Origin of the sequence: Micromonospora sp. NPDC005173 (assembly GCF_040608515.1) — a bacterium.
In the GTDB taxonomy this organism is placed as follows: domain Bacteria; phylum Actinomycetota; class Actinomycetes; order Mycobacteriales; family Micromonosporaceae; genus Micromonospora.
Window position 1 is genome coordinate 1 of record NZ_JBEXIK010000028.1, and the last position, 57,671, is coordinate 57,671.

Below are 57,671 nucleotides of genomic sequence, written 5' to 3' on the forward strand. Positions count from 1 at the left end.
CCCGATCGACGCCGACCACATAGCCGAAGCCGCCGGCCCGGCCGGCGGCCACCCCGGACAGCGCGTCCTCGAAGACGGCAGCCTGCGTCGCGTCGGGCCGCTGCTGGCCCGGGTCACGCGACGTCCAGCGGGTCGCGGACGCACCCGCGCACTACAACTGCAGGAAGCTCTGCACCCCGGCCAGCTTGAGGGCCTCGGTACGTACGTCGGCGCACTGCTCCCTGGTGAGGGTGTCGATCTGGGAACCGTCGGGCACCCCGCCGCGCTGGTCGTACCACCCGCTGAGCCCGGTGGCGAGCCGCCCCATCACCTCGATCTCTCCGGGAGCCTTGCGCAGCGCCGGCAACTCACCGCGCAGGTAGTCACAGAGGGCCGTCGCCGTGACCCCACCCGATTCGGCGCCCGCTCCGGTGGTCACCGACGGCGCCGGCGCGGCGGTCGCCTCGACGCTCGCCTCGAGGGACGACGAGGCGGTGGTGGTGTCGTCGTCGCTGCCGCCCCCGCACGCGGTGAGCGTCACGCTCGACAGGACGACCAACGCGAAGAGCCTCACCTTGATCATTCTGGTTCTCCGATCGGTGCCGAGGCAGGCCGGTGACGATGCATGCATCGACGCTAAGCCGGATCCGCCAGCGGGGAATCGGGTGATTCCCTATCCACCGGATCGGCCGGCAACACGATCGCGCCCGCCCGTACCCGCGATCGGGCCGTCAGAACTCCTCGTACACCGCCGGGTCCTGGTCCGCGAGGCGCCCGTCGGGGCGGCCCAGCGCGGAGATGGCCTCGACCTCGTCATCGGTGAGCTTGATGCCGAAGATGTCCAGGTTTTCCAGCTGCCGCTGCGCGGACGCGGCCTTGGGCAGCGGGATCACCTGACGCGCCACGTGCCAGGCGAGGATGACCTGCGCCGGGCTGACCCCGTGGGCGGTCGCCATCTCCACGATCCCGGGGTGCTGCTGCAGGTCGTTGCCACGACCGAGCGGGCTCCAGCCTTGCACGAGGATGCCGTGCTCCCGGTGGTAGTCGAGCGCCTCCTGCTGCGGGAAGTACGGATGCACCTCGATCTGGTTGACCACCGGGGCGACACCAGTCTCGGCCACCAGCCGGTCGATGTGCTCGGGCAGGAAGTTGGAGAGGCCGATGTGCCGGACCAGACCACGCTCGCGGGCCTCGATCAGCGCCCGCCATGCCTGCACGTACAGGTCGACCTTGGGGTTGGGCCAGTGGATCAGGTACAGGTCGATCCGGTCGAGGCCGGTGCGGAACACACTCTCCTCGACGGTGGTCAGCGCCTCGTCGAAGCGGTGGTGCCGGCCCGGCAGCTTCGAGGTGACGACCAACTCTTCCCGTACGCCGCCGGCCGACCGGGCGGCCCGGCCCACCGCGCCCTCGTTCTCGTAGTTCACCGCCGAGTCGATCAACCGGTAACCCGCCCGGATCGCCTGAGCCATGGCGTCGACGCCCGCCGAGCCGCTCAGCCGGTACGTGCCGAGCCCGATCGCCGGCAACGCCGTGCCGTCGGCGGCCGTCAGGTGGGGAATCGTCATGGTTGATCTGCCTTTCGTCGACCGTGACTGGACCCTACCCGCACGAACTGCGCGCCGGCGGAGGCTCGATGCTGAACGCGTTCCGGTTACCGGGTGATTGCCCGCCCCGTCGAGGAATCGCCGCTCAGCAGCGGATCGGTACGCCGCTCGCTCTCGGGCAGATCCATCGCTGCGGCCAGGAGATTGCCGAGCCGGCAGGCGTCGTCCAGCCCTTGCCCCTTGCCAGCCCAGTCGTCGAAAGTGAGCCTGATGTTCTCGTCCGTGGTGATGACGTCCAGAACAGGGCCTCGCTTGTCGCGTTCGCGGAACCGCACGTAGCGAATGTCCGAGAGGGGGAAATCGCGCTCGATCGTGCCTTGTTTGCGCACTGCGTTCTGTGTCGAGATGAAGAAGCGTTCGGGCGTCACTCCAAGGTACGCATCCTCGCCGACGAGGCGGTCGAGATTGACATCGGCGATGGCCAGCAAGCGCTCCTCGCCCGGCACGACCCAGCGGAGGATCCGCAGCACATCATCTGGCACAGCCTCAGCGAACACCGTGAGAGGCGGATCCAGCGGAGCGGGTTGAGTGTGAGCACGGTTGCGAAGGGTCGCCACCCGCTCGGCCAACGCCTCGGCCATGGCAATGGTGTCCCGGATGTTCTGACGCTTGGTGGTGAACGGCAGGCTCCACTCGGCCGGGAGTTCGGCGATCAGACGGCACTGACGTTCAAGGTCGGTGAGGAGGTCCGCCACCTCGTCCATGGCTCGTGTGTGCTCGCGCTGAGTGTCGGCGACCAACTCGGCCAGAAGTCGTTCGTTCTCGACGGCATTCGCCTCGTCGCGGCTGATGTGACCGGCACGCAACACCTGAGAGCGATACCAGGACCACTCCGCCATGAGCATGCCGTGAGCGTCGGCGAGAATCTGCTCGATGTTTTTCTGGATATGGGCACGGCCGCTCTGTCCGTCAGTGTCGAGCGCCTTGATGTGCCCGCGGACGAACGACCTGAAGAGTAGCCGTTGCTTGCGCAGGTCCGCGTCTCTGGTCGCGATGGCGGCGTAGATGTGGTCGTTGACGGTGCCGGCCGCCTGGGCCTCGCGCACGGCGCGCATCGTCGTCTCGTGCAGGCCGAGTAGCGTCGTCCACTGGTCCTCGTGCAGCGCTTGGAGAACGTCACGGGTGAGTTGGACGTTCTCGTCGATACGACGTGAGATCGACGCCAGCTGTACCTGCAGCGCCAGGAGCGCGGCGGCCGGCCCGAGGGCGGTGAGTATGGATGCGGTCTGCGCCCCTGTCACAGGTGCCCAGCGCACCGAGGCGGCGATCTTTCCCTTGCTCGTGACGAGCGAACCCAGGTTCCAGCCGCCCGACGTCATCGGTTGCGCCGTCTTGAGCGCCTGCAAAGTCTCGGGCGCCAAACGCACCAGCCCCTGCACGGTAGTCGCAGCCTGTGCGCCCTGCGCCGCCAGATTGCCGATGCCCGAGGCCATCGCGAGCTTGTCGGTCAGGCCTTGGCTTGTTTGAGCATTCATCATCTCGAAAGGGATCAAGTCGAAGTCGACGGGCGGCTGGTCCGCGAAGAGCACGGCCACTCCCGGCTCGATCTCGACCAGGCTGACCATCGGCCCATCGCTTGGGGTCACAGTGGCGTCGGGCACGTTGTCGACGGGTATGGGGAGTTCGTTCTCGGATCCCTCGGCCTCGGGCGCCATCCCACATCCTTCATGATCGACATCGGGAGCATCACAGTAGGTGCCAACGTGGTCACCCCGGCTCAACCGGAGCGGTACCTCATCGCGCGTAGCGTCCACACGCGAGTGGCTGAACAGATCGAGCGCGTGGTGCGAGCGGGTCGGGTGGCCACAGTGACGGACGGCGGCCGCTGTACTCACGGGGCTGACGTCGGCGTCGGAGTTGCCGCGCCGATCACACCGCCGAAGAAGACCAGGACCGTGAGCGCGATCATCGGGCCGACGAAGACGTAGCCGAGGATCAGGCCCGTCACGGCCATGCCCCGTCCGGACTTCGTGCCGTTCCGAGTCTCGTGCAGGCCGACGTGGCCGAGGATGACCGCGAGGACGCAGGTCAGCCCGAAGAGGCTCCAGCCACCGAGGACGCCGAGGATGCCGAGGACCATCGACGCGGTGGCGGTACCGGACGAGGGCGGGGCCTGCACGACCACCTGGGGCAGCAGCGGGTGGTGCACCGGATCGTCGACAACGATGAACCGTTACGGGCTCTCCGGCGCGCAGCTACGCGGCAGAAACGTGGCCAGCCCGAGCGCCTGCATCTCACCCTGGCTCATCACCCTCAGGGCGGTCCTGTTGTCGGCGCCGTCCACGCTGACCGGGAAGGCCACCCGACCCTCAGCTTCGGTGGTGGCCACGTCGTCGACGGGGAGTCCGTTGAGAAACGAGAGTGTCAAGGAAGCGCTGCGCCTACCGGCACTCGGGCTGCGGGGGTAGTCCCCTCTCCTCGAGCGGCCCCTCAACCACTCGTTACTCGGCTGAGCACGAGGAAGTTGGCGTGTTCACCTACGACGAGGTGTCGCATCTGCACATGCCTGAGCCCTACAAGCGGACCATCTAGCGCTGGCGTGAACGCACGCTGACCGCCTAATGGGGCCGCGCCTCACGGCCACGGGGCCGTGAGGCGCGGGCTCAGAAGGCGATGTCGTGGTCGGTGGCGGTGTAGGGCAGATCGACCAGCCGGACCCGACTGGCGGTGCCCCAGACCTGCCATACCGGCTCGCCAGGGCTGGCGCCGAGTGCGGTGCGCAGTTCGGCACTGGCGGTGGCGATGGTCGCCTGGGGTGCGAGGGCGGCCAGGCGGTGGTGCAGGTTCGCCTCCCGCCGGGCGGACGGTATGTGGAACAGGACCGGCCATGTCCAGGTGGTCATCGCGACCAGCCGCTCGTACTTGGCGACTTTCTCGACGAGGACGTCGAGGCGCTCCCCGCCGGTGTCGTACTCGAGGAAGAACGGCACGGACCGCCGGTGTTCGGTCCAGACGCCGGCCCCGTCCGGGCGGGGCAGCCCTGTTGGTCCGCGAGCCATCATCTGCGGGTCGTCCCCGACGCGGTAGAACACTCCGGGGCTGTGGAAAGCGGAGGCCGGCTGCCACCGGTCCAGACTGGTGTTGAGGTGGGTGCGGGCGTGGGCGGCGAGGTCGATGAAGACCTGGTTGCCGCCGAGCAGGTGTGGCAGGTCCCGCCGCGACGTGAGGGACTGTTTACGGCGGCGTGCTTGGTCCCGGCGGGGTGCTCCAAGTCCGCGTTGGGCATGGACGTGGTCGTAGCCGAGCTGGTTCAGGACGTAGTGGTAGGGGTAGGAGCCGCCGTAGGCCCGGTTGGGTCGGAAACGGTCCGCCGCCTGAAGGAGGGTGAGGCGGCGCAGTCGGCGTTGGGCGAAGTCCAGGGATGGGAACAGGGCCTCGGCGATCTGGTCGGTGGTGAGCACTCCGTGGTCGTACAGCCAGCCGAGCAGGCGGTCGTCGCGGGCGGTGATGCTTGCCTGCAGGCGCAGCAGCGGATCCGCAGCAGGTAGCCGGTTACGCATAAGCGTCCCCTGGGGGGAGACCCCAGAGAGGGTCTGTCTGGAGCTGGTGTGAAGCCGTGAAAGCCGATCTGACCTGGGCTGTTGGTCGGGGCAGGGGGTCGGTTCGGGGGTCGGTATCAAGGCGGACGGTCAAACGGAGACCGACACCGACATTGGCACCGCCGGTCACCTCCCATGCCTTGCCGTGGTGACGTGAGAGAAGGCGCGACGCGGCACGGTGACGGTGCTGCCGACGCGGAGAAGGGTCGTTGAGCCGAATCAGCATGATCATTCTTTCCTTGATCGGGATGCGGGTTGACGGGCGAAGCGCACCGGCCGTTGCGGCGAGGTGGACGGGCGGATGCGCTGCCAGGTCGGGTCAGGTTCTGTCAGTCGACGCAGGCCCTGACAAACCCACCGTGTCTGACAGCGATGGCTCGGGCTGACAGGAGTCGCAGGTCGTGGTTCCATCACGCGGCCGCCCGCTGTGACAGATCCGGCGCACCGGGGATGGGTGGAGTCGTTTCGGCGCGCAAAACGCGCACGAGCGCCGAGGCTGTGGCATTGGACAGCTGGTGTCCCTCCGCGCGCAACTGTCGGGCGAGGGCCGCACGGGACAGCGGCGTCCCCTGCACGGCGAGAGTGCGAGCGGCGGTCCGGGCGTCCGGGACCAGCGCGACGAGCTCCGGCCGGGCGTCCCGGTCCGGCGCGCTGCCGCCCCGTCGGTCCCGGACCGCTGGACCCTGGTCCGCTGCGGCGGGGATTGCGGCGGTGGAGTCCCGGACGGCGGCCGTTCTGGTGTGGACCGGCCTCCGGCGGTCCCGGACCGACTCGCGGCCGTCCGGGACCGGGGGTGCGTTGACGGGCGCCGGTCCGGATGTGGTCCGGACGGGCCGCGTGGTCCGGTCGGGCGGGGCAGGGTCGGCGCGGCCGAGAGCGATCTTTACCATCGCCAGGAAGCCCAGCGCCGGCAGCGCGGCGGCGATCCAACCGATCACCGAGGCCTCCGCCTTCCTGCGCCGCCAGAGACAGGACAACCGCCACCGTCAACATCGTGGAGGGAAAGGCGACGCTCTTGCCCATGCGCCGGTTGCGGCGCAGCTCCAGGCCGCCCGCGATCGATGTCAACTCCAGCACGACCGCGTCGGCCCACGCCAGCCAACCCGGCTGGCCATGCGCAGCCGCGACGTCGTGGACGTGACGGAACGACGCGGCGCCGGCCGTCCCACCGATCACCAGCATGATCAACACCTGGACCTGGTTCTCCAGTCGCTCCCGCCCTGACCGCGCCTGGCCGGACGGACCCTGCCGCCGATGCTCAGCCTTCGCCAAGGTCACCCCACCTGCCGGGAGGGATTCCGTGTATGGCGGTGAAGAGGGTGTCTGGGCAGGCGCGGACGGCCATGACCGCAAGCCCCGCCGTGGTGATGTTGAGTGAAGTCATCAGGATCGCGGCGTGGAAACTCGGCCGTTTAGGGCCGGGAGGTAACCCCGCTGCCTCCCCTCGATGCTCGTCTTGCGTGATGGGTGGATAGATTGTGAGGCGTGGGTGAGGTGGTGAAGCGGGCATACAAGTACCGCTTCTATCCGACCCCAGGGCAGGCCGATCAGCTCAACCGCACCTTCGGGTGCGTCCGCAAGGTGTACAACCTCGCCCTGGAAGCGCGCACCCGCGCGTGGGCGGTGCACCGGCAGCGCAGCACCTATGTGCAGTCGTCGGCGTGGTTGACCGAGTGGAAGCGCACCGAGGAGCTTTTGTTCCTCAATGAGGTCAGTTCCGTGCCGTTGCAGCAAGCCCTGCGGCACCTGCAAGCCGGGTTCGCCGGGTTTTGGGGTAAGCGGTCGCGGTATCCGCGTTTCAAGTCCAAGCGCAAGTCTCGGGCGTCGGCGGAGTACACCCGCTCGGCGTTCCGTTGGCGTGACGGGCAGCTCACCCTGGCCAAGATGGACGCCCCGCTGACCATCGTGTGGTCCCGGGCCCTGCCCGACGGCGCCGAGCCGTCCACGGTCACAGTGTCCCGCGACGCGGCCGGTCGGTGGTTCGTGTCCCTGCTGGTCGAGGATCCCACCGTCACACCTTTTCCCCCGCTGGACACGGCGGTGGGGGTGGACGCGGGCATCACCAGTCTGCTCACCTTGTCCACCGGGGAGAAGATCACCAACCCGCGTCATGAGCGTGTTGACCGGCGCAAACTGGCCAAGGCGCAACGCGCCATGGCCCGCAAGGCCAAGGACTCCGCCAACCGGGCCAAAGCTCGCGTGGCGGTGGCCCGCATCCATGCCCGTATCGCCGATCGGCGGCGGGATCACCTGCACAAGCTGTCGACTCGACTCGTCCGTGAGAACCAAACGGTCGTGATCGAAGACCTCAGCGTGCGCAACATGCTGCGCAACCACAAACTCGCCCGCGCCATCTCCGACGCGGCGTGGACACACCTGCGCAACATGATTGAGTACAAGGCCGCCTGGTACGGGCGGACCGTTATCGCCGTCGACCGCTGGTATCCGAGCACGAAGACCTGCTCGGCGTGCGGGCGGATCAACACCGCGATGACTCTCGGCGTTCGCGTCTGGACGTGCCCGGGCTGTGATGCCGTGCACGACAGGGACGTCAACGCCGCAAGGAACATTCTCGCCGCCGGGCTGGCGGAGAGGTGAAACGCCTGTGGAGGGCCGATAAGACCCGACCCGCGAAAGCGGTGAAGGCGCGGCCCGGTGAAACAGGAACCCCCTCGGGTGACCGAGGGAATCCCCGCCCTTCACGGTGGTGGAGGATGTCAAGTCGTTGCTCCAACTTCCGTTACAAGAAACCGAGGTATGTGGATTGTGGTGGTCGCATTCGCTACGGAGTCCTTACGGGCACCGTGACGCGGCGGGCCGGCCGTGCGGAACCGATCGCGTAGAGCGGCCGGAGAACCACCGAACGAGCGGACCCCGCGCAGCGGCAGGCAGCAGGACGACAGGCGTCGCCACAACCTGCACAACAGACTGGGGTTATCGGGCGGACACAGGGCAGACGGCTAAGCCGAGCCACGAGGGTCAGGAACCACCACGGCGTAAGACAACAGACGCCGTAATGAGGTGGCTCAACTTGCCGGCGGGCGAACCTTCATGGGGCCTCCCGTCTCTCGACGTTCCCGGCTGGCATCGACGCGAACAAGAGCAGGCATCTGGTCTTGAGGATGCCTGACCGCCATCAATCGCCGAGCGCGCCAGCCGACAGTGCGGGAACGTGTATCCAGTACGCCCCGTGATTAGCCGTCGAGTCAACCCTTCCCGTCGCCTCGCGGCTGCCGAGAGCCTTCGCACGTCCGACTTCACCATGGACATCGCCCCAGGCGGGCCGACGGCCCGCGGTGGCAGGTCACCGTCATGCCGGACGGTCCGACTGGAGCACCCGCCTGACGGTGGCCGACCGAGACTGGGCAGCCGCGTTGCTCCGTACAATCATGGGCTGGCCGGAGGTGGTGCGATTCTGGCTGCCGGCGTGGGTCCACGATCGGGCGGCGAGGCCCGGCCGGGTCGACGAGGCACTCATTCGAGCCGAGGTCGTATGCGTCGAGCTCATGGTGCGCGCCCCGGGCAGGGATGCCTCCCATCTGCCTGGCCCGGCGCCGCTGCGAGGTCCTATACGCCATGCTCCGCGACAAGATCCTCTACCAACCACGCCCAACGGCACCGATCCCCGCTTGACGAAACCCAGAGGGACCCCCGGGCCCGGGCAACATTGCCAGCCACAGCAGCGGCGTTGAGGGCCGCAAAGAAGGCGGCCTCTGTCACTCCAGCGGTACGTCATCCACCTGCCCGTCGTTGCCAACGATCTGCCTGCCGCGCAGCGCCTGGCCCGGGTCATCGGCCGGTGGATGCTGGCGCTGCCGATGGCGGACCCGGGGGAGACCACCGTTTCCGAGGAGGACCAGCACTTCCTCCGCAACCGCGTCTTCTGCGACCTGCGGCTGCCTGGCGGCCGGCGCTGCCTCCTCCGCGACGGCCACGACGGCCCCTGCGCCCGCCGGCTGCGCAGATGACTGTCTCCGACAAAGCGGCTGACGTGCGCAGCACGGGAGGTGGCGGGAATGCGTTGCGCGTCAACGGGCAGGCCACCTCCCGGGCGCGGGAGGTGGCCTGCGAGCCGCGTCAGGCGCGACGAACTACCGGTTGATCAGCCCGCTCGGCAGGAGGCGAGCACGCCGATCACGCCGACACCGGTCCGCTTGAGCGGCAGCTTGGTCGACGCTGCAGGGCAGCGGGGCACGGCGAGGTCGTAGACGCCCCGCCCGAAGGTCGCCGCGGTGAGCTGCCGGCTCCCCTCGTGGTAACGCAGGTACATGACGGCCGCCTGCGGCAGGTTGGTGCCCAACGCCGCCCACTCGCCGCCGTTCCACGCCGACATGAACACCCCGACGTCGGTGCCGACCAGCAGCAGGCCGTCGGCGGTCGGGACGACGGAGTTCACTGGCGCGTCCGGCAGACCTCGGCCGATGTTGCTCCAGGTACGGCCGCCGTCGCGGGTCATCATCACGTGCGACCGGTCGCTACCGGACCGGAAGGCGGAGAAGGTGGCGTAGGCGATGTTCTTGTCGGCGGGGTTCACCGCCAACCGGGTGACCCAGGTTCCGGGCAGTTGCCCCGGGTCGACCTGCTGCCAGTTCTGCCCGAGGTCGTCGGTCCACCACAGCCTCCCGTCGTCGGTGCCGACGTAGAGCTTGTTGCCGTCGGTGGGCGCGGCGGCGACGGTGGTGATCGTGCCCCACGGGTAGCCGTTCGGGTCGTTGGGGCCGCCGCCGGTGAGGTCCGGGCTGATCGGCGTCCAGGTGCGGCCGTTGTCCGTCGAGCGGTTGAGGATGTTCCCGGCGTAGTACATGACGTTCGGGTCGCTCGGGTCGAACTGCAGCGGCGTCAGCCAGTTGCGCCGCTGCGAGGTCGTCTGCCCGGTGCCGATGTTCTGGCGGGGGGTGCCGCCGGAGTTCTCCGACCGGTAGCAGGAGCCGTACTGGCTGCACCCGAAGACGATGTTCGGCAACTCCGGGTGGATGACCACCTGGAGGCCGTCACCGCAGCCGATGGCGTTCCATGGGCCACCGACGCCGTTGTAGCCGCGGTTGCAGCCGTTGTCCTGCGCGCCACCGACCTTCAGCACCGGATCGGTCTGCGCCACGTCCACCGTGTAGAACTGGGTGTAGGGCTCGTAGGTCGCCTTGACCCAGCCGCTCGCGCCGTTCGCCTCGGATCGGTAGAGGCCGCCGTCGTTGCCCAGGTAGACCCGCCCGGGCACCTTCGGGTCCCAGCGCATCGCGTGCTGGTCGGCGTGCACGCCGCTGACCGACGAAAAGCTCTGCGCGCCGTTGGTCGAGCGCATCAGGTTGACCCCGGTGAGGAAGACGTGATCAGAGTTGCCGGGGTCGACGAAGAGCTTGCCGAACCACCAGCTGAACGTGGACTGGGATGCCTGACCGGCGGTGACCGGGGTCTGCGTCCAGCTGTCGCCACCGTCGTCGGAGCGGTAGAAGGCGCGGAACGGGCCGAGTGCGGTGCCGACGTACGCGTACAGCCGTTGGGGGTTGTCCGGGGCGACCGCGATGCCCCAGCGGCCCTGGTCGGCGTCGGTGGGCAGGCCGTTGGTCATCCGCGACCAGGTGCGGCCGGCGTCGTCGGAGCGCCAGAGGCTGGAGCCGAGCCCGCCGTAGGTGCGCTGATGTGGTTCGCGCAGGTGGTCCCACATCGCCGCGTACATCCGGCGCGGGTTGCTCGGGTCGATGACGACCTCGGTGGCGCCGGTGGTGGCGTTCGGCGGCGCGAGCACCTGCGTCCAGCTGTTCCCGCCGTTCTCCGAGAGGTAGAGGCCGCGCTGACCACCCGGTACGAAGAGGTTGCCGCTGGCGGCGGCGAAGATTCGGTCCTCGTTGCTCGGGTCGATGGCGAAGCGGCCGATGGCGTGGCTGTCCTTTAGGCCGACGTGCCGCCAGGTCCTGCCTCGGTCCTTCGAGCGGTAGATGCCGTCGCCGCCGAAGGTGATCGAGCCGCCACCCGGCTGGGCCTCGCCGGTGCCGGCGAAGAGGACGCCGTCGCTGGTCATCGCGACCGCGCCCATGCTCTGCGTCCCGTCGTCCGGCCAGGCCGTCTCGAACGTGGCGCCGGCGTCGTCGGACTTCCAGACGCCGCCGGAGGCGGCGGCGATGAAGATCTGGTCGGGGACCTGCGGGTCGACGGCGATGTCCACGACCCGGCCGCCGATGTTGCTGGGCCCGAAGAAGTTCCATTCCCGTTGCGCCAGGTGGCGGTAGAGGAGGCGGGTGCGCAGGTTGAGATCGTGGGCCTCGCCGCGAGCCTTCGCGTACTTGGTCACCGAGAGGTCCCGGCTGCCGTCGCTCATCCGCTGGGCGGTCATCCACTCGTCGGGGATTTCCATCGGGCCGGTGGGCGAGTTGGTGGCTAGCGACTCCTGGACCGGCCGGGGTGCGGACGAGGCGGTCAGCGCGAGCGCGATGACCAGCCCCAGGCTCGTTGTCATCGCGAGGCCGCGGTACCTTCGGACGAGCGTGAGTCTCATGCAGTCTCCCTGTCCACGCGCCATGGCGACCGGAAAGTGGTCTACAGTGCGCACGCTAGACAGTGGAGTGGTCCACGTCACCCAGCACGTGTTGCGATTCGACCGGTCTGATTAGGACACCTGTCGAGAGCGAGCGAGCCCGATCGCGCCGGCGTGCACGGGACGCCCGGTTCCAGGTGGGCGTGCACCAGCTCGGTCTGATGGTCAGTTGCTCTGGAACTCGGGTAGGCCGGCCTCTTCCGAATCCGGCCCGATCACCGCGGTGAGCGTCGTTCCGTCCGCGCAGAGCGCGGTGGCCCGCAGATACGTCCGTCGTTCCTGCGCCCGCATCAGCACCTCGGCCTCGAACACCTCGTCCTCGGCGCGCAGCAGGTCGATGTCGCCACGGCTCTCGTAGTGGGCGCGGACGTCCAGCGGGGTCATCCGGATGGTGGCCGCGACCGTGGTCAGGGCGCCCTGCTCGACCACCGAGGTGACCCGCGCGCCTTCCGGCAGGAGCAGGCCGGTGACCTGGCTGTCAACCTCGGCGTCGGCGTCCAGCGGCACCCGGTCGCAGCTGGGCAGGTTCGCGAGCATTCCCGGCCCTCGGTCGGTGGGCTGCCCGGCGTCGGTGCCGCCGCAGGCGACGAGCAACGGAACCGTGACGACGACGGCGAACATCCGGAGTCTCACCGCAGCAGGATGTCACGCTCAGCGCAGCACCCGCCAGCGTCGCACCATCAGCAGCAGCGCGGTGATGATGACCCCGGTGACCACCATGAGGACGCTCGTGATCATGGCCCCGTAGGCGAAGCCGGAGAATTCGAAGACCTGGTCGAAGATGTAGACCGGCAGGTAGAGCGTGGCGTTGGCGGGCCGGCCGTCGGTGAGGACGTACGCCGGCACGAAGTTGACCTGCAGGGTGAGGATCGTGTCGCGCACGGCGAGCAGCACCAGCACCGGCGCGAGCAGCGGCAGCGTGAGCCGGCGCAGCTGGCCGAACGGGCCGCAGCCCTCCAGCGCTGCCGCCTCGTACAGCCGTCCGTCGAGCATCCGTCGGGCGGCGAGCACGACGATGAATCCCTCACCGATCGGGAACGCGAGCATCAGCGCCACCGCCACCCGTGCGGAGCCGGGCTCGGCGAGCCAGTTCATGCCCGGGTGGCCGAAGAGCCCGAGCAGTTGGTTGAGCGGGCCGTAGAGCGGGTTGAGCACCCACAGGAAGAGCACCGCCAGGGCCACGTCGGGTACGACGGTCGGCAGGTAGACCGCGACCCGGAACCAGCGGCCGCCAGGGCGGGGCGCGGCCAACAGCAGCCCGAGCCCGATGGCGGCCAGCAGCCGCAGCGGTACGGCCAGCGCCAGGTGGATCGCGGAGGCCCGGATGCTGTCGGCGAGGAAGCCGTCGGCGAGCAGGCGGTGCGCGTTGTCCAGGCCGACGAACTGCGGGTCCCGGGTCAGTCCGGTGTGGTCGGTGAACGCGTAGCCGAGGTTGAGCAGTGCGGGCAGCGCGATCAGCAGCGCGACCGCCACCGCGTACGGCGCGAGGAACGCCCACGCGGTCAGCGGCCGGCTGACCCGGCCGGTTTTCACCGGCGTCGTCCGGTGTCGGCGTCGAAGCGGTGGATCCGGCCCGGGTCGGCGCGCAGTCGTACCTGGTCGCCCGGCCATACGCCGGGCCGGGGGCCGGTGCGGACGATCAGCCGCGTGCCGTCGTCGCAGCGGGTCAGCAGGATGGCCTCGCTGCCGAGCGCCTCCACCGCCTCGACGGTCGCCGCCACCGGTCCGTCGGGGTCGAGGCTCAGATCCTCCGGGCGTACGCCGACGGTGCTGTCGGTGGCGCCGCCCAGCACGCCGCCACCGCGTACCAGGTTCATCGGCGGGCTGCCCAGGAAGCCGGCCACGAAGGTGTCCGCGGGTTCGTCGTAGACCTGCTGCGGCGGGCCGATCTGGCGGACCCGACCGTGGTCGAGGACGACGACCCGGTCGCCGAGCGTCATCGCCTCGGCCTGGTCGTGGGTGACGTGGATGGTGGTGGTGCCCAGTTCGCGGTGCAGGGTGAGCAGGTCGGCGCGGGTGGCGAAGCGCAGCGGCGCGTCCAGGCTGGCCAGCGGCTCGTCGAGTAGATAGACGGTCGGCTCGCGCAGCAGCGCGCGGGCGAGGGCGATGCGCTGGCGCTGCCCGCCGGAGGTCTCGTCGGGGTAGCGGTCGAGCAGATCCGCGATGCCGAGCCGGTCGGCCGCCGCCCGGGCGCGCTCGTCGGCCTCCGCGCGCCGGACGCGGCGGACCCGCAGCCCGAACAGCAGGTTGCCGCGGACGGTGAGGTGGGGGTAGAGCGCGTAGTCCTGGAAGACCATTGCCACCGCGCGGCGGTGCGGTGGCACCTGGGCCACGTCCTGCCCGTCGACGACGACGCGACCACGGTCCGGCCGGTCCAGCCCGGCGATCAGCCGCAGGATCGTCGACTTGCCGGAGCCGGACGGGCCGACCAGGGTCACCATCTCGCCGGCGCGCACCGCCAGGTCGACGCCGTCGAGGGCGATGACCTTCCCGTACGACTTGGTCAGCGATTCGAGTCGGATCACGCCCTGCTCAGCCACCGGCGCCTACCGGGAGCGTGAAGAGCGGCCGGAGCTTCTCCTCCAGTTGTCGCAGCCCCTCCTCGCGTCCGATCCGGCCGTAGAAGACCTCCGCGAGCAGGCCGCCGGCCTCGCGCTCCACTCGCGACCAGGTGCCGGTGCGCGGGGTGGCGCGCAGGTGCGGCTCGGCGTCGAGGTAGACCCGCGACGACCGAGGGGGCTGCTGCGGGTCGAGGAAGTCGGGGGAGTTGGCCACGTCGAGCCGGGACGGCACCGTGCGGCCCGACCCGGCGAGGATCCGCTGGCCCTGCCCGCCCATCGCGAACTCGATGAACCGCCAGGCCTGGTCGTGGTCGGGTAGGCCGGCGCTCATGCAGTAGGCGTCGCTGTGCAGGATCGATGCGGGTACGCCGCCCGGCGCGATCGGCAGCGGCGCCGCGTCCCAGGTGAAGCCGTCGATGGTGCGTAGCGTCGGCACGGCGACCCGGCTGTTGAGGTACATGCCGAGCGTGCCGCGCAGGAACCGGGCCTCACTCGACTCGCTCTGCTCCTCGGCGTCCGGCGGCACGACGTGGTGCTTCAGTTGCAGGTCGAGAAACCAGTCGACGGCGGTGCGGCTGGCCGGGTCGCCGGTGAGGGTCAGGGTGGTCGGCTTGTCCGGGTGGTCGACCAGCTCACCCCGGTTGGACCAGACGAACGGGGCGAGCCGCGGCAGGGACGGCTCCACGCCCACGCCGTACTTTCCGTCGCCGGTCAGGGCCCGTCCGGCGGCCAGGAAGTCGTCCCAGGTCCAGCCGGCCTTCGGCAGTGGCACGCCGGCCGCCGCGAACAGGTCGGCGTTGTAGTAGACGACCAGGGAGGACATGTTCTGCGGCAGGCAGGTCAGCGTCTTGCCGTCGAACCGGAAGGCGTCCAGTGCCCGCGGGGAGAAGTCGCTCTCGTTCAGCGCCGCGCTGCGATCGAGGTACGCCTGCGCTGGTTCGATCGCCTGCTGGGCGGCGAACTGGCCGTAGCGGCGGTAGTTGAGCAGGAACACGTCGGGTGGCTGCCCGCCTGCGAACGAGGTGGTCAGGCGGGCCATCAGATCGTCCTGGGTGGCGACGGGGGAGAGGTTGACGGGCACGTCGGGGTGGGCCTGCTCGAAGGCGGCGACCAGGCTGCGGTAGCCGGCGATCTCCTCAGCGTCGCCGAAGAGCACGACCGTGATCCCTGGCCGGTCGGCCGCGCGGTCGCCGGCGCCGCAGCCGGCCGCGTAGCCGAGCAGCAGCGCGGCGGTGATCAGGGCAACCCATCGTCGAGCGCGGACCGTGCTCATCTACGACCTCCAGATCTCAGTGTCGCCAGCGGATCGTCGTTGAGCAGGATTCGCTGAGCGAGCAGGAACACCACCACGCACGGCGCTGTCGCGACAACGCACGCGGCCATCAGCAGCGGCCAGTCCGTCGGGTTCAGCAGCCGCAGGAACTGCAGGCCGAGCGGGTATGTGTAGCGGTCACCGCTCTGCAGGTAGAGCAGCGGGTCGATCAGGTTGGACCAGTGCAGCGTGAAGGCGAGCACGCCGACGGCCAGCGTCGCCGGGCGCACCTGCGGCAGCGCCACCCGGCGCCAGATCGTCAACCAACCGGCGCCCTCCAGCCGGGCCGCCCCGAGCTGGGTGTCCGGCACGCCGCCGAAGCTCCACGCGTAGAGCAACACCAGGAAGGGGCTACCGGCGAGCAGCGCCGGGGCCAGCAACGGGACGTACGTGTCGACCACGCCGGCCAGCCGGAACAGCTCGAACCGGGTGGCCCACACCGCGGTGACCGGCACCAGGAGCACCGCCAGCAGACCCAGGACCGCCCGTCGGCGGGCCACCGGCGTCAACAGCCGCAGCCCGAAGCCGGTCAGTGAAGCGACGATGACGGTCAGCGGCACGGCGACCGCGACGACCAGCGCCGAGTTGGCCAGATACCGGAACAGCGGGATCAGCTCCGGCAGCCGGGCGTACGCGGCCACGGTCGGTTCGGGTGGGAGTACCTCGAAGCTGCGGGGCGGGGGCAGGCCGGCGGGTCGTAGTGAGCCGACCACCATGAACCACAGTGGTGCGGCGAAGAGCGCCGCGAACGCCGCCGGCACCAGGAACCGCCCAATGAACCGCGGGATCACGGCTGGGCCCGAGAACTGCACATCCCGCCCTTCCCGTCGCCCGGCAACCGGTGGCGCGCTCGTCTCCGATGCCGCCGATGGGCTCCGCCGGTGACCCTGGGTGACGGTCGGGTCGGCCGGCGGAGGTGGTGCGGCGAACCTATGGCCGGGCGGCCGGCGCGTCATCGGGCACCTGTTGGAATCACCCGCTGTCCGGTCCTACGCCTGTCGAGATGCGACAGACGTAGGACCGGACGACGATCACCTCCCGCATCTGTCCGATGACCATCCGTGAATCGGTTTCTAGGGTGCGAGGCAACTGCCGCACCGCCGGCACGTCGTCCTCGCCCTGGACGACCGGGTCCACGGCCGGTGCCGGAGATGGGGAGGAGCACCATGCGAACCACAAGGAGCTGGTGGCGAGCGTCGGTGGTGGTCGTTGCGGCCATCGCCGTCGGCCTGCCGGCGGCAACCGCGACGGCGAACCCGACGGCGGGCCGGGTCAGGCCGGTCATTCAGCACGGAGTCACCCAGCCGGTGTTCGGGTATGCCGACGCGATCCGCGAGCGGGTATTCGTCACCTCCGACGTCGACACCGATGGCGACGGCGCCCGCGACGTCGTGGCGATGGACATCATCCGACCCAAGGCCAGCCAGGCGGGCCTGCGGGTGCCAGTGATCATGGATGCCAGCCCCTACTACTCCACCGTGTGTCGCGGCAACGAGAGCGAATGCAAGGCCGACATCGACGGCGACGGCCTCAACGACCAGTGGCCGCTCTTCTACGACAACTACTTCGTCCCGCGCGGCTACGCGGTGGTCCTGCTCGACATGATCGGCACCAACAACTCGACCGGCTGTCCGGTCACCGGTGGTCGCGCCGACAACATCAGCGCGCCGACCGCGATCGACTGGCTCAACGGTCGTCGAGCCGGCACCGACGCGGCCGGCACCCGGGTCGTCGCCGACTGGCACAACGGTAAGACCGGCATGATCGGCAAGTCGTACGACGGGACGCTGGCCAACGCGGCCGCCGCCAGCGGCGTGCGGGGGCTCACCACCATCGTGCCGATCTCGGCGATCTCCAGCTGGTACGACTACTCACGCAGCAACGGCCTGGTCACCCGGGCGAACAACTACTCCGGCAGCCTCTCCAACACGGTCACCAACCCGGAACGGCGGGAGCACTGTGCGGCGGTGCGGACCCAGCTCGGCGTCGACGGCGACGACGTCACCGGCGACTACAACGCCTTCTGGGCCGAGCGAGACTACGTCCCGCACGCGGACCGGGTGCGAGCGAGTGTGTTCGTGGTCCACGGCATCAACGACAACAACGTCCGCGCGGACCACTTCAGCAAGTGGTGGGACGCGCTGGCCGAGGAGAACGTGCCGCGCAAACTCTGGCTGACCGGCACCGGTCACATCGACCCGTTCGACTTCCGCCGGGGTGAGTGGGTGGACACCCTGCACCGGTGGTTCGACTTCTGGCTGCACGGGGTGAAGAACGGCATCATGGCCGAGCCGATGGCCGACATCGAGCGGACGCCGGACGTCTGGGAGACCCACCGCAGCTGGCCGATCCCGGCCGTCCGGAGCACCCAGGTGTTCCTGCGCCCCGGCGACGAGAGGGCGGCCGGCGGGCTGTCGGTCCGCCCGCAGCCGGGTAAGGCGTCCCGGACGTTCCAGGACACCCCGTCGATGAGCCAGACCAACGCCATCCGGCACCCGTCGGACCCGGCGGCGAACACGGAGAACCGGTTGGTCTTCCTCTCCCAGCCGCTGCGCAAGCCGCTGCACATCTCGGGTACCCCGATCGTCAAGATCAACGCATCGGTGAACGGCGAAGACACCAGCTTCGCCGGCCTGCTGGTGGACTACGGCACCCGGCCGCGGTTCAGCACCTCGGGCGACGGCATCCGGACGCTGACCACCGAGGACTGCTGGGGCAACTCGGCCACCTGGGGCGGACACGCCGAGGACGCCTGCTACCGACAGACCGAGAAAACCGTCGTCACCGATCCGCAGGAGCTGGTGACCAAGGGCATCCTGGACGGCCTCAACCTGAATTCGCCGTCCGTGACGACGCCGCTGGTGCCGGGCAAGAAGAACTCCGTCGACGTGCCGCTGCTTCCCGAGGACTACGTCTTCGCGGCTGGCAACCAGGTCGGCGTGGTGCTACTCGGGTCGTACTCCGGCTACAGCAGCCGGGCGAAGCAGAACCGGGCCGACATCACCGTGCACTTCGACCGCAGCCGGATCGAGCTACCGATCGTCGGTGGCCGGTTGGCGGCCATGGCCGCAGGCCTGTAATCGGGGACCCGGTGGGCGGGGCGGCCCTGCCCACCGGTGTCACTCCTGCGGCCGGTAGGCGCCGGTCAACCGGCCCAGCTTCAGCGCCAGGTGCAGACAGAGCCGCTCGTTTCCGTTCTTCAGGTCGGTGTCGGCCAGCTCCTCGATCCGCTGTAGCCGGTAGTAGAGCGTGGTGCGATGCAGGCGTAGCTGCTTGGCCGTGGCGTGCGCGTTCCCGGCCAGATCCAGATAGCGCTCCAGGGTCTGCAGCAACACCGGGTTCGGCTGCTCCTGCAGCAACCGTTCAAGCCCGGGGTGCACGTCGGCGATGTCCAGGTGCCGACCCTCCATCCGCGACAGCACCCGGTAGATGCCCAGCCCCGCCCACGACACCACCGGGCCGAGCGCCGGCAACCGCACGCCCACCCGGGCCGCTTGGAGCGCCTCCCCGTACGACGCGATCGCCTCGGTCAGCCGGGGCCGCGGCTGCCCGACCCCGACCACGACGCGCTCCACCGAGCCGAGCCCGCGGGTCGCCTGCCGCAGGTTGTCGTCGAGCAGTTTCGCGACGACCTCGGGAGAGGGGCGCCCGGCACCCCGCTCGCCGCAGAGCAGCAGCACCCCGTGGTCGTCGCGGACCAGGTGCAGGGCCTCCCGGGTGCCGATCCACCGCCGGGTGGTGACCAGCGCCTGCTCCAGCGCCAGCCGGGCCACCTCGTCGGGCAGCTCGCCGTGCAACGGCACCAGCTGCGCGACAAGCGCGGTGGCCGGCCCGTCCCCGGCGATCAGGCCGGCCTCGCGCAGGGTCCGCACCGACTGGTCCCGGCTGGCCTCGCTGTCGGAGAGCAGGGTCCGCGCCGCCTCGCTCTCCCGTTGGGAGGCCAGCTCACCGAGGAGGTTCTCCCGGTACAGCGCCAGCGACAGCTCGCTCATCAGGCCGGTTGCGGTGATGTCCGCGTCGGCCATCGTGCCGTCCGGGTCGATGAACCAGACAAACCCCAGCAGCAGGTCCTGGTGACGGATCGGCACGCAGACCCGCGGCAGCAGGTCGAGCTCTCGCGACGCCTGCGTGCGCACGGCGGTACGGGCGTCCATGATGCCGACGTCCCGGAACCACGCCATCACCTCCGGGGTGGTCTGCCGGCGCAGGATGGACGCCTTGCGCACGTCGTCCATCAACCCGGTGTGCTCGCTGTAGACCACCACCCGCTGACGGCGGTCCTCGATCAGCGCCGGGCGGCCCGCGTACACGGCGAGAGCGTCGACAAGGCGTTGCAACTCCCCTTGCATGAGATCCTCCCGTCGCCTCTTCACTGCGTCACCGCAGCGGTACCCCGAAGGGGCTGCCCGAGTCTCCCGGCGGCCCGGTGCCCACCGCGCCACAGAACGATCATGCTGGGCGACGCGGACCTTTACAACCGTCTATCGGGCCGTAGCCGGCGATTCCGGCCATGGGCGGACCTGTACGAGCTGCGCATGGGGCCAGCTGCGCCGCGCGTCATCGGTTTGGAGCGGACCTCGGCTGGCTGCCGCCGGCGGCCCGCCGACTGGTCGGTCCGACGCCGCGCACGGCCGGGGCCCTCTCCACCGGTCGGGTGACCGCTAGGCTGGCCCTTCCTGGCCTCGCCACCTGGAGAAACGCCCATGTCCGACAGCGTCTTCGCGCAGTTCAGCGCCGACGACGACCAGCTCGCCGTCGGGCTGCTCGTGCAGCCGGCGATCAACGCCGCCCTGGTGCACAACCGGGTGCCGTTGGTCCGTCACCTCACGCTCGTCAACCGTGGCGCGGTGCCGCTGACCGACGTGACGCTGACGCTGGAGTTGCTCGGCCCGGACGGTGCGCTGACCGAGCCGTGGACGCGTACGCTGACCGCCCCGTTGCGTCCGGGGGCGAGCACGAGCTGGGACGACTTCCGGGACTTCACGCCCGACCGCGTGCTGCTGTACCGCACCGACGAGGCGTTCCCGGTCGACTACCGCCTCATCGTCGAGGCAGTCGAGGCAGATGACAAGGCGTTGACGCTGGTTGCCCCGTCAAGAGTGTTGGCCCACAACGAGTGGTTCAACAGCCCCGCCCTGTACGACAGCCTGGCGGCCTTCGTGCAGCCGAACACCCGGGCGGTGGAGGCGGTCCTGCGGGCTGCCGCCCAGATCCTGCTCGCGCGGACCGGCTCCGGCTCTCTGCAGGGCTACCAGGAGGGTTCGGAGCGGGCGGCGCTGATCGCCGGCGCCGTGTACGAGGCGCTGCGCCAACTCGAGATCACCTACCAGACCCTGCCGGCGTCCTTCGAGAACACCGGCCAGAAGGTACTGACGACAGCCGCGGTGCTCGACGGCCGGCTCGGCAACTGCCTCGACCTGTCCGTCACGTACGCCGCGTGCCTGGAGGCGGCAGGGCTGCACCCGCTCATCTTCATCACCGAGGGCCACGCCTTCGGCGGCTTCCTGCTGGAGGAAGAGCGGCTGGGCTCGGCCGCGGTCACCGAGAGCAACCTGCTGATCTCGATGGTGGACTCCGGCCGGGCGGTGCCGGTCGAGCTGACCCGCATCGGGCCGGGCGCGCAGTCGGCGACCTTCACCGAGGCGGTACGGGTCGGGCTCGGCCACTTCCGCGGCGACGGTGATCGCATGCAGGGCGTCGTCGACGTACACCTGGCCCATCGCTCGGGCATCCGCCCGCTGCCGTCAGCCGACGAATTGGTCACCACAACGCTGGTCAAGGAATCGACCGCCGACGCAGGGGCATCCCTCGACCTTCCGCCCGGCGTCGCCGCCGCGAAGCTGCGCCAGCTCGCCGACGACGGTGACGAGGTGCCGCAGCAGTCCGACGGTTCGCCGGCGCGCGTCCAGCAGTGGAAGAAGTCGCTGCTCGACCTGAGCCTGCGCAACCCACTGCTCAACCTGCCCAAGCGTGGCCGCGGCCTGGACCTGCACGTGCCGGCGGGTGCCCTCGCCCTGCTCGACGACCTCATCCACGACGGCCGCCAGGTGCAGGTCATCCCGCAGGACGCCATCAGCCACGTCCACGAGCTGGCCGGGGCACGCCGGGCACAGGACCTCGACGCCGAAATCCTCACCCGGGAACTGCGCACCGACCGCCGGGTCTACGGCGCGGTCACCGACGCCCGCTACAAGACGGCGATGCGGGCCCTGCAGCGCGAGGCGCGCACGATGGAGCAGGAGACCGGCAGCAACTACCTCTACCTGACCATCGGCACCCTGGTGCACACCAAGACGACCGGCGGAGAGGCGTACGCGCCGCTGTTCCTCCTTCCCGTGCGCATCGAGGGCGGCAGCGGCCGTCGCCCGTACGCGATGGTCATCGACGGCACCGAGGTCGCCAGCCCGAACTACTGCCTGATCGAGTGGCTGCGGGTCAAGCACAGCGTCCGGATCCCGGCGTTGGAACAGCCGGTCCTCGACGAGCACGGCATCGACATCCCCAAGACCCTGGCCGCGATCAACACCGGCCTGCTCGACAACCGGCTCAACTACCGCATCGACGAGACCGCCAGCCTCCGGCTGCTGCAGTTCTCCACCTTCCAGATGTGGCGGGACCTCACCGACCACTGGCCCCGGTTCATGGAGAACCCGGTCGTCCGACACCTGGTCGAGTCCTCCGGCGCCACGTTCGACGACCCCGCCCGCCCCGAGCACGACGTCGATGTCGCTGTCGACGAGGCGGACCTGCACCTGCCCATCCCGCCGACGGGTCGCAGATGCAAGCCATCGTGCGCGCCGAGCGCGGCCACTCCTTCGTCCTGGAGGGCCCACCCGGCACCGGCAAGTCCCAGACCATCACCAACATGATCGCCCGGGCGGTCAGCGCCGGCCGGTCGGTGCTGTTCGTCGCCGAGAAGCAGGCCGCGCTGGAGGTGGTGAAGCGCCGCCTCAAGCAGATCGGCCTCGGGCCGTTCGCGCTCGACCTGCACGGCCGCAAGCAGTCCCTCAACGCCATCCGCCAACAGCTGCGCGACGCCCTCGACCAGTACGACCAGGGCGGCGACGGCACCTGGACGGCCGTCGAGACCGCCTACCGGACCCGGCTCGGCCCACTGACCGAGTACCCGGCTCAGGTGCACACCACCAACCCCGTCGGCATGTCGCTCTGGTCGGCCTACGAGCAGGTCCTGGCGTACGGAGACGGACCGGTCGCCCCCATTCCGGTGAGCTACCTGCACGCGCCCGCCGAGGCACGCGCGCGGGTCGAGACAACCCTGCGGGAATTCCCAGCGGCCGCACGCTCGGCGCGGATCCGGGCCGCGCACCCCTGGGCACTGAGCGGATGCCGCACCCTCGACGGGCTGCACGGCGCCGCCGTCACCGAGATCGCCGCCGAGCTCGAACGTCTCCGGGCCGACCTCGCCGCCCACCCGCACCTGGTCGAACTGCTGCGGACGCTGCCCGCCCCGGAGACCGTGAGCGAGCTACAGGCGGGCGCCTGGCTCGCCGTACGCGGACTGCTGCCGGACCGGCAGACCACCCTGCACGCCAGCGACCGACGGTGGGACGAGGCGATGGCCCGACTCCAGGCGGACCTGGCGGCCTTCCGGCAGGGCTTCGCCGGTGAGCTCGCCACCTTCCGGCCGGACGTGTTCGCCCGCCCGGAGCTGACCGCCTGGCACGGTGAGGCCCAGGAGGCGGCGAAGAAGCTGCTCAGCAAGCGCAAGCGTCGACAGGCCATCGTGGATCGGCTGGCGGTGCACCTGGTTGCCGGTGCGACGCTCGACATCGATCGGGTGGAGGTTGCCACCGGTCGGCTGGTGGCCGCCCAGGCGCAGGCGGTCGCGCTCCACCAGCATGTTGTCGCAGTGGGCGGGCTGCGGCTGCCGCAGTGGCAGCCCACGGACCCCAACGCGCAGGAGCGGCTGACCGAGGCGATCGAGGCGACCCGGGCCGGCCGGACGCTCCTGACCCGGCACCCGCAGGCCTGGGAGCTGTTCCACAACGGGTTCACCGACGTCGGCGCGACCCTTCTCGACCGGTTCGCCTCGCGGTGGCGAGCCTGGCGCGGGGTGCTGCGCTCCGCCGGGCCGGAGCTGACCCTGTGGGCCGCCGGTTCACACTGGGTCGACGCCTGGCAGCGCGACGGCGCGGCCTGGCTGCACGAGTTGCAGAGCGAGGAGCTGTTCCCGCTGCGCCGATGGGCGACCGTCCTCGCCCACGCCGACGTGCTCGCCTCGGCCGGCCTCACCGACTACCGGGACCAGCTGCTGCGCGCCGAGGTGCCCGCGCAGCTCGCTGAGGAGGTCTACCGGCGGGGAGTCGCAACGGCGTCCCTCGCCGAGCGGGTACGCGCCGGCGGCCTGCAGTACTTCGACCCGGAGCTGCACGACGACGAGATCAGCCAGTTCGAGGCGGCCGCCGGTGAGCTGCGGTCCGCGCTGCCGACGCAGCTGCCGTCGGTGCTGGTCCGTCGCCGCCCCTTCAGCCCGACCGACCGGCGTGGCCGCTTCGCCGACTTCGCGGCGGAGCTTCGCCGCAAGCGGGGCGGCAGGTCCTTCCGTGAACTGTTCGAGCAGTACCCGGACGCCGTGCTCGCACTGACCCCGTGCGTGCTGGTCAGCCCCGCGTCCGCGGCGAACTTCCTGGCACCGGGGAGCCAACGCTTCGACCTGGTCATCTTCGACGAGGCCTCGCAGATCCGCGTGGCCGAGGCGATCGGCGCGATGGGCCGGGGCAGCGCCGTGGTGGTGGTCGGCGACTCCCGGCAGATGCCGCCGAGCAGCATCATGCAGGCCAGCCACACCGTCGACGAGGTCGACGAGGGCAACGGCCCGGTGCCGGAGGACCTGGAGAGCATCCTCAGCGAGGCCGTCGAGTCGGGACTGCCGCAACGGTGGCTCTCCTGGCACTACCGCAGTCACGACGAGTCACTCATCGCCTTCTCCAACCGCTACTACTACGACAACAAACTCTCCAGCCTCCCGTCGCCCGGTGCCCTGAGCACCGCGGGTGTCACCTGGCGGCGCGTCGACGGCCAGTACGACCGGGGCGGATCACGGACCAACGAGGTCGAGGCGCGGGCGATCCTCGCGGACATCACCCGGCGGTTGCACGACCCGACAACCGCCACCCAGTCCGTCGGCGTGGTCACCTTCAACATCCAGCAGCGAGACCTCATCCTCAACCTGCTGGAGGAGAGCGTCGACCCGATCATCCGCGAGCACCTTTCCGGTGCGGTCGCGGAGCCCATCTTCGTCAAGAACCTGGAGAACGTGCAGGGCGACGAGCGGGACGTCGTCCTGTTCTCCCTGGCCTTCTCCACCAACCCGGAGACCGGCCAGCTCCCACTGAACTTCGGCCCGCTCAGCCAGGCAGGCGGCGAGCGGCGGCTCAACGTGGCCATCACCCGCGCCCGCCGCCAGGTCGTCCTCTATTCGTCCTTCGACCCGTCGGACATCGACCTGTCCCGTACGTCCGCTCTGGGCACGCAGCACCTGCGGGCGTACTGCGAGATGGCCGCCGCCGGTGCGGACCGCTTGGGTGACCTCGCCACCGACCGCACCGAGCGGCGCAGTCGGATTCGCGAGGAGGTGGCCGCCGCGCTGCGCGACCGCGGCCACGAGGTCCGCACCTCACACGGCCTCTCCGACTTCACCGTGGACCTCGCCGTCCGCATGCCAGGGGCGCCGCGGTGGCAGGTGGCCGTCATGCTCGACGGCCCCGACTGGAGCGCCCGCCCGACGGTGGCGGACCGGGACTCGGCGCCCGCGCTGCTTCGTACGATCATGGGCTGGCCGGAGGTGGTGCGGTTCTGGCTGCCGGCGTGGATCCACGACCGGTCGGCGCTGCTCGACCAGGTCGACGAGGCGGTCACCCGAGCCGAGGCCCCCGCGACAGCCGAACCGGAGCCCGAGCCGGAAGAGGCGCAACACGGCGAGATCGAGCTGCCGCAGCCGCGCGCCGCAACGGACATCGAGCCGTCGCCGTCGCGCCCGGCGCCGGACGCCGAGTTGCCACAGTCGCGCCTCGCCGCGGACGAGGAGCCCCTCCGGGGCGCGTCGCCGGCACCCGTCACCGGACTCACCGCCGTGTCCGCACCGCCTTCGGTGACGGTCGCGCCCGCGAGAGCGTCAGGCACCATCACGGCGAGCCCGTTCGTTCCGTACGTCCCGACGCCGCTCGGCGACCAGGCGGACCTCGACCTGCTCGCCACCGACCAGCGGGTACGCAGCCTGATGCGGACCGCGCTCCGCGAGATCATCGAGGCGGAGGGACCTGTCGAGCAGCACCGGCTCGCGCGCCTGGCCCTCGCCCGGTTCGGCTTCCTCCGAACCCGTGAGGACCGCCGCACCGCCGTGCTCGCCCTCGTCGACTCCCGCCGGCTCTACGCACACCCGACCGTGAGCCGGTACGCCTGGCCCGACGGGGCTGACCCGCAGACGTACCGCGCGTACCGGGTCACCCAGGCCAGCAACGACCGGGCGTTCGAGGAGGTGCCGCCCGAGGAGGTGGCCAACGCCTTCGTGCACGTGCTGCAGCACGCGCCGAGCATGGACGAGGAGCGGCTGCTGCGCGCCGGCCTGGAGCGGCTCGGCTACCGCCGCCGCACCGACAAAATCGACAAGCTGCTCCGGTACGGGCTCCACGTCGCCCTGACCAGTGGCCGCCTCCGCTTCGACCAGGAGGGCCGCCTCACCCTGGCCTGACCGGCGCACAAAGGTTCGTCAGCCCGCTGACGCCCCCGACGTCGGCGCGACCGTGGTGTCAGGACGGTCAGCCGGCACCGTTCGAGCGCTGGATGAGGTGCTGCACCCACTTGTCGAACTTGCCGCTGGCCCCGCCGAGCAGGCCGGTCAGATCCTGCTCGGTGACCATTCCACGGTCGGTCAACGACGCGATGAGGCCGCGCAGCCGCCGGTGGTCGTCCGCCTCCGAGGGCTCGACCGGGCCGCCGGTGCCCATGTGCCGTTGCAGGTCTTGGAGGATGTCCATCATCTGCGGCAGTGTCTCGATGATCTGCGACAGGCCGGTTTCGTGCGGGCTCGACGAGCCGCGCAGGTCCTGCAGGGTCAGGGCGACCGACATCGGGGTGACGATGTCGGCGTCCGTGGTTATCGAGTCGATGGCACGGCCGAGCTGTTCCATGGCGGAGTGGACGCTGTCCAGGTCGGTGTGGTCGACCAGGATCGTGCGCATGCCCTGCACGTCGAAGGGGAGTTGCTGGTCCTTCGCCATCAGCTGCACGAACGGCTTTCGCAGCGCGTGCCGCACGGCCAACTCGTAGAAGACGTTGGCGTTCTGGTCGGTGAGGTCGGCGATGACCAGGTCGTTCTGGATGATCCGGTCAAGCACCTGCGAGGTGATCAGGCCGGCGCGTTCGATCTCGTCACCCCGGATCGCCTGGAACCCCCGCGCCTCGACCACCGGGCGGATGACGTGCTTGAGGATCTGGTCGCTACGCCGGCGGATCTCGGAGCCCTCCGGGCCGATCGGAGCGATCACGAAACACTCACGGCGGGTGGGTTGCTCGTTACCGTCCCCCATGCGCGACAGCGTAGAGGAGCTCGGCGAGTCTCGCTGTCACGCTGGTCGCGCCCCGGCCCGCTCCCGGTCCCAGCGGGCCCGGTGCGCGGCGAGCAGCTGCCCGGCCTCGGCCGCCGCGTCCGGGGTCACCGGTTCCCGGGCCCAGCGGTCGAGGACCGGCGCCATGCCGTCGACCAGGCACCGGCCGACCGTGGTCAGGCGCGGCTGCGCGGTCAGCACCTGGACGATCTCTCCGGCGGCCCGGGTCCACCGGGCGAACTCGACCTCGGCGTGGTGCCGGGCGGCCCGGTCATGCTCCACCAGCCGCTGCCGGCGCCAGAAGCCGGCCACCCCCAGGTGGGCGTACGCGCCGTGCAGAAGGCCGTCCAGCGGTCGGGGGTCGTGTCGCCACGGCGCGTAGAACGACTCCTCCGGCCCCGGCTCCACCAGCGGGAACAGGTCAGTCAGCCCGGCCAGCTTCAGGTGCTGGATCTCGTGGGCCAGGGTGACCGCCGTGGAACGGGCATCCGGCGGCAGGGACATCGCCACCGACCCGAAGCCGTGGTGGAACGTGCCGCTGCGGACTCCGGCCCGAGGCGCGGCGAGCGGCACCAGTGCGCAGAGCGCCGCCGACAGCTCCTCGGCGACCGCCCGATGCTCGTCGGTGAGCAGGCGCCACGCCCCGCGCAACCGGTGCAGCCACCGTCCCGGGTCGGGGACGGGACCGGCGATCGGGTGGGCGCCGACCTCGACCGTCATCGGCACGTGTCGCCACGTCCCGGTGTCCAGCAGCAGCCGCAGCGAAAGCCCGCCGTGGGTGGCGCGCAGCTCGGGGAAGGGCCGCCACCGGTGGTCGGGCACGTGGTCGTATCCGATCTCGATCCGCTCGCCGGCGCAGCGCACCTCCGCGCGCCCGCCGGCGCACCGCACCCGGGCGCGGGTCGCCGTGGGGTCGACCCGCAGGGTGCCGAGGCCGGGCAGGTCCAGCCGGCCCGGCGTGGCCGGGTCGAGCGGCACGTCCAGGTCGGCGTCCGCGCGGGCCCGCACCGCCGCGGCCGCGGCCACCGCCGCGAGCAGCCCGGGGTACGCCGCCGCGCGTCCGCCCCGGCGCAGCAGCGACGCGGTGCCGAAGGCCCAGGCGGCCACCGGCGGATGGCCCCACGCGGCCCGGCGCTGGTCCCGGGTCAGCCCACCGACCATTCGGTATGCCGCCTCGACCGCTGCCCGGTCCGGATGGTCCACCCGGTGGGTGAGGACGACCAGAGCCCGGACCAGCATCAGGTTCTTGCTGTGCTGTGCGGCCCTCAGCAGCTCGATGGCGGCCGAGCCGCCCTGCCCCTTGGCGAGGTCGTCGAGGATGGATCGCGGCAGCCGGTGCCCGGCCGGCGTCACCGCGCCGCCCTCCGCAGCGCCGTCACGTCCCGGCGCAGGGTGCGGCGGATGTGGCCGATGAGCCGGTACAGGTCGGGGCAGTACACCGACGGGTTGTCGAAGCCGCTCCCGGCGCGCCAGCGGTGCGTGTAGAGGCCGCCGCCGCAGACCCGGTGCAGGTCGCAGGCGCGGCACTCGGCGGAGAGCCCGGGCACCCCGGCCTGCTGCGCCCGGACGCCGGGCTGGTCGAGGGCGGCGTCGAAGGTGTCCCGGTCCACGTGCAGGCCGGTGTGCCCGGCACCGGCGTGGGCGGCGCCGAGGGTGTCGTCCATCTCGATCGCCCCGTCGGTCTCCACCACGGCGACAGCGACCGGGCTGACCCCCACTCCCGCCAGGCGGGAGGAACCACCGAGCAGGAGTTGGATGATCTCGTCGAAGAGGCGGACCCGGGTCTGCTGCCCGCCGTCGGCGTGCCACTCGTCGAAGACGGCGATGAGCCAGTCCGCGTACGGGGCGTGCAGTGGGTCGGGTGGGCGGCCGGTGGGCGGCGCCGACCAGGTGCCGTGGGGCAGCAGGAAGTCCACCACCGGGGGCTGGTGGGCCAGCAGGCTGCGATAGGTGGTGAGCGGATCGTTGCGCAGGTCGACGGTGCAGAGTAGCCCGTTGAAAAGCCTCCGGTACGACCCGGTGAGCCGGTGCAGCGCGGCCTCGACCCGGTCGTGGCTGCCCTGCCCGTCCGGCCCTCGTCGGTGCCGGTCGTGCGCGGTGCGGTCCCCGTCGAGGCTGACGCTGACCCCGACGTCGAGCCGGTCGAACAGGCGCAGGAAGGAGTCGTCCAACCGGACGCCGTTGGTCTGCACGCTCACCCGCGCCGGCACCGGGGCGGCCCCGCGCCGCAGCAGCTCGACGGCCCGTGCGACGCCGCCCACCCCGGACAGCAGCGGCTCGCCGCCGTGCAGGACGATGCTCACCCCCTCCAGCCCGTGCCGGTGGGCGTGCTCGCCGATCCGCTCCCCGGTGCGCGCCAGCGTCGCCGCCGACATCACCCGGGGTCGGGACCGCCAGCGTTGGTCGGCCATCGTGTAGACGTAGCAGTGGTCGCAGGCCAGATCGCAGCGGCTGTGCAGCTTCACCACGAACTGTCGAAAGGGGACCGGTCGCCTCGGCGGCGCGGAGCGGACCGTCGCGCCGAGCGACGGCTGGTGGCCGCCAACGGGTCCGGGCATCAGACGCTCCGCCGTCCTGTCGGTCGCCGATCCGGCCACCTGACCAGAGTGGAGCATACATCGACATGCGACGTTCCGCGTGCCGCCGCCGATCGGCGGGTGCCGGTGCGGACCCGTCGTACCTGGTCTGGCCGCCGTCCGGGTGTCCGCCCGAAGTGCGGCGCACGGTTATCATGAGCACACTCAGCGGATCTGGCCACCGGTCAATGTCTGGCCCGGCGGTGGGGAGCGGACCGGGCGCGGCGCGACACGGAGACAGGCGGTGGTCGGGGATGGACACCGGAGAGGACGACTTCCGTTCGGAGCTGATCGACCTCACCGACCTGGACCTCACCGAGTTGGACGCTCTGCCGGTCGGCGTCCTCGTCGCCGCGCTGCGACGGCTCGACCGCCGCGCCGCCGCCCCCGGTGACCAGTACGCAGGCTTCGAGAGCGCCCTCGATGGCGACGACTGACCCCACGGGCGCCGCGGCCGACGCTGGCGACCCGCACCACCGCCCGGGCCGGGGAGAGCCATGAACATCAGCAGGGATGCGACACCGGGTATCGCCACGATCGTCTCGTTCGTGTCGCCCGCCGACGACACTGGCCGCAGCAGCGCGGTGGCCAACGTCGCCTGGATCCTCGCCGGCAACGGCAAGAAGGTGCTCGCCGTCGACTGGTGCCCGAAGACCCCTCGGGTCTACGACTTCCTGCGCCCAGTCCAGGTGGACGCCGTCCCGGCGGCCCGGGAGCTGGGCGACGACCTCGCCGCCGTGCTCACCCCCGCACCGGACGCGCCGCCGGTGCCACCCGCGACGATGATCGCACCGACCGCGCCCGAGCAGGGCACCCTCTACCGGTACGCGGTGTCCGGCTCGACCGCCACGTTCGCCATGGTCGGTCTCGGCGCCACCGCCGCCGGCCCGCCCACCGGCGATGCCGCCCGGCTCCGGCAGCTGCTCCAGCAGGCCGAGTACGACTACGTCCTGATCGACGCCCCGGTCGACCTGACCGAGCCGGGGATCACCCACGGCGCGGTGCTCAGCGACGTCGCGGTGGTGTGCATGCCACCTCGCCGGCCGGCGGTGCAGCAGGCGGCCGGGCTCGCCGGGGAGCTGCGGCAGCGGGCCACCGGCGGGATCCGGGTGCTGGCCGCGCCAACCCTGCACGAGGTCCCCGAGCCGTGGCGCGGGGAGTCCCGCGACTTCGTCCGCCAGGCCTTCGCCCGGCTGCTCGAAAAGCCGTCCGACGCCCCCGACCCCGCGGCGGTGGGGATCGTCGAGGTGCCGGGGCGCAACTACGACACCTTCGAGGACGTGTTGTCGGTGCTCGCCGACGAGCCCGACGACGCGGGCAGCCCGCTGGCGGCGTACGAGCGGATCACAGAGTGGATCACCGGGGGCGAGGTCACCCGGGCGGCCCCGGTGCCGGAGCGGATCCGCAAGCGCTACCGGCATGCGGTGCTCCTGGAGCCGGCGGAGAGTCTCGGCGACATCGCCGTGGCGTACGACCCGGTCGACCGGCCGTGGGCGGACTGGATCAGCGGGCAACTGCGCCGCACCGGGGTCCGGCCCCACCTGTGGGCGGTACGCCCCGGCGTGGAGCCCGACTTCGGGCCGAACGCCACCGTGCTGGCGGTCCTCTCGCCGGATCTCGCCGACCGGGCCGGTGCGGAGCTGTCCGGGCTGCGTCCGGAGTCCGCCGACCAGTCGGCGGAGGTGCTCGGCGTGCTGGTGGCCGGCGACGCGTGGCGGGACCGGTTCGACCCCGAGCGGGTCATCGATCTGCGCGCGGCTGACGCCATCCGGGCGCAGTCGCTGCTGCTGAGCCAGCTCGGCCTGATCGCCTCCGCCCAACCCGCCGGCGACCTGCGCAACGTCGCGCGCTTCCCGGCGGACGCCGACCGGCGACTGCGGTTCAACGTGCCACCCCGCAACCCGTCCTTCGTCGGCCGGGACGACTACCTGGAACGGGTGCGCGACCACCTCGCCAGCGAGGACCGCCCGTTGACCCTGACCGGCGGCGCGGGGGTCGGCAAGAGCGAGCTGGCCCGGGAGTTCGCGCATCGCTTCGCCTACGACTACGACGTGGTCTGGTGGATCCCCGCCCAGGACCGGGAGACCGTCCAGAACGGGCTCGGCGCGCTCGCCGACGAGATCAACGCGGTGGACAGCACCGGGGCTGCGGAGGCCGCCCTGGAGGCGCTCTCCGCACCTGACGGCGCCTTCCCGCGCTGGCTGCTGATCTACGACAACGCCGACGACGCCGACGTGCTGACCGGCCTGCTGCCGCACGACGGCGCCGGGCACGTCCTGATCACTTCCCGGGACGACGGTTCCTCCGGGCTGCCCTCACCGCTGGAGGTTGCCGCCTTCACCGGCGACGAGAGCGTCGCGATGCTGCGCCGGGTGCTCGGCATCGGCACCGAGGACGCCCGGTCGATAGCGGTGGCGCTGGAGCACCTGCCGCTGGCGCTGCGCCTGGCCACGGCCTGGATGCGGCAGCGCGTCGTACGGTTGGAGCACGGCGGGGTGCCCAGCCTGGAGGCCGTGGGCCAGGGTGTTCGGGAGTTGCTGGCCGCGCTGGAGGGACAGTCCGACGAGGACCTCGGCGAGCAGATCCCCGGGTCGCACACCGCCAGCGTGGCCCGGGTCCTCAGAATCACGCTGGAGGCGCTGCGCGCCACGCCCTTCGGTGAGTTGGCCATCCGGCTGGCCGAGCTCAGCGCCTTCCTCTCGCCGGAGGGCATCGGGCTGCCACTGCTGCGTTCCACTCCGATGTTGACCCAGCTCGCCGCCGCGTCCGGCACCGATGCCGACGAGTTGCTGATCAACGCCGTCGAGGTGGACCTGGTTCTCACCGTCGGCGCCCGCTTCGCGCTCTACGACGTCGACTGGGGGCACGGTGCGGCACTGCGGATGCACCGCGCCATCCAGGTCCTGCTCCGGGAGGCCATCCCCGAGCCGGAGCGGCGGGAGCGGCACCGGCAGGTCCTGCACGGCCTCGCCGGCTACGCTCCGACCGATCCGGAGGCCGACGACAACCGCTACGCCGCCGTCTTCGATGAGCTCCAACGGCATCTCGTACCGGCCGGGGCGCTGGAGTCCGACGACCGGCGGGTCCGGCACTGGGTCGTCAAGCGGGTGCGCCACCTGTTCCTGTCCAACGACAGCGATGCCTGGCGCTCGGCGCTGCTGTTGGCCTCGGCGGCGTGCGAGCGGTGGGACCGCGGTGACGAGACCGATCAGTTGACCATGCGACTCTTCGTCCAGACCGCGAACCTGTACCGGGCGCTGGGCAACCACCAGGAGGCGCTGCGGCTGGACGAGCGGGTGCTCAGCGAGCAGCGCCGCCGCTACGGCCTGCGCCACTTCCATACCCTCATCGCCGGTCGCGGCCGGGGCGGTGACCTGCGCGGCCTGGGCCGGTTCGAGGATGCCCTGGTCGAGGACCAGGCCACCTTCAATGGCTTCCGCCAGACGGTCGGCGACGACCACCCGAACACCCGGATGGCCGTGAACAACCTCGGGATCTCCTTCCTGCTCACCGGCGACGCCCCGGAGGCCCTGCGGCTCGCCCGCCTGGAACGGGACCGCCGGATGCTGCTGTTCGGCCCGGAGGACCCGCGGACCTGGCGGGCGTCGTGCCAGGTCGGCACCTGCGAGCGGGAGATCGGCGAGTACGAGCTGTCGCTGGCCACCCTGCGGGAGGCGCTCGCCCGCATCCACGAGCTGCCCACCGGCCGCCTCCTCGACGAGCTGCGGGTCAATCGCAGCCTCGCCGTCACCGAGCGCCGACTCGGCCTGACCATCCCGGCCAAGAAACGCAGCACCGAGACGTTCCGCGGCTATGTCGAGCACCTCGGCGAGGACCACCCGCACACCCGGGGCAGCCTGCTCAGCCTGGCGGCCGACTACTACCACGCCGGCGACGCCGGGATCGCCGTCAAGCACGCCATGCGGTGCCTGCGCGGGTACGAGCGGAAGCTGGCGTCGGGGCACCCGTTCACCGCGATCTGCTCAGTCAACCTGGGCCTGTTCCAGCGCGGCTCGAAGGAGTTCGACCAGGCCGTCTGGTACGGCGAGCGCGGCCTGCGCTCGCTGCGGGCGAAGCTCGGTGACGCGCACCCGTGGACGCTGGCGGCGACGACCGGCCAGGCCGGCAACCTGGCCGCCCGTGGGGACCTCGACGGCGCGCTGCCGGTCCAGGAGGAAGCATGCGTGACCTCCCTGCAGTATCTCGGCCGTGGCCACCCGGTCACGCGGGACGCCCGCGCCAACCTCGCCGCGATCCAGGCGCTGCGTGACGACGCCCCGAACGCCGCCGCTGCGCTGACCGACACCGACATCGATGTGCCGCAGAGCTGAGGGAGTGACCTGGTGACGGATCCGGAGCTGCACGACGCCCTGGTCGAGGAGACGGCCGAGCAGGACGTCCCGGGTTTCCTCAAGAAGCGGGACCTCTGCCGAGGGCTGCTGCTCAGCGGCTGCGGCGTCTACCACGTCGCCTACTACACCACCGGGGTGCTCGACTTCGCGCTGGACCTGTTCGCCCATCCGTCCGCCCCGCCGCCGGGTGACGAGGCGGACCCGTCGCAACGCCGCGAGGTGCACCGCCGGGTCGGCGCCCAACTGGTGTACCGGGTCAGCGAGCTGCACCGCCGGCTGGGGGAGCTGCACACCGGGGCACTGATCCGGACGGTCGTGCAGACCCGGTCCGGTCTCGTCTTCTGCAACTCTGTGGTGGGCAACGAACACGTGGTCGGCTTCGCCGCCGTACCCGGGGCGGACGCCGAGCCGGTGGCCGACCCGAGCCAGGTCGACGTGGTCGACCGGGCCGCCTCGCAGCTCGCCACCGACCTACGCCGGTTGCTGCGGCAGCGGTCGCAGAACCCCGGCGGCTGGAACGCGGACACGGACGGGGAACCGGCACCGGACCCGGCGCCGGGGGAGGACTTCCCGACCCACGTGACCGGGTCGTCCACGCCCGACGGGGCCCTCACGGCGGCACTGCGCCCCGCGGGCCTGCACTACCTGAGCCACCACCGGATGGGTGAGCACTCGGCGGTCGACATCCTTGAGCACCCCGATCTGGAACCGTTCTTCAACCGGGGCATCACCGTGGCCGATCGGCGGGACCGCTACCAGCGCCTCGCCGGTGACCTGTCGCTGCTGGCCCTGCAGGTGGGTCGGGACCTGCGCCGGGCCGTCGCCGGAGACATCACCCGGCTGGTCCTCGACGTGGAGATGGGCGCGATCTACTACTACCGGCTCTCCTCGGACGACTACCTGTTCGGCGTCACCCTCGACCAGGACCTGGTCGCCCGCGCCGACCAGGAGATGGCGACGGTGGCCCGACGACTCGCGGTGCCGGCCTGAATTGTCCGGAGGGATCGACGTGGTTCGTGATTGAGGTGGTTTCCCGCCGTCGGTATCGTCACCTCGGATCAATCAGGAGCGACGAGTCGGTTGGATGGCCGTGACCGTACTGGCGAGATCAGCGGCCGTGGTCGCCGCCGCCCTGGCCGGGTTGCTGGTGGCCTGGGCCGGCGACATCGACGGGCTCGAACGCGCCCCCGAGTACCTCCTGCTCGCGTCGGTCCTGCTGGCGGTGGGCCTGGTCGGGAGCACCCGGGACATCAGCCTCGCCGAGGTCCGTGCCCACCTGGGCACCGTGCTGCTGGCCGTCACGGTCGGCGTGGTCGCCAAGGCCGCGCTCATCGCCGGGGTGATGGTGCTGGCCTTCCGCGACCCCGCATTCCTGGTCCTCGGGGTGGCCGTCGCCCAGATCGACCCGCTCGCGGTGGCCGCCATGAGCCGTCCCGACCGCACCTCCGCCCGCGCCCGCTCCATCCTGTCGATCTGGGCGTCCTTCGACGACCCGATCACCGTGCTGCTCACCGTCTACGTCTCCGCGTTCGCCCTGGACCTCAGCGGCGGTGACGGGGGCGCGCTCGCCGGCGCGATCAGCGACCGGCCGCTGGAGCTCCTGGTCGACCTGTTCGCCAACATCGCCTTCGCCGCGGGCGCCTGGCTGCTGTGGCTGCTGCTGCGCACCGCCGGCCTGCGGGCGGACGGGCCCCGCCCGGTGCGACCCCGGGTCCGGTCGGCGCTCAACTGGCTGGCCGTGGCGCTGCTGGTCGTGCTGGTCCTCTTCGCCGCCTGGCAGTTCCTCATGCTCGGCGTGGCGATCGCCGGGCTCTTCTTCCGACCCCGGCTCGGTCCGGTCGTCGGCCGGTCAACCCAGGCGGCGTACCTGGTCGCCACCTTCCTGCTCGGGCTGTTGCTCGTGCAGGGGGTCGACGTCGTTCCCGGGGTGGTGCTCGGGCTGGCGGCCGTGGCGGCCCAACTGGTGGTGTCGGTGCCGATCACCCGCGGCCTACCCACGTCCGACCGGCGCTACCTCGCCTGGGGGCAGCAGAACGGCATCACCGCGGTGATCCTCGCCCTCGTCCTCGAACGGGACTTCCCCGGCACGGTGGGGATCGTGGCGACGGCCATCGTGGTCATCAACGTCATCCACGCCCTGGCCACCGCCCTGCTCGACCGGCGTCGCCCCGGCGGCCCCGGAATGGTCGCGCCCCGGCCGGACGCCGACCCGACCGGGCCGCCCCGGATGCGTGAGGTCCCACCGGCCCGCACCCTGGAACGGGACCGTTGAGCCCGACCGGCGACGCTCAGCCGGCCAGCAGCAACTGGCGGACCCGACCACCCAGCCCGTCGAAGACCGACCGCGCCTGCGACCAGGTACGCGACCGATCGGCCGGGTCGTCCTCACCACCCGCGCCGGGCGCGGCCAGCCCGCTCAGGGTGTCCAACTGGAACAGCGGCAGGTACTCGGCGATCCCGTCGTAGGTCTCGCAGAGCAGGTCCAACCGCTCCAGATCCGTCGGCTGGGGATTCGCGCGGTGGCCGTCGTACCACTGCTCGGCCCCTTCCCGGAACGCCTCTATCAACCGGCGGAGGACCACCGACGTACCGACCGCGCGCTGCACGTCCCGGGAGCGCAGCAGCGACCGCAGGGCCTGCCCGCCGTCGGCGCCAGCGACGGTCGCCACGCGGTGCGGGGCGAACGCGTCCCGCAGCCGCCGCTCGAAACCGGTGAGCTGGTCCAGTGCCGTGATGGCCTCGGCGAAGACCCGGGCCACCCGCCCCGGCAGCGGCGACGTCACCCCCGTCGCCGCGTCGCGCCGCTCCGGTACGACGCTCAGCCGCCCCGCCGGGCCGGCCAGGTCCTGGCGCAGCTCGCCCCGGATCTCGTCGAGCTGGTACGACAGCTGCTCGATGGAGCGCTGCGTGTTGCTCTGCTGCCGGTGGATCCGCTCGACCCGCTGCCGTACCGAGGTCAGGGCGTCCGCGCCGATCGCCTGCTCCAGCCGACGCATCAGGGCCTTGACGCTGCCGGAGAGATCCTCGGCGAACGACTGCGGATCGTGGACGATCGGTTCGACACTGAACGTGCCGGCGAGGTCCGCGGCGAACTCCGCGGGCAGGTGGCCGACGACGACGAGGACCACCTCGCTGTCCGGGACCGCCGCCCGGATCGCGACGACCCGCCGGTTGAGCTCGTCGACCTCCTCGGACTTGAGGACCGACTCGGTGAGCAGCACGCAACAGCCGGCGTTGCGTTCCTCCAGGGGTATCCAGAAGTCCACCGGGAGGTCGCGCATCGACCCGACCAGATGGTCCCGCTGGTACGACCAGCCGTCCTGAGTGAGCACCCGCCGTACGTCGGCGGCGACGTCCTGCCGGTTGGCCAGGTCGAACTGGACCCGGACCACCTCACGGACCATGACGTGGGTGACCGGCGTACCGGCCTGGGCGGCGCGCTGGAAGAGGTGGTAACAGAGCCGGATCACCCGCCGGGGCACCCCGTCAGCGAGGTTGGCCAGGTATTCGGTGGTCTCCACGGTGAACGGTGCGAGCCGCGCCTCACCGAGTGCCCGTAGTTGGGTCTGCCGGATGAAGGTGCGGACGTCCGCACCGCTCAGCGCCGACATCCGCACGATCGGCCCGATCCGCTGCCGTACGTCGGTGCTGAGCAGATGGAGCATGTCGGGCAGCCCGGCGATCACCAGGAAGGCCCCGGCGGAGGTGAACACCCCGAGCAGCCGCTGTAGGCGGGCCATCGTCTCCTGCCCGGGCCGGCCGCCCGCGGTGAGGATCTTGTCCAGCTCGTCGAGGACCAGGACGAAACGTTCGTGCCGCCGGCCGTGCAGCAGGGCCAGCACCCCCATCGCCTCGACGGCGGTGGCCTCCACGTCCGCGCTGGGGGTCACGCCGGCGGCGACCAGCGCCGGCCCCGGCGGGTGACCCGACAACCAGTCCCAGGCGGCCGCCTCGGTGGCCGGGTCGAGCAGCATCGCCAGCGCGGTGCCGAAGGCCGGGTCGGTGGTGACCTCCGCGAGCTCCTCGCGCAGCCGCAGGACGAGCAGGTCCGTCGAGGTGGTGCGGCCCGCCGGGTCCGTCCGGTACCGGGTCAGCAGGTCGCGCACCACGTCGCGGGACAGCAGGGTGAGGAACCGCCGGTGCAGTGACAGGAAGGTGTCGCCCGGCGCGTCCAGGTAGATCGCCCGCCCGGCGGCTCCGGTGACCCGCCGGGTGTGGGCCAGCAACTCGACAGCGAGGTGGGTCTTGCCGGTGCCGTAGTCACCGACGACGGCGACGACGGCACCGTCGCCGGTGCGCAGGTAGTCGTCGAGTTGGGCGGTCGCGTCGCGGATGGCAGCGGTGATCACCGTGCTGCCGCCCGTGCCGTCCTCCGTAACCCGGGCCACGGCGGTCGGTGAGAAGGGATTGACCGGGCCTACCGCCGGTGGACCTCCGAGTGCGTCCATCTCCCTGATCCTCCGGTAGCTCCGGCCTGGGCGCCAGGTGTCGGGGGACCCGAGGCCGACCCGCTCGTGCGCCCCCTCCGGCCCGTCTTGCAATCGTAGCCCTCGGTAGCCACCGGAGGGGACCGGTACGCAGCCGCAGACTGCGGCGCTCACCTGCAAAAAGGGCCGATCAGCCGGGGTGCCGCTGGTCCGGTCGGATCGACTGCGTCGAATACGATTCGGGATGGACCGATCCCACCTGATCACCGGGAACGGTCCGGGCGATCGGTGGGCACCCGGCCGCCGGCCGGCGACACTGGTGCGAAGACGGTCCCGCGGACGAGGGAGTTGGTCGATGACGGGTCCGGTCCCCGGTGCGTACCGCCCGGCCGGACGGTCACTGCGGGCGGTCTTCGCGGTGATCGGACTGCTCGCGCTGGTGCTCGGCTTCATCGGCTTCGAGCGGCTGCTGCGGGCCGAGCCGGACACCGGCCACGACCTGTACGACGTGATCTACTACGACCTCCAGCTCTTCGTGCTCGGCGCGGAGCCGCTGCAGGAGCCCGGCCCGTACCCGTGGCAGTTGCAGGTCGCCCGGTTCGCCGCCCCGCTGTTCACCCTCCTCGCGGTCGTGGAGGCCAGCCGGCTGCTGCTGGCGGCCGAGATCCGGCGACTGCGCGCCCGCCGGGCCAGGGGGCACGCCGTTGTCTGCGGCGACTCGCAGTTCGCCCACATGCTCGCCGACCGGCTCTTCAGCGAGGGCGAGCGGGTGGTCGTGGTGCGCGCCGAGCCGTTCGGGCCACTGGAGTACCGCCGGCACCGCTACCTCGGGGTCACCGGCGACCCGACCAGCCCTGAGGTGCTGCGCGGCGCCGGCCTGCCGCACGCCCGCACGGTCTACGCCTGCACGGACGACGACGACCGCAACCATGCCATCGCCAACGCCGCGAGCCGGCTGATCCAGGACCGACGGCAGCCAGCCCGGGTCTACGTGCAGGTCCATGACCCCGAGATGTGCCTGTCGTTGCAGGCCCGACGACTGGGCGCCGCCGGCTCCAGCCGGCTGCGGCTGGACTACTTCCACGTCGACGACGTGGCCGCCCGGGCCCTGTACCGGCACCATCCCCTGCCCACGACGACGGGACGCCCGGTCCGGATCCTCATCGCTGGTCGGGGCAGCTTCCGTCGGGCCGCGCTCGTGGCCACCGCACGGCACTGGCAACTGCGCCAGGCCGAAGCGCCGGCCGGTCGGCCCGTGCCACCCCTGCACGTCGACCTGGTGGCCCCGGACGCGACCGCTGAGCTCGCGCTGGCGACCACCCGCCACCCCTTCCTGCCCACCGTCTGCGAGGTGCGGGCGTACGACCTGGACCTCGACGGTCTGGTCGACTCGGGAATGCTGCGCCGCGGCTACGACCGGCTCTACGTCTGCGCCGTGGACGAACGCAACGGGCTCCAGTTGGCGCTGGACAACCCCGAACTCTGGCAGCGGTCGGAGAGCACGGTGTTCGTACCCGTGTACCGGCAGGCGGCGCTCGCCGCCGCGTTCCACGGCGACCGCCGGCACGACCTGCTCGACGAGGTGCACGGCCGGCTCCAGCTCTATCCGGTGTTGACCCGGGCCTGTGACGCCGAGTTGATCGCCGAGGACCTCACCGAACGGCTGGCCCGGCAGATCCACGACAAGTACCTCCAGTCGCAGGAGCGCGCCGGGGTGCGCCGGGGCGACACACCCGCCATGGTGGACTGGGCACGACTTCCCGAGTCGCTACGCCGGGCCAACCGTGCCCACGTGCAGGACATCGCCGCCAAGCTGCTGAGCCTCGGCTGCGTGGTGGCGCCCCGGCACGGCCCCACCGCCGGGGCGGCGGACCCGGACGCCGTCCGGGCCATCGACGACCGGATCGACGAACTGGCTCAACTGGAACACGAACGGTGGTGCCGGGAACGGCGGGGGGAGGGCTGGGTGTACGGCGAGCCGCGGGACGACGCCCGCCGCCGGCACCCTGCGCTACGACCGTGGGACGAGCTGCCGTGGGACGTCCAGGAGACGAACCGGGACGAGATCCGGGCGCTGCCGGAGGTGTTGTCCGACGCCGGGTTCGAGATGATCCGGCTGACCCCCGACCCGACCGGCCCGCCGGGGCCGCCCCGCCAGGCCGGTGACCCGGAAGACTCCCCGCGCGCGTCGGGCGACGCCTCGGGGGAGAGGATTGTCTGATGACCTTGGACCCTGCGCCGGTCCGGGTGGGGATCACCGGGCACACCAACCTGACCCCCGCCACCGAGCGGCTCGTCTACGACGCACTCCGTACCGAGCTGCGGCGGATCAGCGAGCGGCCGGTGCGGGGCGTCACCTGCCTGGCCACCGGCGCCGACCAGATCTTCGCGCGGGCGGTGCTCGCCACCGGCGGCACGTACGAAGTGGTCCTGCCGGCCCCCGACTACCGTGATCGGGCGATTCCCGCGGCCGGCCGTGCCGCCTTCGACGAGCTGCTCGACCAGGCGGCCGAGGTCGTCCACACCGGATGCCGGCACTCCGGCACGGCGGCCTACGTGGCGGCGAACCGGGAGCTGCTCCGCCGGGTGCACCGGGTGGTGGCTGTCTGGGACGGGGAGACCGGCTGCCACGAAGCGGCGACCGACCGAACCGTGGGCTGGGCGCGGCAGCGCCACATCCCGACGACCGTGCTGTGGCCGCCCGGCGCACGGCGGACGTCGACCGCCGGTTGAGGCGGCACGACGGTCCGCAACCAGGGCCGCACGGTCGCCGCGCAGGGCCGTTTCCCACCGCGACCTGGCCGACTCAGGGAGCACGTCGCGGCATCCGAAGCGGGCCGCGACGAGCCCTGGCGAGGTCGTCAACGAGCGTGATACCTCAGGGTCATATTCATGCCTCACAGGTATATCGCGCCCACAACGCCGGCCGGGCCTGGCCGCGTCCACCGCAGGAATCAGGGCGGACGACGGGCCCTCGCAACCGTCGGGCGGCGGGCCAGGACGCGGGCTGGTGCGTCACTTCTTCCTCATGACGGCCTCGCGCCAGATCAGACCCGCGATACTCGGCCGCACCTCGGTGGTGATCACCGCCATCGCCCGCCGGACGAAACGGTCGTCGGTCAACTGCGCCACCATGCTCGCCGCCAGATCCGCACGTGCCGTGAACAGGCCGTCCGCGACGTTCTCGGCCACGTGGTAGCGCGTGGCGGCCGGGTGGTCGAACAGCCCGGACGGCCGGACGATGGTCCAGTCCAGGTCGCTGTCGCGTACGAGCGACTCCATGCGACGCATGTCCTCGTGCGCGGTGTGGCCCACCCTGCGGTTGAACAGCGGATCCAGCACGTTGTTGAAGAAGAACTCGCCGGTCGGTCGCCACGTGGGATCCATGACGCTGGAGCTGACTGTGACAAGGCGCTTCACCCCGTGTCGGTGCATTGCGGCCACGATGTTCGCGTTGCCCCGCGAGTACACGGTGATCGGCTTCGGGGTGAGCGGGACACCCAGGCTGGACAGGACGGCATCGCTGCCGGCGACGGCCCGCTGGACGGCGTCCAGGTCCGCGACGTCGGCGCTGACGACGGCGAGGCCGGCGCGGGGCTGGACGTTGTGCGGGCGGCGGGTGACCGCGACGACCTCGTGGCCGGCGGCCAGGGCCTGCTCGATGATCTGGCGGCCGGTGGGGCCGGTGGCGCCAAAGACGACAGTGCGCATGTGCTCACTCCTCGTTGCGGGTTGACGACGTTGACCGTGCCACCGGAGAGGCGCATTATTCAATCGTGTTGAATAAAACCCGGGGTCGACCTCGAGGCAACCCCGATACCAAGGCCCGCATCGCCGAGGCCGCGCGCGAGCTGTTCCTGAAGCACGGTTATCCGGGCACGACGGTCCGGGCGATCGCCGCCGCCGCTGACGTCGACTCGGCGCTCATCAGCTACCACTTCGGCTCCAAGCAGGGCCTCTTCAGCCAGTCGCTGAACCTGCTGTGCGTCGAGCCCGCCGCTCTCGACCAGGCCTTGCGGGGTGACCAGGCCGGCCTGGCCGACCGCCTGCTCGACTCGGTCACCGGCCTGTGGGACGCCACCGTGCCAGCCGAGAACCGGATGGCGGTGCAGGACGACGACACAATGCGCGCCCTGCGTGACTACCTGGACGGTGAGCTGCGCCTCCGCATCGCTGAATTTCTCGGCGGGCCCGACGCGACGCAACGCGCCACCGCCGCGGTCGGCGTGCTGGGTGGGCTGATCTTCACGCGGTACCTGAACCCGATCCGTTCGATCGGTGGGCTGTCCCCGGCCGACGTCCGGCGCGTCTTCGGGCCGGCGCTGCGGGCCGCCCTGCACGGCCGACCCCGTCGGTCGTGAGCCCGAGCGCACCACCTGATGAGGGCGTTTAGGGCTGTTACCGCACCTCCGCCGAGGGCCGCGGCCATGCTGCACACAGGGACAGCAGCCGCGACGGGAGGGTGCGGGCGGCGCCGGCCCGCAGCAGGGGTTTGAGCCCGGGGGGGACTGGTCATGTCCAACGCCAGCCAGGCCGATGGCGGAACGGCGCGGTCCGGTTCCACGTCAGGCGCCGTACGGGTCGCCTTCGCGTTCTGGATCACGCTCGTGGGAACCACCGTGCCGACCCCGCTCTACCCGCTCTACGAGATGGAGTTCGGTTTCTCGTCGTTGACCGTGACCGTGATCTACGCGGTGTACGCGCTTGGCGTGGTCGTCGGTCTGCTGATCTTCGGCCGCCTCTCGGACCAGATCGGCCGTCGGCCGGTCATCCTCACCGCACTGGTCCTCTCCGTCGCCGCCGACGCCGTGTTCCTGGCCGCCGTGGACCTGGCGATGCTCGTCGTGGGCCGCGTGCTCGCCGGTCTCTCCGCCGCACTGGTCATCGGGGCGGCGACCGCGGCGCTGGCAGAGCTGATCAAGGATCCGCGGCATCCCAGGCGGGCCGCCACCGTGGCGATCTTCGCCAACCTGGGTGGTCTCGCCACCGGCACCCTGCTGGCCGGAATCGTGTCGGACGTGGCGCCCGAGCCGCTCCGGCTGCCGTGGGTCATCGTGCTGGTCCTGGCGGTGGTCGGGATCATCGCGATGATCGGGGTGCCGGAGACGGTGGCGCAGCGTTCCCCGCTGACCCTGCGACCTCAGCGGTTACGCGTACCGCCGAACATCCGCGGCGACTTCGTCCGTTCCGCGACCACCGCCGGCGCGGGCTTCGCCGCACTCGGAGTGCTCACGGCGGTGAGCGGATTGTTTCTCGGCATGGTCCTGCACGAGGAGTCGCACACCCTGGCCGCGCTGGTGGTCTTCCTGGCCTTCGCCGGTGCCGCGTTCGGTCAGCTACTGACCCGTGTTCTGTCCTCACGTACCGCGCTGGCGTTCGCCTGCGCTGGCCTGATCGTGGCGGCCGGCCTGCTCGCGTTCAGCATGTGGATGGCGGTGCTGGTGACCCTGCTGATCGGCTCGACGATCACTGGTGTCGCGGCCGGGGTCGCGGTCGGCGACGGCATCACCACGATCACCATGAAGACCGCCCCGGAGGGCCAGGCCGAAGTGGTGTCGACCTTCTTCGCCATCCTGTTCGCCATGCTCGGCGTGCCGGCGGTCGGTGTCGGCCTGCTGATCCAGGTGACCGGTCTGCGTGCCGCTGCTGAGCTCTTCAGTGCGGTGGTGGCGGTGCTCGCGTTGGTCGTCCTGGTCAGCCTGGTGCGGGGCGGCCCGGCCCGCGCCGGGGCGCGTCCCGCCGGCTGAGGCGGGCCCGGGTTTTGTCCACGATGACCGGGCGTTCGAGAGCCCTCCAAGGGTCTTGCGGCGGTCATCGTATACAACATACGCTCCCCGGAATCGCCCACTCGAGGAGCTCCCGATGACGAACCTCACCTTCAGGGAAACGAGCCTGCCCCGCCGCCGTCCGCTCCGGGCCGCCGTGGCCGCGGTCGCTGTCTTCTGCACGGTCATTGCCTGCTCACCGGTGTCGGACAGCGGGGACGCCCAGTCCGGCGACAACCAGTCGGCAGGCCAGGATTCCTTCGGTACGCCGGCAGACCCCGCTGCCGTGAAGCAGGGCGGCAAGCTGGTCATCGCCCTCTCCGCGGAGCCCGACGCCCTGGACCCGACGCTGTCGCGGAGCCTCTACTCCCGCTATGTCTTCCAGGCGATGTGCCAGAAGCTCTACGACGTGAACGAGCAGGCGCAGGTCGTACCCCAACTGGCGACCGCCCTGCCCACCACGAGCAGCGACGGCCGGACGGTGACCATCTCGCTGCGTCAGGGGGTGCGCTTCGGGGACGGCACGGCGTTCGACTCCGCCGCCGTGAAGGCCACCCTGCAGCGACACCTGACCAACGCCCGGTCGGCACGCAAGAGCGAACTGGGTCCCATCGACGGCGTCGACACCCCGGACGCGCACACCGTCGTGCTGCGGCTGAAGCAACCGTTCGCGCCCCTGCTCGGCGCCCTCGCCGACCGGGCCGGCATGATCATGAGCGCCAAGGCCCTGCAGAGCCTGGGCGACGACTTCGCCTCGGCGCCGGTCTGCGTCGGCCCCTTCAAGTTCGCCAAGCGGGTACCGCAGAACTCCATCGACGTCGTGAAGGACCCGAACTACTACGAGGCTGACAAGGTCCACCTCGACGCCATCTCGTGGCGCATCCTCAGCGACGCGAGCATCCGCGCCGCCAACCTGCGCTCCGGCGACGCCCAGGTCGCCGACAGCATCTCCACCCAGGACGTCGCCTCCCTGCGGCAGGACGCCGCGGTCTCCGTCCTGCAGTCGCAGTCCCTCGGCTACCAGGGCCTCACGATCAACATCGGCAACGTCGACGGCATCGGCACCCCGCCCAAGCCGATCAACCGCCCCCTCGCGCAGAACGCCAAGGTTCGGCAGGCCTTCGAGCACGCAATCGACCGGAAGGCGCTGGTCGACGCCGTCTTCAACGGCATCCACGCCGCCGCCTGCTCACCCATCTCTCCCGCGAGCACGTTCTCGTCGCCGGAGGCGCAGACCTGCCCGGCGCACGACCCCGCCAAGGCCAAGCAACTCCTCACCGAGGCAGGTGTGCAGACGCCGTACCCGGTGACGATGCTCGCGTCGAACACGCCCGACACGCTGCGCCTCGCGCAGGCGCTCCAGTCCATGGTCAAGGACGGCGGGTTCGACCTGAAGATCAACCCGGTGGAGTACTCGTCCCTTCTCGACGAGCAGGACCGCGGCAACTTCGAGCTGCTGCAACTGGGCTGGAGCGGCCGGATCGACCCGGACGCCAACATCACGAACTTCGTCGGCACCGGCGCGAGCCAGAACGTCGCCGGCTACAGCAACCCCCAACTCGACACCCTGCTGACCCAGGCCCGGCAGTCCAACGACATCGAGGAGCGCAAGAAGCTGTACGGGCAGGCGGTCACGCTGCTCCAGCAGGACGACGCGCTGATCTACCTCTACCGGCAGCGGAACCTGACCGCCGTCAGCAAGCAGATCCAGGGCCTGCAGGTCTTCCCGGACGGCGTGATCCGCGCGGCCTTCGCCGGTTTCACCAAGTAGGTCCCCGTGGCCCGATATCTCCTCACCCGCGCCTGGCAGTCTGCGCTGACCCTGCTGTTGTCGACGATCGTGGTGTTCTTCGGTGTACGGGCGCTCCCCGGTGACCCCGCCCTGGCGCTGGCCGGGGAGGACCGGTCACCGGAGGCACTCGAGGCCATCCGTCGGCACTACGGGCTGGACCAGCCGCTGCCACTGCAGTTCGCGCAGTACGTGGAACGCATGGTGCAGGGCGACTTCGGGGTGTCGATCCGGACCGGTACGCCGGTCTCGTCGATGCTCACGACCGCCCTGCCGGTCACCGCCGAACTCTCCATCCTGGCGATCCTCATCGCCACGGCGCTCGGCGTCGGCGCCGGGGTGCTCGCGGCAGTACGCCGCGGGCGCCCGGCGGAGTGGCTGGCCAACGGGCTGGCCCTGATCGGCCTGTCGGTGCCGCACTTCTGGCTCGGGCTGCTCGCGATCCTCTACCTGTCCGTGGCGACCGGGCTGTTCCCCGCCTCCGGGTTCGTGCCGTTCCTTGAGGATCCCGTGGACAATCTGCACCACATCGTCCTGCCGGCCGTGATCCTCGGGACCGGCCTCGCCGCCATCATCATGCGACAGACCCGTTCGGCGATGTTGGACTCGCTCTCGTCCGACTACGTACGGACGGCGAAGGCGAAGGGCCTCCGACCGCGAGCCGTCATCACCCAGCACGCGCTGCGGAACAGCCTCATCGTGGTGGTGACCGTCGTGGGCCTGCAACTCGGGGGCCTGATCTCGGGGGCGGTCGTCACCGAACAGATCTTCGGGCTTCCGGGCTTCGGCAAAATGACCATCGACGCGGTGTTCCAGCGGGACTATCCGGTGATCCAGGCCGTCGTCCTGCTCACCGCCACGGCCTACATCGTGATCAATTTCTTCGTGGACCTGCTCTATTCGGTCATCGATCCACGGATCAGGGTGACGGGAGATCCGGCATGACCGTCCTCACCGTTCCGATGGCGGAGACCGGTTCCGGCAGCATCACCCGGCGCACCCGCGTTCTGCGCCGGTTGCGACGGAACCCGCTCGCCGTCGTGAGCTTCGTCGTGCTCGCCCTCGCCGCCGTCATCGCGTTGCTCTCGCCGTGGATCGCCCCGTACTCCGTCGACCAGACCGACTTCGCCCACACGTTCTCACCCCCCGGCACCCCCGGACACGTGCTCGGCACCGACGACCTGGGTCGCGACGTCCTGTCCCGGATCATGCTCGGGGCGCGGGCATCGCTGCAGGTGGGGCTCCTGGCGGTGGCCACATCATTGGTCATCGGTGTGCCGCTCGGGCTCGCGGCCGGTTACTTCCGCGCCTGGGACGCGGTGATCTCGCGCTTCACCGACCTGCTGCTCGCGTTCCCGTTCCTGATCATGGCGGTGGGGTTGGCGGCGATTCGGGGCGCCAGTCTCGGCAACGCCGCCGTGGCCATCGGCATCGCCCAGATCCCCGGGGTGATCCGGGTGGTGCGCTCGGACACGCTACGGCTCAAGTCGCTGGACTTCGTGGCCGCGGCCGTCGTGGACGGCGCCAGCGACCTGTGGGTGCTCGCCCGGCACATCCTGCCCAACGCGACGTCGGTGATCCTGGTGCAGGCCACGGTCGCGATCCCGGCGGCGATCCTCGGCGAGGCGGTGCTCTCGTTCCTCGGCCTCGGCATCCAACCCCCGGCCCCCAGCCTGGGCACCATGCTGGCCACCGCCCAGCAGTTCGCCTCCCGTGCCCCGTGGGCCGCCGTCCTCCCCGGTGTTGTGATCATGGGTCTGGCGCTGGCGTTCAACGTCTTCGGTGACGCTCTCCGGGACGCACTCGACCCGAAGGGAGACCGGCGATGACAACGGTCGAACGGGCCGGAACGGCCGCCTCGGTCGACACACCCGTCCTGGAGATACGCGACCTCTCGGTTTCGTTCCCGACCGAGACCGGGACCGTCTCGGCGGTCGACAAGGTCAGTCTGGATCTCGCGCCCGGGGAGATCGTCGGGATGGTGGGCGAGTCTGGATGCGGAAAGAGCGTCACCGCGATGAGCATCGCGGGCCTGCTCCCGGAGAGCGCCCGGATCACCGGCTCGGCGCGGCTCAACGGCACCGAGCTGGTCGGCACCCGCGAGTCGGTGCTCCGCCGGGTACGCGGCAAGGAGATCGCCTACATCTTCCAGGAGCCGATGACGTCCCTCAATCCCGTGCTCACCGTCGGGCGTCAGATCGGGGAGGTGCTCCAGGTCCACGAACGGATGTCCCGACGGGCCGCCCGGGCACGCGCCGTCGAACTGCTGACGCTCGTCGGGATCCCGTCCGCCGCGAAACGAGTCGACAACTATCCGCATCAGCTCTCCGGAGGCATGCGCCAGCGCGTGATGATCGCGATGGCGGTGGCCTGCGGGCCGAAGGTGCTGGTGGCCGACGAACCGACCACCGCGCTGGACGTCACGGTCCAGGCCGGCATCCTCCAGGTGCTGCGGGACCTGCGCGACCGGCTCGGCACGAGCATCCTCATCATCACGCACGACCTCGGCGTGATCGCCGACATCGCCGACCGCGTCGTCGTCATGTACGCCGGGCGGGTGGTGGAGCGGGCACCGGTCACCGACCTGTTCGCGCACCCGTACCACCGCTACACCGCCGGTCTCCTGTCGGCGTCGCCGACACCGGGAAGGCACGCCGGCACCGACCGGCTGCAGGAGATCCCCGGCCTGGTGCCCGTCCTGTCGACCCAACCGGACGCGTGCACGTTCGCCGACCGCTGCCCGGCAGCCGACACGCGGTGCCGCGACTCCGCCCCGCCCCTGGAGGCGGTGCGGGCCGGGGGCACGCTCGCCGCGACGGGCCACCTCGCGGCCTGTTGGCACCCCTGCCCGACCGCCCGCATGCAACCCGAGGAGGTGAACCGGTGACGCCAGAGCCGGACGCCCTGCAGGTCGAGGACCTGGTGATGCACTTCGGCCCGGTACGCGCCGTGGACGGGGTGTCCCTCACCATCGCGAAGGGCCGGGTCACGGCCCTGGTGGGGGAGAGCGGCTCCGGAAAGTCGACCGTGGGCCGCTGCGTGGTGCGGCTCGTGGAACCGACCGCCGGAGGGGTCAGGATCGCCGGGACGGATGTCACGCACCTGTCCCGGCGACAGCTACGCCCGCACCGCAGTGCGGTGTCGATCGTCTTCCAGGACCCCGCCGCCTCCCTGGACCCACGCATGCTGGTGGGGGAGGTCGTAGCCGAGCCGCTGCGGCTGTCCGGCCGGCGGATCCCGCGCCGCGACCGGGAGGCCCGGGTCGCCACCGAGCTTGAGCGGGTGGGCCTGCGCGCCGAGGTGGCACGCCGCTACCCCCATGAGCTCTCCGGCGGGCAACGCCAACGGGTCAGCATCGCCCGGGCACTGATCTCCGAGCCCAGGTTGCTCATCGCGGACGAACCCACCAGCGCGCTCGACGTGTCCGTGCAGGCGTCGGTGCTCAACCTCCTCGCCGACCTGCAACGGGACATCGGGTTCGCCTGCCTCTTCATCACCCACGACCTGTCCGCGGTCGAGTACCTGGCCGACGACATCGCCGTCATGTACCTGGGTCAGCTCGTCGAGAAGGGCTCACGCGAGCGGATCTTCGCCCGGCCCGCCCACCCCTACACACAGGCGCTGCTGTCGGCCGCGCCGGTGGCCGACCCCGTCCGCCAACGGCAGCGTCAGCTGGTGCTGCTCGGCGACGACCTGCCGTCCGCGCTCGACCCGCCGTCCGGCTGCCGCTTCCGCACCCGGTGCCCGCTCGCGTTCGACAGGTGCGCGACGGAGGTACCGGCACAGGTGGCGATCGGTGACGGCATGGCCGCGTGCCACCTGGTCCAGCCGGACGGCACCGGGCCCGACGTCCGGGCCGCAGATACGAGTGAGGTGTTGTCATGACGTTCACCACCAGACCGACGCTCCAGGGCACCTTCGGCATGGTGTCCTCGACGCACTGGCTCGCCAGCCAGTCCGCCATGGGCATCCTCGAACGCGGCGGGAACGCCTTCGACGCCGCGGTCACCGCCGGGTTCGTGCTGCACGTCGTCGAACCACACCTCAACGGCCCCGGTGGCGAGGTGCCGGCCATCGTGGCGACCGCCCAGGACCCGAACCCGAAGGTGCTGTGCGGGCAGGGGCCGGCGCCGGCCGGTGCCACCATCGCGCATTTCCGGTCCCTCGGGATGGACCTCATCCCCGGATCCGGCCCGCTCGCGGCGGCCGTACCCGGCGCCGTGGACGCCTGGCTCCTCCTGCTGCGCGAGCACGGCACGCTCTCCCTTGAGGAGGTGCTGGAGCCGGCGATCGGCTACGCCGGTGCCGGCCACCCGCTGGTGGGCAGGGTCGGTGACACCGTGGCGGCCGTGCGGTCCCTGTTCGAGGAGCACTGGCCCACCTCCGCGCAGCTCTGGCTGCGCGACGGCAGGCCACCGGCGGCGGGGGAGATGTTCGCCAACCCGGCGTACGCGCGGACCCTGCGACGACTGGTCGAGGCCGGGCAGGCCGCCGGCACCGACCGGGAGGCACAGATCGAGGCCGCTCGCCGGGCCTGGAGTACGGGGTTCGTCGCCGAGGCGATCGACCAGTTCAGCAGGCAGCCGTTCCAGGACTCCAGCGGAAGTCCCCACGCCGGGCTCGTCACCGGCGCCGACCTGGCCGGCTACTCGGCGACCTGGGAGGAACCGGCCACCCTGGACTGGCACGGCTACTCGGTGGCGAAGACTGGTTTCTGGGGCCAGGGTCCGGTGCTGCTGGAGACGCTGTCCGTCCTCGACGCGCTCGACGACCCCGGCGCGTACGACCCGGCGACCGCGACCGGCATCCACGCCCAGGTCGAGGCGCTCAAGCTGGCCTTCGCCGACCGCGAGGCCTGGTTCGGCGACGGCGGCGACGTGCCCGCCAAGGCGCTGCTCTCCCGGGAGTACGCGCGGGAGCGGGCCGCCCTGATCGGCTCCCGAGCGTCAGCGGAGCTGCGGCCGGGACGTCCCGACGGGGCGGAACCCCGCCTGCCGGCGCACGTCCGACCCGGTGCCGGGCGTCGTGCCGCCCCGACGGATCCCACGACGGGGGAGCCGACGGTGCAGTCGGACGGGGTGACCCGCGGTGACACCTGTCATGTGGACGTGGTCGACCGCTGGGGCAACATGATCTCCGCTACCCCGAGTGGCGGCTGGTTGCAGAGTTCGCCCACCATTCCGGAGCTCGGCTTCCCGCTGGGCAGTCGGCTGCAGATGTTCTGGCTGGAGGAGGGCCTCGCCTCGTCGCTCGCTCCGGGTCGGCGACCGCGTACGACGTTGAGCCCGACCATGGTGCACCGCGACGGGGAGCCGGTACTGGCGTGCGGCACACCCGGCGGGGACCAGCAGGACCAGTGGCAGTTGCCGTTCCTGCTTCGGCATCTCGTCGGTGGCCAGTCCCTGCAGGAGGCCATCGACGCGCCCGCGTGGCACACCGTCAGCCTGCCGGGGTCGTTCTACCCGCGCGACATGGAGCCCGGCGTCCTGGTGGTGGAGGACCGGCTCGGCGAGGACACGCTGGCGGCCCTGCGGGCGTACGGGCACGAGGTGCGACTGTCCGACGCGTGGAGCCTCGGCCGGCTCTGCGCCGTGACCCGCGATCCGGACACGGGCTTGCTCGCCGCCGGAGCGAACCCCCGGGGCATGCAGGGCTACGCGTGCGGCCGTTAGTGGGCCGCTCCGTATCCGCCTTCGGCGTTCTCGTAGGCGGCCGCGGATGCGGCGTCGAGATGGTCGAGTGCGGCCCGCTCGGCGCGGTCGCCGTCACCTGACTCGATGGCGTCGACCAGCTGGATGTGCTCGGCCCACGAGTGTGGAGCACGTTCCGCCGCACCCAGCCGGAAGACCCACTGGACATGGAGGTACAGCGACTTGGCGATCGACGACAGCCAGGGGTTTCCGCTGATCTGGAGGATGCGCAGGTGCAGGGCGCTGTTCAGCTCGGCGACCCGGGGCAGGTCATGCCGCTCGGTCGCCTCGCGGCCCTGGTCGAGCAGCGCGCGCAGGGCCGCCACGTCGGCCGCGCTCGCCCGCTCGGCTGCCAGCCGGGCGGCCAGTGTCTCCAGGCGCTCGCGGACGGCGAACATGTCCCCGATGGTCCCGCTGCTGGGCGAGGCGACGACTGCCCCACGGCGGGGGAGGATCACCACGAAGCCCTCCGCCTCCGCGACGCGCAACGCCTCGCGGACAGGGTTGCGGGAGACGCCGAAGTCCTCGGCCAACCGGTCCTCGGTCAGCCGCTCTCCGGGGAGGTAGTCGCCGTCGATGATGGCGGTCCGCAGTGCGGCGAGGACCTGGTCGCGTAGCGGTAGGTGTTGAGCGCCGAGCTTGTCCCGCAGGTCTTCAGCCAACCTGATCGCCTTTCCGTGATCTGTCGGGACAAAGTGTATACGAAGAACAATCTATGGAGGTGGCCGACAGTGTCGAGCACAGTGCCCCGCGTCATTCACCCCCGCGCCGCGGCGCAGGACAGCCAGCACCTCCTGCGGCGGCGGCAGGCCCTCGTCGTCGTGCTCACCTTCCTGACCGGAAGTGCCGACGCCATCGGCTTCCTCGCCCTCGGCGGAGCCTTCGCCAGCGTCATGACCGGCAACATGGTCCTCCTCGGACTCTCGGCGGGCCGGGGCGAGGCCGAGCTCGCCCTGACCTCCGGCTGCGCCATCGTCAGCTTCATCGTCGGCGTCCTCGCGGGCGCCCGCGTCGTCGGCTCGGCGCAGCCGGACGATCCCGTCTGGCCGCGACGGGTCACCTGGGCGCTCGTCCTGGAGCTCGTGGTGTTCGTCGTCTTCCTCGTCGTCTGGGAGATCAGCCTTCCCACCCACGACGAGCACGTCCATCTCGCGCTCCTGATGCTGTCGGCGGCGGCGCTGGGCGTGCAGAGCAGTGCGATCCAACGGTTCGGCGTACCGGGCCTGTCGTCCACGTACCTGACCGGGACCCTCACGAGTCTGATCGCCGGCGTCGCCGCGCGCAGCCCGTGGCGCAGCCTGCGGCCCAAGGCCCAGGTCCTGCTGGCCCTGATGACCGGCGCCGCGGTCGGTGCCCTGGTCGCCCTGCACCTACCGGTACTGGCGCCGGCGCTGCTGATCGTGCCGCTGGTGCTCGTCATCGCCGTGTCCTCGCGAATGAGGTCATAGCCGTCCACCGAGCGCGAACACGGGTCAGGCCCCGCGGGCGAACAGGGCAAGGCGCACCCGATTGGGACTGTCGGTCTTCGTCATCAGGTTGGTGATGTGCGTCTTGACCGTGGTGACACCGATGTGGAGCCGGTCGGCGATCTCGGTGTTGGACAGGCCCTCGGCGACGAGGTTCAACACGTCCTGTTCGCGGGCGGTCAATCCCTGCACCGGCCGCGGCGTCTCGGCACGGGCGTGCACCGCGCGCTGGACCAGGCGTTGCAGCACCTCCGGGCTGAACGGGCTGTCACCCACGGCGGCCCGGCGGATGCCGTCCAGCAGCTCGGCGGGGGGTGCGTCCTTGAGCAGAAACCCGCAGGCGCCAGCGGTCAGGGCGGGGTAGAGGTGGTCGTCGTCACCGAACGTGGTCAGCACCAGGACGCGGGTGGCGGGGCGGTCGGCGAGGATGCGGCTGGTCGCGGTGATCCCGTCGACACCGGGCATACGCAGGTCCATCACGACGACGTCGGGGACGAGTCGCGCGGCGAGCGGGATCGCGTCGCGGCCACTGTCGGCCTCCCCGACCACCTCGATGTCGGGTTGGGCATCGCAGAGCATCCGCAGGCCCGCGCGGATGAGGTGCTGGTCGTCGACCAGCAGGACGCGGATCACGCCGCCTCCGGCGCGGGCGAGGAGGCAGGTGCCTCGCGGTCCCGGGGCACCGACACGGCCGACGGTCCGGCGGTGGACGCGGCCGGCACGGCCGGGAGGACGGTACGCACCCGCCACCCCGTGTCGGTCGGACCCGCCTCCAACTGGCCGCCGAGGACCTCGACGCGTTCGCGCATGCCGGTGATGCCGTGACCGCCACCGGGCGGCACCGCCGGCACCCCACCGCGCCCGTTGTCCGACACCTCCCAGTGCACGGCCCCGTCCCGGACCGCAACCACCAGGCGTGCCAGCGCGGACGTCCCGGCGTGCTTGGCCACGTTGGTCAGCGCCTCCTGGGTCAGGCGTAGCACGGCCAGGCCGCGCACCGCGTCGAGCGAACCGATCGCCGGGTCGAACTCGGCCTCCACGGTGACGCCGGCCTGGCGGGCCCGGTCGACGGTCGCACCGAGCGCCGCTGGCAGCGCCGACGGCTCGATCGCGGTCAGCGCGGCGTCACCGCGTACCCCATCGGGGTTGCGCAGGACCGCGACCAGCCGGCGCAGCTCCGCCAGGGCGGCGGTCCCCGTGCCGTGTACGTCGTCGAACACCTGGCCCACCCGGGGGTCCAGGTCGGTGAGGACGTGCCGGGCCACGCCGACCCGCAGCACCATCGACGCCACGTGGTGCGCGACGACGTCGTGCAGCTCGCGGGCGATGGCGCTCCGCTCGTCGGCACGCGCGGCGCGGCTCTCCGACTCGTGCCGGCGCTGCTCGGCCGCAGCCCGCTCCACGGCCTGCCGGCTGAGCTCCCGGTTGGTCCGGATGACCAGACCGAGCAACAGCGGTACGCCGACCTCCGGGGTCAGCCCGACGAGGCCGGAGGCGACCCGGCCGAGCGGGTCACCGATCGAGTCGGTCAGATCGACCACGGCCAGCAGCGTGGCGGCGAGCCAGATGGTGCGTCCTCGACGCACCCGCATGGTCACTTCCAGCAACGCCCAACTGGCGCCCACCTGGTTGATCGTGAAGTCGTCGATCAACGGGATCGCGATCGCCAGCAGCCCGGCCTGCACCACCAGATTGGCCAGCGGTCGACGGTGCAATACCAGCGCCACGGCGAACGCGACCACCGCGAGGACCCACTGCGTGACCGTCGGCGTCGGCCCGGCCCGGGTGCCGAAGGCCAGGTAGCACACCCCGCTGAGGTCGAGCAGCACCATCCGCACGAGCGTGTTCCGCATGTCGAACAGCCGTCCCGCCCACCCCACGGGGGTCAGCCTAGGGGCTGCGGCGCCGGGGCGACGACCGCCGACCGTGGCCACCTGGCCCGGACCCCGAGGTAGGCGGCCAAGCCGAGCGGCCCGAGCAGGATCGTCAGCACCAGCACCGGAGCCATGACCAGCGCCGGTACCCCCCGTTCCCGGCTGTCCAGCCAGGCCCACCGCCCGACGAACAGGTCGAACGCGATCATGTGCGCCCAGCCCGCCGCCGCGCCGTCCGAGGTGCCGAGCAGATCCCGCACGCCGTCCAGGGTCGGCGACGTCACGGCCGGCAGCACCTCGCCGAAGGCCGGGATCACCAGCAGGCCGTAGATCACCACGACCGGCAGCACGATCAGCGGCGAGGAGATGATCCGGGCGGTCCACGACCAGCGCGGCAGCAGGATCATCAGCGCCCAGAACGGCGCGGCCACCGCGAACGTCAGGGTGAACAGCGTCGCGGTCATGCGGCCAGCGCCAGTTCCGGGCCGCGCCGACGAGACACCACCAGGCCGGTGGCGGTCGCGGTCACGACCATCAGAGCCGCGACGGCGGCCAGCGTGAGCGCGTCCGGACGCAGCAGCGGCTGACCGCGCAGGGCCTGCCAGGTCAACAACACCGTGAGTACGCCGTACGCCGCGCCCGCCACGACCACCAGCCGTGCCCGGGTGCGCTCGTCCAGCCGCCTGCCAAGGAACCGGCTCAGCAGGATCGCCAGGATCGGCAGCGCCTGGAGGGCGTGCAGCCCCACGAAGTGACCGATCCGCAGATCGCCACCGGTGGTGCTCCAGCCGACCAGTGGCAGCCCCGCCCCGCCGTCCGTGACCCCGACGCTGTGCGCCCCGCTGATCCCCTCGATCCCCGGATCCTGGGCGGGCAGCACCATCGGTACCGCCGCCAGCATGCCCAGCAGGGACAGGCCGAGCCCCCACCCGACCGCGCGGGCGGCGATCCGATCGGGGATCCGCCGTTGCAACACCACGATCCCGATGACGAAGTGTGCGAAGAACAGCACCATGATCGACGCACCCATCACGCCGAACAGGGCGGCGTTCAGCGGGGTCGTGTCGTTGAAGTGGCTGGTCGTACCGCGGATGACCTGCCCGACGATCACCACCATCTCGATCACCGATGTCGCGACGATGACCGTGGCCGCCCACTCGGCGATCCGGCTGCGGCGCGGCAGCAGCGACAGCATCCAGGCGAGGGTCGTGCCGTACAACACGAAGGACACGGCGAACTTGAACGGCTTGAGCCAGATCGGCACTCCGGTGAGGACGCGCGAGTCGACGAGCATCCCGACCGCGGAGACGACGGCGAGCACCGCCATGGCGTAGACGAAAACCATCAGTGGACGGTGCCAGTGTGCCGCCCGGCGCAGAGCGATAGTCATGCCTGTAGATGCTCCCGACCGAGCCCCGTGGCCGCGTCCGACCGCGAGCCCCGGTTGCGGCCGGAGGTCGGAGCACCGCCTCCTCCCTGGGTAGGAGACGAAACGACGTCATGGCCCCTCGTCTGTGCTGGCACAATGGCCGGCCTGTCTACGGGATCGGAAGTGGCCATGACGATCAACGAGGACCGCATCCAGCCCAACGAGACCATCGTGCCGCTGCTGCACTGCGTGTCGCCGGAGGCGACCCTGGCGTTCTGGCGTGCACTCGGGTTCGACGTGCACTACGAGCAGACCAAGCCGTACGTCTACCTGGCCTTCGGGTGGAGCGGTATCCACCTGCACTACGATCGCGCGCCGAGCGACCTGGACCCGACGGCGGAGACCAGCGGCGGCTGCCTGGTGATGGTCGACGAGGTCGCGGCGTACCACGCGGCGTTCACCGACGCGATGCGCCGCACCTACGGCAAGGTGCTCGCCAAGGGACTGCCCAGGATCACCCGGTACCGCGCCGGCGCGTCCCGGTTCGGCATCGTCGACCCGTCGGGCAACACCATCACCTTCATCCAGCGGGACGAGCCGGCGGTGGAGTACGGCGGTTCGAAGGAGTTGCAGGGGCTGGCCCGGGTGCTCGACAACGCCCGGATCCTGCGGGAGTTCAAGATCGACGACCGGGCGGCGTTCCGGGCACTCAACTCGGGGCTGCGCCGGCACGGCGACGACGCACCGGCGGTCGAACAGGCTTTGGCACTCGCCGGGCTGATCGAGCTGTCGGTCGCGCTGGATGAGCCCGAGCGTGTGCCCGACTGGGGGAGCCGCCTCCAGGCGCTGACGTTGACCGAGCAGGAGCGTACGCAGGTGGAGAAGGCCGTCGCCGATTCCACCGTGCTCGGGCCGTGGCTGCCCGACGCGGGCTGACGTCCGTCGGCGATGGTCGTTTCGGTCGGGTCGGCGCAGGAAATTCTCGGGCCGGACGAGGAGGTGTTGACATCCTCCACCGCCGTGAAGGGCGGGGATTCCCTCGGTCGCCCGAGGGGGTTCCTGTTTCACCGGGCCGCGCCTTCACCGCTTTCGCGGGTCGGGTCTTACCGTCCCTCCACAGGCGTTTCACCTCTCCGCCAGCCCGGCGGCGAGGATGTTGCGGGCGGCGTTGACGTCCCGGTCGTGCACGGCATCGCAGCCGGGGCACGTCCAGGCGCGAACGCCGAGGGTCATCGCGGTGTTGATCCGCCCGCACGCCGAGCAGGTCTT

Annotated in this window: 46 protein-coding genes and 1 pseudogene (1 of these 47 running past the window's edge); 21 read left to right on the forward strand and 26 right to left on the reverse strand. The window is 71.2% G+C overall.

All coding sequences use genetic code 11. The annotated features are described in order from the left end of the window. Positions 1-151 precede the first annotated feature (151 nt). From ABZV00_RS25605 to ABZV00_RS25640, 8 genes and pseudogenes are all read right to left on the reverse strand, one after another. Positions 152-562 (reverse strand): hypothetical protein, encoded by a 411-nt coding sequence (locus ABZV00_RS25605; RefSeq protein ID WP_355610300.1) that lies wholly within the window; start codon positions 560-562, stop codon positions 152-154. Between the two features lie 148 nt (positions 563-710). Next, positions 711-1,547, reverse strand: coding sequence for an aldo/keto reductase (locus ABZV00_RS25610; protein WP_355610302.1), 837 nt, complete (start codon positions 1,545-1,547; stop codon positions 711-713). A gap of 86 nt (positions 1,548-1,633) precedes the next feature. Further along, positions 1,634-3,241 (reverse strand): hypothetical protein, encoded by a 1,608-nt coding sequence (locus ABZV00_RS25615; protein WP_355610304.1) that lies wholly within the window; start codon positions 3,239-3,241, stop codon positions 1,634-1,636. 176 nt (positions 3,242-3,417) lie between these two features. Continuing rightward, positions 3,418-3,735: a DUF4190 domain-containing protein gene (locus tag ABZV00_RS25620; RefSeq protein ID WP_355610306.1), complete on the reverse strand. Its 318-nt coding sequence runs from the start codon at positions 3,733-3,735 to the stop codon at positions 3,418-3,420. A gap of 24 nt (positions 3,736-3,759) precedes the next feature. Further along, positions 3,760-3,954 carry a hypothetical protein gene (locus tag ABZV00_RS25625; protein WP_355610307.1) on the reverse strand — a complete coding sequence of 65 codons (195 nt, stop codon included), beginning with the start codon at positions 3,952-3,954 and terminating at the stop codon, positions 3,760-3,762. 235 nt (positions 3,955-4,189) lie between these two features. After that, positions 4,190-5,086 carry a replication-relaxation family protein gene (locus ABZV00_RS25630; RefSeq protein WP_355610309.1) on the reverse strand — a complete coding sequence of 299 codons (897 nt, stop codon included), beginning with the start codon at positions 5,084-5,086 and terminating at the stop codon, positions 4,190-4,192. 449 nt (positions 5,087-5,535) lie between these two features. Then, positions 5,536-6,063 (reverse strand): hypothetical protein, encoded by a 528-nt coding sequence (locus ABZV00_RS25635; RefSeq protein WP_355610416.1) that lies wholly within the window; start codon positions 6,061-6,063, stop codon positions 5,536-5,538. Positions 6,064-6,145: 82 nt separating this feature from the next. Beyond that, positions 6,146-6,307, reverse strand: a pseudogene (locus tag ABZV00_RS25640) (DUF2637 domain-containing protein); the annotation flags it as partial. A gap of 303 nt (positions 6,308-6,610) precedes the next feature. Here ABZV00_RS25640 and ABZV00_RS25645 point away from each other — a divergent pair. Continuing rightward, complete coding sequence (locus tag ABZV00_RS25645) at positions 6,611-7,723, forward strand: RNA-guided endonuclease TnpB family protein (RefSeq protein ID WP_355610311.1); 1,113 nt, start codon at positions 6,611-6,613, stop codon at positions 7,721-7,723. Between the two features lie 1,115 nt (positions 7,724-8,838). Beyond that, on the forward strand, positions 8,839-9,093 hold the full coding sequence (locus ABZV00_RS25650; protein WP_355610410.1) for a hypothetical protein: 255 nt from the start codon (positions 8,839-8,841) through the stop codon (positions 9,091-9,093). A 134-nt stretch (positions 9,094-9,227) separates the two neighbouring features. Here the strand turns inward: ABZV00_RS25650 and ABZV00_RS25655 are convergent, their stop codons facing one another. The 6 genes from ABZV00_RS25655 to ABZV00_RS25680 all read right to left on the reverse strand — a co-directional run bounded on the left by ABZV00_RS25655 (position 9,228) and on the right by ABZV00_RS25680 (position 16,318). Then, positions 9,228-11,576, reverse strand: coding sequence for a glycosyl hydrolase (locus tag ABZV00_RS25655; protein WP_355610312.1), 2,349 nt, complete (start codon positions 11,574-11,576; stop codon positions 9,228-9,230). Between the two features lie 243 nt (positions 11,577-11,819). Beyond that, positions 11,820-12,287, reverse strand: coding sequence for a hypothetical protein (locus ABZV00_RS25660; protein ID WP_355610314.1), 468 nt, complete (start codon positions 12,285-12,287; stop codon positions 11,820-11,822). 18 nt (positions 12,288-12,305) lie between these two features. Then, positions 12,306-13,187 carry a sugar ABC transporter permease gene (locus ABZV00_RS25665; RefSeq protein ID WP_355610316.1) on the reverse strand — a complete coding sequence of 294 codons (882 nt, stop codon included), beginning with the start codon at positions 13,185-13,187 and terminating at the stop codon, positions 12,306-12,308. Next, positions 13,184-14,179 (reverse strand): ABC transporter ATP-binding protein, encoded by a 996-nt coding sequence (locus ABZV00_RS25670; protein ID WP_355610318.1) that lies wholly within the window; start codon positions 14,177-14,179, stop codon positions 13,184-13,186. The genes ABZV00_RS25665 and ABZV00_RS25670 overlap by 4 nt, the downstream gene beginning before the upstream one ends. A 7-nt stretch (positions 14,180-14,186) precedes the next feature. Then, complete coding sequence (locus tag ABZV00_RS25675) at positions 14,187-15,488, reverse strand: sugar ABC transporter substrate-binding protein (RefSeq protein ID WP_355610320.1); 1,302 nt, start codon at positions 15,486-15,488, stop codon at positions 14,187-14,189. Then, positions 15,485-16,318, reverse strand: coding sequence for a carbohydrate ABC transporter permease (locus ABZV00_RS25680; protein ID WP_355610322.1), 834 nt, complete (start codon positions 16,316-16,318; stop codon positions 15,485-15,487). Before ABZV00_RS25680 ends, ABZV00_RS25675 begins: the two co-directional genes overlap by 4 nt. Positions 16,319-16,693: 375 nt before the next feature. Between ABZV00_RS25680 and ABZV00_RS25685 the strand changes: the two genes are divergently transcribed. Beyond that, positions 16,694-18,607 (forward strand): Xaa-Pro dipeptidyl-peptidase, encoded by a 1,914-nt coding sequence (locus tag ABZV00_RS25685; RefSeq protein ID WP_355610324.1) that lies wholly within the window; start codon positions 16,694-16,696, stop codon positions 18,605-18,607. Between the two features lie 39 nt (positions 18,608-18,646). Here ABZV00_RS25685 and ABZV00_RS25690 read toward each other — a convergent pair whose 3' ends face one another. Beyond that, on the reverse strand, positions 18,647-19,876 hold the full coding sequence (locus ABZV00_RS25690; protein ID WP_355610326.1) for a helix-turn-helix domain-containing protein: 1,230 nt from the start codon (positions 19,874-19,876) through the stop codon (positions 18,647-18,649). 354 nt (positions 19,877-20,230) lie between these two features. Between ABZV00_RS25690 and ABZV00_RS25695 the strand changes: the two genes are divergently transcribed. Further along, the gene (locus tag ABZV00_RS25695; protein WP_355610328.1) at positions 20,231-22,396 is read left to right on the forward strand and encodes a DUF4011 domain-containing protein; all 2,166 of its coding nucleotides are present in this window, start codon (positions 20,231-20,233) and stop codon (positions 22,394-22,396) included. Next, positions 22,306-26,238, forward strand: coding sequence for an AAA domain-containing protein (locus ABZV00_RS25700; RefSeq protein ID WP_355610330.1), 3,933 nt, complete (start codon positions 22,306-22,308; stop codon positions 26,236-26,238). Before ABZV00_RS25695 ends, ABZV00_RS25700 begins: the two co-directional genes overlap by 91 nt. A 67-nt stretch (positions 26,239-26,305) precedes the next feature. On the opposite strand, the gene ABZV00_RS25705 is transcribed toward ABZV00_RS25700, so the two are convergent. The 3 genes from ABZV00_RS25705 to ABZV00_RS25715 are packed head-to-tail and all read right to left on the reverse strand — an operon-like array spanning position 26,306 to position 29,652. Then, a complete protein-coding gene (locus ABZV00_RS25705; RefSeq protein WP_355610332.1) occupies positions 26,306-27,076 on the reverse strand; it encodes a hypothetical protein in 771 nt (256 codons plus the stop codon). A gap of 36 nt (positions 27,077-27,112) precedes the next feature. Further along, on the reverse strand, positions 27,113-28,447 hold the full coding sequence (locus tag ABZV00_RS25710) for an HEXXH motif domain-containing protein (RefSeq protein ID WP_355610334.1): 1,335 nt from the start codon (positions 28,445-28,447) through the stop codon (positions 27,113-27,115). Beyond that, positions 28,444-29,652, reverse strand: coding sequence for an FxsB family cyclophane-forming radical SAM/SPASM peptide maturase (locus ABZV00_RS25715; RefSeq protein WP_355610336.1), 1,209 nt, complete (start codon positions 29,650-29,652; stop codon positions 28,444-28,446). The genes ABZV00_RS25710 and ABZV00_RS25715 overlap by 4 nt, the downstream gene beginning before the upstream one ends. 272 nt (positions 29,653-29,924) lie before the next feature. Between ABZV00_RS25715 and fxsA the strand changes: the two genes are divergently transcribed. From fxsA to ABZV00_RS25735, 4 genes are all read left to right on the forward strand, one after another. Further along, positions 29,925-30,107, forward strand: a complete 183-nt coding sequence (gene fxsA / locus ABZV00_RS25720; protein WP_328415758.1) for an FxSxx-COOH cyclophane-containing RiPP peptide — start codon at positions 29,925-29,927, stop codon at positions 30,105-30,107. Positions 30,108-30,167: 60 nt separating this feature from the next. After that, positions 30,168-34,001, forward strand: coding sequence for an FxSxx-COOH system tetratricopeptide repeat protein (gene fxsT, locus ABZV00_RS25725; RefSeq protein WP_355610338.1), 3,834 nt, complete (start codon positions 30,168-30,170; stop codon positions 33,999-34,001). Between the two features lie 12 nt (positions 34,002-34,013). Further along, positions 34,014-35,012: a hypothetical protein gene (locus ABZV00_RS25730; RefSeq protein ID WP_355610340.1), complete on the forward strand. Its 999-nt coding sequence runs from the start codon at positions 34,014-34,016 to the stop codon at positions 35,010-35,012. 94 nt (positions 35,013-35,106) lie between these two features. Next, positions 35,107-36,294 (forward strand): hypothetical protein, encoded by a 1,188-nt coding sequence (locus ABZV00_RS25735; protein WP_355610342.1) that lies wholly within the window; start codon positions 35,107-35,109, stop codon positions 36,292-36,294. Positions 36,295-36,310: 16 nt separating this feature from the next. Here ABZV00_RS25735 and ABZV00_RS25740 read toward each other — a convergent pair whose 3' ends face one another. Beyond that, positions 36,311-38,470: an AAA family ATPase gene (locus tag ABZV00_RS25740; protein WP_355610344.1), complete on the reverse strand. Its 2,160-nt coding sequence runs from the start codon at positions 38,468-38,470 to the stop codon at positions 36,311-36,313. A 334-nt stretch (positions 38,471-38,804) separates the two neighbouring features. Between ABZV00_RS25740 and ABZV00_RS25745 the strand changes: the two genes are divergently transcribed. Both ABZV00_RS25745 and ABZV00_RS25750 read left to right on the forward strand, forming a co-directional pair. After that, complete coding sequence (locus tag ABZV00_RS25745; RefSeq protein ID WP_355610346.1) at positions 38,805-40,670, forward strand: RyR domain-containing protein; 1,866 nt, start codon at positions 38,805-38,807, stop codon at positions 40,668-40,670. Next, positions 40,670-41,182 (forward strand): hypothetical protein, encoded by a 513-nt coding sequence (locus ABZV00_RS25750; protein ID WP_328415766.1) that lies wholly within the window; start codon positions 40,670-40,672, stop codon positions 41,180-41,182. Before ABZV00_RS25745 ends, ABZV00_RS25750 begins: the two co-directional genes overlap by 1 nt. A gap of 282 nt (positions 41,183-41,464) precedes the next feature. Here ABZV00_RS25750 and ABZV00_RS25755 read toward each other — a convergent pair whose 3' ends face one another. Continuing rightward, positions 41,465-42,160, reverse strand: coding sequence for an NAD(P)H-binding protein (locus ABZV00_RS25755; RefSeq protein ID WP_355610350.1), 696 nt, complete (start codon positions 42,158-42,160; stop codon positions 41,465-41,467). A 65-nt stretch (positions 42,161-42,225) separates the two neighbouring features. On the opposite strand from ABZV00_RS25755, the gene ABZV00_RS25760 reads away from it, so the two are divergent. The 8 genes from ABZV00_RS25760 (at position 42,226) to ABZV00_RS25795 (ending at position 51,675) form a co-directional block, all read left to right on the forward strand. Next, positions 42,226-42,810: a TetR family transcriptional regulator gene (locus tag ABZV00_RS25760; RefSeq protein WP_355610352.1), complete on the forward strand. Its 585-nt coding sequence runs from the start codon at positions 42,226-42,228 to the stop codon at positions 42,808-42,810. Between the two features lie 153 nt (positions 42,811-42,963). Further along, positions 42,964-44,196: an MFS transporter gene (locus ABZV00_RS25765; protein ID WP_355610354.1), complete on the forward strand. Its 1,233-nt coding sequence runs from the start codon at positions 42,964-42,966 to the stop codon at positions 44,194-44,196. 115 nt (positions 44,197-44,311) lie between these two features. Beyond that, positions 44,312-45,985, forward strand: a complete 1,674-nt coding sequence (locus ABZV00_RS25770) for an ABC transporter substrate-binding protein (protein WP_355610356.1) — start codon at positions 44,312-44,314, stop codon at positions 45,983-45,985. A 6-nt stretch (positions 45,986-45,991) separates the two neighbouring features. Further along, the gene (locus tag ABZV00_RS25775; RefSeq protein ID WP_328415775.1) at positions 45,992-46,948 is read left to right on the forward strand and encodes an ABC transporter permease; all 957 of its coding nucleotides are present in this window, start codon (positions 45,992-45,994) and stop codon (positions 46,946-46,948) included. Then, positions 46,945-47,832, forward strand: a complete 888-nt coding sequence (locus ABZV00_RS25780; protein ID WP_328415777.1) for an ABC transporter permease — start codon at positions 46,945-46,947, stop codon at positions 47,830-47,832. The genes ABZV00_RS25775 and ABZV00_RS25780 overlap by 4 nt, the downstream gene beginning before the upstream one ends. Continuing rightward, positions 47,829-48,890: an ABC transporter ATP-binding protein gene (locus tag ABZV00_RS25785; RefSeq protein WP_355610359.1), complete on the forward strand. Its 1,062-nt coding sequence runs from the start codon at positions 47,829-47,831 to the stop codon at positions 48,888-48,890. Before ABZV00_RS25780 ends, ABZV00_RS25785 begins: the two co-directional genes overlap by 4 nt. A 38-nt stretch (positions 48,891-48,928) precedes the next feature. Beyond that, positions 48,929-49,888: an oligopeptide/dipeptide ABC transporter ATP-binding protein gene (locus ABZV00_RS25790; protein ID WP_355610412.1), complete on the forward strand. Its 960-nt coding sequence runs from the start codon at positions 48,929-48,931 to the stop codon at positions 49,886-49,888. Continuing rightward, positions 49,885-51,675 (forward strand): gamma-glutamyltransferase family protein, encoded by a 1,791-nt coding sequence (locus tag ABZV00_RS25795; protein ID WP_355610361.1) that lies wholly within the window; start codon positions 49,885-49,887, stop codon positions 51,673-51,675. The genes ABZV00_RS25790 and ABZV00_RS25795 overlap by 4 nt, the downstream gene beginning before the upstream one ends. Here the strand turns inward: ABZV00_RS25795 and ABZV00_RS25800 are convergent. Continuing rightward, the gene (locus tag ABZV00_RS25800; RefSeq protein WP_328415782.1) at positions 51,672-52,355 is read right to left on the reverse strand and encodes a GntR family transcriptional regulator; all 684 of its coding nucleotides are present in this window, start codon (positions 52,353-52,355) and stop codon (positions 51,672-51,674) included. The genes ABZV00_RS25795 and ABZV00_RS25800 overlap by 4 nt on opposite strands. Before the next feature lie 69 nt (positions 52,356-52,424). On the opposite strand from ABZV00_RS25800, the gene ABZV00_RS25805 reads away from it, so the two are divergent. Continuing rightward, entirely contained in the window at positions 52,425-53,141 is a 717-nt protein-coding gene (locus ABZV00_RS25805) for a YoaK family protein (protein WP_355610363.1), read from the forward strand. A 24-nt stretch (positions 53,142-53,165) separates the two neighbouring features. On the opposite strand, the gene ABZV00_RS25810 is transcribed toward ABZV00_RS25805, so the two are convergent. Genes ABZV00_RS25810 through ABZV00_RS25825 form a run of 4 tightly spaced genes read right to left on the reverse strand, consistent with a single transcriptional unit; the run spans position 53,166 to position 56,423 of the window. Further along, positions 53,166-53,792, reverse strand: a complete 627-nt coding sequence (locus tag ABZV00_RS25810; protein ID WP_355610365.1) for a response regulator transcription factor — start codon at positions 53,790-53,792, stop codon at positions 53,166-53,168. Beyond that, entirely contained in the window at positions 53,789-55,039 is a 1,251-nt protein-coding gene (locus ABZV00_RS25815) for a histidine kinase (protein ID WP_355610367.1), read from the reverse strand. The genes ABZV00_RS25810 and ABZV00_RS25815 overlap by 4 nt, the downstream gene beginning before the upstream one ends. A gap of 5 nt (positions 55,040-55,044) precedes the next feature. After that, positions 55,045-55,497 carry an ABA4-like family protein gene (locus tag ABZV00_RS25820; protein WP_355610369.1) on the reverse strand — a complete coding sequence of 151 codons (453 nt, stop codon included), beginning with the start codon at positions 55,495-55,497 and terminating at the stop codon, positions 55,045-55,047. Then, positions 55,494-56,423: a hypothetical protein gene (locus ABZV00_RS25825; protein WP_355610371.1), complete on the reverse strand. Its 930-nt coding sequence runs from the start codon at positions 56,421-56,423 to the stop codon at positions 55,494-55,496. The genes ABZV00_RS25820 and ABZV00_RS25825 overlap by 4 nt, the downstream gene beginning before the upstream one ends. 168 nt (positions 56,424-56,591) lie before the next feature. Between ABZV00_RS25825 and ABZV00_RS25830 the strand changes: the two genes are divergently transcribed. Further along, entirely contained in the window at positions 56,592-57,338 is a 747-nt protein-coding gene (locus ABZV00_RS25830; RefSeq protein WP_355610373.1) for a glyoxalase, read from the forward strand. Between the two features lie 189 nt (positions 57,339-57,527). Here ABZV00_RS25830 and ABZV00_RS25835 read toward each other — a convergent pair whose 3' ends face one another. Further along, positions 57,528-57,671 carry the 3' end of an RNA-guided endonuclease TnpB family protein gene (locus ABZV00_RS25835; RefSeq protein WP_355610374.1) on the reverse strand. The gene runs 969 nt beyond the window's last position, so only the last 144 of its 1,113 coding nucleotides appear in the window; its start codon lies beyond the right edge, outside the window; the stop codon is at positions 57,528-57,530.

What these genes read in the sequence shown, in the direction of transcription:
- ABZV00_RS25605 (WP_355610300.1), bottom strand. Translation starts at nt 562, where the DNA reads ATGATCAAGGTGAGGCTCTTCGCGTTGGTCGTCCTGTCGAGCGTGACG.
- ABZV00_RS25610 (WP_355610302.1), bottom strand. Translation starts at nt 1,547, where the DNA reads ATGACGATTCCCCACCTGACGGCCGCCGACGGCACGGCGTTGCCGGCG.
- ABZV00_RS25615 (WP_355610304.1), bottom strand. Translation starts at nt 3,241, where the DNA reads ATGGCGCCCGAGGCCGAGGGATCCGAGAACGAACTCCCCATACCCGTC.
- ABZV00_RS25630 (WP_355610309.1), bottom strand. Translation starts at nt 5,086, where the DNA reads ATGCGTAACCGGCTACCTGCTGCGGATCCGCTGCTGCGCCTGCAGGCA.
- ABZV00_RS25655 (WP_355610312.1), bottom strand. Translation starts at nt 11,576, where the DNA reads ATGACAACGAGCCTGGGGCTGGTCATCGCGCTCGCGCTGACCGCCTCG.
- ABZV00_RS25675 (WP_355610320.1), bottom strand. Translation starts at nt 15,488, where the DNA reads ATGAGCACGGTCCGCGCTCGACGATGGGTTGCCCTGATCACCGCCGCG.
- ABZV00_RS25685 (WP_355610324.1), top strand. Translation starts at nt 16,694, where the DNA reads ATGCGAACCACAAGGAGCTGGTGGCGAGCGTCGGTGGTGGTCGTTGCG.
- ABZV00_RS25690 (WP_355610326.1), bottom strand. Translation starts at nt 19,876, where the DNA reads ATGCAAGGGGAGTTGCAACGCCTTGTCGACGCTCTCGCCGTGTACGCG.
- ABZV00_RS25695 (WP_355610328.1), top strand. Translation starts at nt 20,231, where the DNA reads ATGTCCGACAGCGTCTTCGCGCAGTTCAGCGCCGACGACGACCAGCTC.
- ABZV00_RS25700 (WP_355610330.1), top strand. Translation starts at nt 22,306, where the DNA reads ATGCAAGCCATCGTGCGCGCCGAGCGCGGCCACTCCTTCGTCCTGGAG.
- ABZV00_RS25705 (WP_355610332.1), bottom strand. Translation starts at nt 27,076, where the DNA reads ATGGGGGACGGTAACGAGCAACCCACCCGCCGTGAGTGTTTCGTGATC.
- ABZV00_RS25715 (WP_355610336.1), bottom strand. Translation starts at nt 29,652, where the DNA reads ATGCCCGGACCCGTTGGCGGCCACCAGCCGTCGCTCGGCGCGACGGTC.
- fxsA (WP_328415758.1), top strand. Translation starts at nt 29,925, where the DNA reads ATGGACACCGGAGAGGACGACTTCCGTTCGGAGCTGATCGACCTCACC.
- fxsT (WP_355610338.1), top strand. Translation starts at nt 30,168, where the DNA reads ATGAACATCAGCAGGGATGCGACACCGGGTATCGCCACGATCGTCTCG.
- ABZV00_RS25735 (WP_355610342.1), top strand. Translation starts at nt 35,107, where the DNA reads ATGGCCGTGACCGTACTGGCGAGATCAGCGGCCGTGGTCGCCGCCGCC.
- ABZV00_RS25740 (WP_355610344.1), bottom strand. Translation starts at nt 38,470, where the DNA reads ATGGACGCACTCGGAGGTCCACCGGCGGTAGGCCCGGTCAATCCCTTC.
- ABZV00_RS25745 (WP_355610346.1), top strand. Translation starts at nt 38,805, where the DNA reads ATGACGGGTCCGGTCCCCGGTGCGTACCGCCCGGCCGGACGGTCACTG.
- ABZV00_RS25750 (WP_328415766.1), top strand. Translation starts at nt 40,670, where the DNA reads ATGACCTTGGACCCTGCGCCGGTCCGGGTGGGGATCACCGGGCACACC.
- ABZV00_RS25755 (WP_355610350.1), bottom strand. Translation starts at nt 42,160, where the DNA reads ATGCGCACTGTCGTCTTTGGCGCCACCGGCCCCACCGGCCGCCAGATC.
- ABZV00_RS25765 (WP_355610354.1), top strand. Translation starts at nt 42,964, where the DNA reads ATGTCCAACGCCAGCCAGGCCGATGGCGGAACGGCGCGGTCCGGTTCC.
- ABZV00_RS25770 (WP_355610356.1), top strand. Translation starts at nt 44,312, where the DNA reads ATGACGAACCTCACCTTCAGGGAAACGAGCCTGCCCCGCCGCCGTCCG.
- ABZV00_RS25780 (WP_328415777.1), top strand. Translation starts at nt 46,945, where the DNA reads ATGACCGTCCTCACCGTTCCGATGGCGGAGACCGGTTCCGGCAGCATC.
- ABZV00_RS25785 (WP_355610359.1), top strand. Translation starts at nt 47,829, where the DNA reads ATGACAACGGTCGAACGGGCCGGAACGGCCGCCTCGGTCGACACACCC.
- ABZV00_RS25790 (WP_355610412.1), top strand. Translation starts at nt 48,929, where the DNA reads ATGCACTTCGGCCCGGTACGCGCCGTGGACGGGGTGTCCCTCACCATC.
- ABZV00_RS25795 (WP_355610361.1), top strand. Translation starts at nt 49,885, where the DNA reads ATGACGTTCACCACCAGACCGACGCTCCAGGGCACCTTCGGCATGGTG.
- ABZV00_RS25820 (WP_355610369.1), bottom strand. Translation starts at nt 55,497, where the DNA reads ATGACCGCGACGCTGTTCACCCTGACGTTCGCGGTGGCCGCGCCGTTC.
- ABZV00_RS25825 (WP_355610371.1), bottom strand. Translation starts at nt 56,423, where the DNA reads ATGACTATCGCTCTGCGCCGGGCGGCACACTGGCACCGTCCACTGATG.
- ABZV00_RS25830 (WP_355610373.1), top strand. Translation starts at nt 56,592, where the DNA reads ATGACGATCAACGAGGACCGCATCCAGCCCAACGAGACCATCGTGCCG.